58 protein-coding genes (1 of these 58 running past the window's edge) are annotated in these 57,671 nt (G+C 48.2%); 49 read left to right on the top strand and 9 right to left on the bottom strand.

Annotation, left to right across the window (positions count from 1 at the left end; all coding sequences use genetic code 11):
* The 20 genes from H7T88_RS24370 to H7T88_RS24275 form a co-directional block, all read left to right on the top strand.
* Positions 1-1,190 carry the 3' portion of an LLM class flavin-dependent oxidoreductase gene (locus H7T88_RS24370; RefSeq protein ID WP_154891034.1) on the top strand. 154 nt of this gene lie to the left of the window's left edge, so the window shows 1,190 of its 1,344 coding nt (coding positions 155-1,344); its start codon lies off the left edge, out of view; it ends in the stop codon at positions 1,188-1,190.
* A 288-nt stretch (positions 1,191-1,478) separates the two neighbouring features.
* Positions 1,479-3,128 carry an ABC transporter substrate-binding protein gene (locus H7T88_RS24365; RefSeq protein WP_221790819.1) on the top strand — a complete coding sequence of 550 codons (1,650 nt, stop codon included), beginning with the start codon at positions 1,479-1,481 and terminating at the stop codon, positions 3,126-3,128.
* Between the two features lie 78 nt (positions 3,129-3,206).
* The gene (locus H7T88_RS24360; protein ID WP_221790817.1) at positions 3,207-4,139 is read left to right on the top strand and encodes an ABC transporter permease; all 933 of its coding nucleotides are present in this window, start codon (positions 3,207-3,209) and stop codon (positions 4,137-4,139) included.
* Positions 4,140-4,209: 70 nt separating this feature from the next.
* Complete coding sequence (locus tag H7T88_RS24355) at positions 4,210-5,160, top strand: ABC transporter permease (RefSeq protein WP_221790815.1); 951 nt, start codon at positions 4,210-4,212, stop codon at positions 5,158-5,160.
* Between the two features lie 25 nt (positions 5,161-5,185).
* Positions 5,186-5,734 (top strand): NADPH-dependent FMN reductase, encoded by a 549-nt coding sequence (gene ssuE, locus H7T88_RS24350; protein WP_221790813.1) that lies wholly within the window; start codon positions 5,186-5,188, stop codon positions 5,732-5,734.
* Between the two features lie 44 nt (positions 5,735-5,778).
* Positions 5,779-6,651 (top strand): LysR family transcriptional regulator, encoded by an 873-nt coding sequence (locus H7T88_RS24345; protein WP_221790811.1) that lies wholly within the window; start codon positions 5,779-5,781, stop codon positions 6,649-6,651.
* A 71-nt stretch (positions 6,652-6,722) separates the two neighbouring features.
* The gene (locus tag H7T88_RS24340) at positions 6,723-7,940 is read left to right on the top strand and encodes an amidohydrolase (RefSeq protein WP_221790809.1); all 1,218 of its coding nucleotides are present in this window, start codon (positions 6,723-6,725) and stop codon (positions 7,938-7,940) included.
* Positions 7,941-8,282: 342 nt separating this feature from the next.
* Positions 8,283-9,149, top strand: a complete 867-nt coding sequence (locus H7T88_RS24335) for a histidine racemase CntK family protein (RefSeq protein WP_221790807.1) — start codon at positions 8,283-8,285, stop codon at positions 9,147-9,149.
* A 60-nt stretch (positions 9,150-9,209) separates the two neighbouring features.
* The gene (locus H7T88_RS24330; protein WP_221790805.1) at positions 9,210-10,010 is read left to right on the top strand and encodes a methyltransferase domain-containing protein; all 801 of its coding nucleotides are present in this window, start codon (positions 9,210-9,212) and stop codon (positions 10,008-10,010) included.
* Positions 10,011-10,143: 133 nt separating this feature from the next.
* The gene (locus H7T88_RS24325) at positions 10,144-11,445 is read left to right on the top strand and encodes an opine metallophore biosynthesis dehydrogenase (RefSeq protein ID WP_221790803.1); all 1,302 of its coding nucleotides are present in this window, start codon (positions 10,144-10,146) and stop codon (positions 11,443-11,445) included.
* A gap of 130 nt (positions 11,446-11,575) precedes the next feature.
* Positions 11,576-13,231 (top strand): staphylopine-dependent metal ABC transporter substrate-binding lipoprotein, encoded by a 1,656-nt coding sequence (gene cntA / locus H7T88_RS24320; protein WP_221790801.1) that lies wholly within the window; start codon positions 11,576-11,578, stop codon positions 13,229-13,231.
* A 12-nt stretch (positions 13,232-13,243) separates the two neighbouring features.
* Positions 13,244-14,176, top strand: a complete 933-nt coding sequence (gene opp1B, locus H7T88_RS24315) for a nickel/cobalt ABC transporter permease (RefSeq protein ID WP_221790799.1) — start codon at positions 13,244-13,246, stop codon at positions 14,174-14,176.
* Complete coding sequence (gene cntC / locus H7T88_RS24310) at positions 14,176-15,072, top strand: staphylopine uptake ABC transporter permease subunit CntC (protein WP_221790797.1); 897 nt, start codon at positions 14,176-14,178, stop codon at positions 15,070-15,072. The genes opp1B and cntC overlap by 1 nt, the downstream gene beginning before the upstream one ends.
* A complete protein-coding gene (gene cntD / locus H7T88_RS24305) occupies positions 15,053-15,862 on the top strand; it encodes a staphylopine uptake ABC transporter ATP-binding protein CntD (protein ID WP_221790796.1) in 810 nt (269 codons plus the stop codon). Before cntC ends, cntD begins: the two co-directional genes overlap by 20 nt.
* A complete protein-coding gene (locus tag H7T88_RS24300) occupies positions 15,863-16,615 on the top strand; it encodes an ABC transporter ATP-binding protein (RefSeq protein WP_221790793.1) in 753 nt (250 codons plus the stop codon).
* A 142-nt stretch (positions 16,616-16,757) separates the two neighbouring features.
* A complete protein-coding gene (gene cntE / locus H7T88_RS24295) occupies positions 16,758-17,951 on the top strand; it encodes a staphylopine family metallophore export MFS transporter CntE (protein ID WP_221790791.1) in 1,194 nt (397 codons plus the stop codon).
* Positions 17,952-18,002: 51 nt separating this feature from the next.
* A complete protein-coding gene (gene cntE, locus H7T88_RS24290; protein ID WP_221790789.1) occupies positions 18,003-19,235 on the top strand; it encodes a staphylopine family metallophore export MFS transporter CntE in 1,233 nt (410 codons plus the stop codon).
* Positions 19,236-19,520: 285 nt separating this feature from the next.
* Positions 19,521-20,717, top strand: a complete 1,197-nt coding sequence (locus H7T88_RS24285) for a GTP-binding protein (protein WP_154891019.1) — start codon at positions 19,521-19,523, stop codon at positions 20,715-20,717.
* A gap of 48 nt (positions 20,718-20,765) precedes the next feature.
* Positions 20,766-21,035 carry a 30S ribosomal protein S14 gene (rpsN, locus tag H7T88_RS24280; protein WP_090919307.1) on the top strand — a complete coding sequence of 90 codons (270 nt, stop codon included), beginning with the start codon at positions 20,766-20,768 and terminating at the stop codon, positions 21,033-21,035.
* A 38-nt stretch (positions 21,036-21,073) separates the two neighbouring features.
* Entirely contained in the window at positions 21,074-21,415 is a 342-nt protein-coding gene (locus H7T88_RS24275) for a DUF3024 domain-containing protein (RefSeq protein ID WP_186809760.1), read from the top strand.
* A gap of 697 nt (positions 21,416-22,112) precedes the next feature.
* Here the strand turns inward: H7T88_RS24275 and H7T88_RS24270 are convergent.
* On the bottom strand, positions 22,113-23,228 hold the full coding sequence (locus tag H7T88_RS24270) for a helix-turn-helix transcriptional regulator (protein WP_221790787.1): 1,116 nt from the start codon (positions 23,226-23,228) through the stop codon (positions 22,113-22,115).
* A gap of 305 nt (positions 23,229-23,533) precedes the next feature.
* On the opposite strand from H7T88_RS24270, the gene modA reads away from it, so the two are divergent.
* The 17 genes from modA to H7T88_RS24185 all read left to right on the top strand — a co-directional run bounded on the left by modA (position 23,534) and on the right by H7T88_RS24185 (position 38,130).
* On the top strand, positions 23,534-24,415 hold the full coding sequence (gene modA, locus H7T88_RS24265; RefSeq protein ID WP_260511114.1) for a molybdate ABC transporter substrate-binding protein: 882 nt from the start codon (positions 23,534-23,536) through the stop codon (positions 24,413-24,415).
* Positions 24,412-25,101, top strand: coding sequence for a molybdate ABC transporter permease subunit (modB, locus tag H7T88_RS24260; RefSeq protein WP_186809759.1), 690 nt, complete (start codon positions 24,412-24,414; stop codon positions 25,099-25,101). Before modA ends, modB begins: the two co-directional genes overlap by 4 nt.
* 289 nt (positions 25,102-25,390) lie before the next feature.
* Positions 25,391-25,723, top strand: a complete 333-nt coding sequence (locus H7T88_RS24255) for a hypothetical protein (protein WP_090919294.1) — start codon at positions 25,391-25,393, stop codon at positions 25,721-25,723.
* Between the two features lie 345 nt (positions 25,724-26,068).
* The gene (locus H7T88_RS24250) at positions 26,069-26,356 is read left to right on the top strand and encodes a nucleoside-diphosphate sugar epimerase (protein WP_090919291.1); all 288 of its coding nucleotides are present in this window, start codon (positions 26,069-26,071) and stop codon (positions 26,354-26,356) included.
* A gap of 23 nt (positions 26,357-26,379) precedes the next feature.
* Positions 26,380-26,721: an alpha-helical endospore appendage domain-containing protein gene (locus H7T88_RS24245; RefSeq protein ID WP_145335438.1), complete on the top strand. Its 342-nt coding sequence runs from the start codon at positions 26,380-26,382 to the stop codon at positions 26,719-26,721.
* On the top strand, positions 26,718-27,017 hold the full coding sequence (locus tag H7T88_RS24240) for a hypothetical protein (RefSeq protein ID WP_090919286.1): 300 nt from the start codon (positions 26,718-26,720) through the stop codon (positions 27,015-27,017). Before H7T88_RS24245 ends, H7T88_RS24240 begins: the two co-directional genes overlap by 4 nt.
* A gap of 1 nt (position 27,018) precedes the next feature.
* Entirely contained in the window at positions 27,019-27,357 is a 339-nt protein-coding gene (locus H7T88_RS24235; RefSeq protein WP_090919282.1) for a hypothetical protein, read from the top strand.
* 344 nt (positions 27,358-27,701) lie between these two features.
* Positions 27,702-28,796: a CgeB family protein gene (locus H7T88_RS24230; RefSeq protein ID WP_154891013.1), complete on the top strand. Its 1,095-nt coding sequence runs from the start codon at positions 27,702-27,704 to the stop codon at positions 28,794-28,796.
* 64 nt (positions 28,797-28,860) lie between these two features.
* Complete coding sequence (locus tag H7T88_RS24225; protein ID WP_260511113.1) at positions 28,861-30,003, top strand: CgeB family protein; 1,143 nt, start codon at positions 28,861-28,863, stop codon at positions 30,001-30,003.
* 78 nt (positions 30,004-30,081) lie between these two features.
* On the top strand, positions 30,082-31,707 hold the full coding sequence (locus H7T88_RS24220) for a glycosyltransferase family 4 protein (RefSeq protein ID WP_260511112.1): 1,626 nt from the start codon (positions 30,082-30,084) through the stop codon (positions 31,705-31,707).
* 88 nt (positions 31,708-31,795) lie between these two features.
* Positions 31,796-32,887 (top strand): non-hydrolyzing UDP-N-acetylglucosamine 2-epimerase, encoded by a 1,092-nt coding sequence (wecB, locus tag H7T88_RS24215; protein ID WP_090919756.1) that lies wholly within the window; start codon positions 31,796-31,798, stop codon positions 32,885-32,887.
* Positions 32,880-33,866, top strand: a complete 987-nt coding sequence (locus tag H7T88_RS24210; RefSeq protein WP_090919276.1) for a polysaccharide biosynthesis protein — start codon at positions 32,880-32,882, stop codon at positions 33,864-33,866. Before wecB ends, H7T88_RS24210 begins: the two co-directional genes overlap by 8 nt.
* Positions 33,863-34,690, top strand: coding sequence for a dTDP-4-dehydrorhamnose reductase family protein (locus H7T88_RS24205; protein ID WP_145335428.1), 828 nt, complete (start codon positions 33,863-33,865; stop codon positions 34,688-34,690). Before H7T88_RS24210 ends, H7T88_RS24205 begins: the two co-directional genes overlap by 4 nt.
* Positions 34,672-35,613 carry an NAD-dependent epimerase/dehydratase family protein gene (locus H7T88_RS24200; protein ID WP_154985021.1) on the top strand — a complete coding sequence of 314 codons (942 nt, stop codon included), beginning with the start codon at positions 34,672-34,674 and terminating at the stop codon, positions 35,611-35,613. The genes H7T88_RS24205 and H7T88_RS24200 overlap by 19 nt, the downstream gene beginning before the upstream one ends.
* Positions 35,610-36,326: a glycosyltransferase gene (locus H7T88_RS24195; protein WP_221790785.1), complete on the top strand. Its 717-nt coding sequence runs from the start codon at positions 35,610-35,612 to the stop codon at positions 36,324-36,326. The genes H7T88_RS24200 and H7T88_RS24195 overlap by 4 nt, the downstream gene beginning before the upstream one ends.
* Positions 36,327-36,565: 239 nt before the next feature.
* On the top strand, positions 36,566-37,315 hold the full coding sequence (locus tag H7T88_RS24190; RefSeq protein WP_260511111.1) for a glycosyltransferase: 750 nt from the start codon (positions 36,566-36,568) through the stop codon (positions 37,313-37,315).
* A 260-nt stretch (positions 37,316-37,575) separates the two neighbouring features.
* The gene (locus tag H7T88_RS24185) at positions 37,576-38,130 is read left to right on the top strand and encodes a GNAT family N-acetyltransferase (RefSeq protein WP_221790783.1); all 555 of its coding nucleotides are present in this window, start codon (positions 37,576-37,578) and stop codon (positions 38,128-38,130) included.
* A 121-nt stretch (positions 38,131-38,251) separates the two neighbouring features.
* Here H7T88_RS24185 and H7T88_RS24180 read toward each other — a convergent pair whose 3' ends face one another.
* Positions 38,252-38,422 carry a hypothetical protein gene (locus H7T88_RS24180; RefSeq protein ID WP_167375712.1) on the bottom strand — a complete coding sequence of 57 codons (171 nt, stop codon included), beginning with the start codon at positions 38,420-38,422 and terminating at the stop codon, positions 38,252-38,254.
* A complete protein-coding gene (locus tag H7T88_RS24175) occupies positions 38,419-39,657 on the bottom strand; it encodes a glycosyltransferase family 4 protein (RefSeq protein ID WP_221790781.1) in 1,239 nt (412 codons plus the stop codon). The genes H7T88_RS24180 and H7T88_RS24175 overlap by 4 nt, the downstream gene beginning before the upstream one ends.
* A 193-nt stretch (positions 39,658-39,850) precedes the next feature.
* Between H7T88_RS24175 and H7T88_RS24170 the strand changes: the two genes are divergently transcribed.
* Together H7T88_RS24170 and H7T88_RS24165 are read left to right on the top strand one after the other, a co-directional pair.
* Positions 39,851-40,210, top strand: a complete 360-nt coding sequence (locus tag H7T88_RS24170) for a hypothetical protein (RefSeq protein WP_221790779.1) — start codon at positions 39,851-39,853, stop codon at positions 40,208-40,210.
* 241 nt (positions 40,211-40,451) lie between these two features.
* On the top strand, positions 40,452-41,942 hold the full coding sequence (locus H7T88_RS24165; protein ID WP_221790777.1) for a DHA2 family efflux MFS transporter permease subunit: 1,491 nt from the start codon (positions 40,452-40,454) through the stop codon (positions 41,940-41,942).
* Positions 41,943-42,035: 93 nt separating this feature from the next.
* On the opposite strand, the gene H7T88_RS24160 is transcribed toward H7T88_RS24165, so the two are convergent.
* Positions 42,036-43,118 carry a glycosyltransferase family 4 protein gene (locus H7T88_RS24160; protein ID WP_312027653.1) on the bottom strand — a complete coding sequence of 361 codons (1,083 nt, stop codon included), beginning with the start codon at positions 43,116-43,118 and terminating at the stop codon, positions 42,036-42,038.
* A gap of 229 nt (positions 43,119-43,347) precedes the next feature.
* Here H7T88_RS24160 and H7T88_RS24155 point away from each other — a divergent pair, with 229 nt between their 5' ends.
* The 6 genes from H7T88_RS24155 to H7T88_RS24130 all read left to right on the top strand — a co-directional run bounded on the left by H7T88_RS24155 (position 43,348) and on the right by H7T88_RS24130 (position 49,286).
* Positions 43,348-44,496, top strand: a complete 1,149-nt coding sequence (locus tag H7T88_RS24155; protein WP_312027652.1) for an ABC transporter ATP-binding protein — start codon at positions 43,348-43,350, stop codon at positions 44,494-44,496.
* Positions 44,493-45,209 (top strand): ABC transporter permease subunit, encoded by a 717-nt coding sequence (locus H7T88_RS24150; RefSeq protein WP_154891001.1) that lies wholly within the window; start codon positions 44,493-44,495, stop codon positions 45,207-45,209. Before H7T88_RS24155 ends, H7T88_RS24150 begins: the two co-directional genes overlap by 4 nt.
* A 4-nt stretch (positions 45,210-45,213) precedes the next feature.
* Positions 45,214-46,608 (top strand): GldG family protein, encoded by a 1,395-nt coding sequence (locus H7T88_RS24145; RefSeq protein ID WP_221790774.1) that lies wholly within the window; start codon positions 45,214-45,216, stop codon positions 46,606-46,608.
* Positions 46,605-47,612: a DUF4340 domain-containing protein gene (locus H7T88_RS24140; RefSeq protein ID WP_221790772.1), complete on the top strand. Its 1,008-nt coding sequence runs from the start codon at positions 46,605-46,607 to the stop codon at positions 47,610-47,612. The genes H7T88_RS24145 and H7T88_RS24140 overlap by 4 nt, the downstream gene beginning before the upstream one ends.
* 209 nt (positions 47,613-47,821) lie before the next feature.
* Positions 47,822-48,835: a YhcN/YlaJ family sporulation lipoprotein gene (locus H7T88_RS24135; RefSeq protein ID WP_221790769.1), complete on the top strand. Its 1,014-nt coding sequence runs from the start codon at positions 47,822-47,824 to the stop codon at positions 48,833-48,835.
* 223 nt (positions 48,836-49,058) lie between these two features.
* Complete coding sequence (locus H7T88_RS24130) at positions 49,059-49,286, top strand: helix-turn-helix domain-containing protein (RefSeq protein ID WP_090919235.1); 228 nt, start codon at positions 49,059-49,061, stop codon at positions 49,284-49,286.
* Between the two features lie 104 nt (positions 49,287-49,390).
* Here H7T88_RS24130 and H7T88_RS24125 read toward each other — a convergent pair whose 3' ends face one another.
* From H7T88_RS24125 to H7T88_RS24115, 3 genes are read right to left on the bottom strand one after another with little or no spacing between them, the layout of a single operon-like run.
* Positions 49,391-49,717, bottom strand: a complete 327-nt coding sequence (locus H7T88_RS24125) for a hypothetical protein (RefSeq protein WP_221790768.1) — start codon at positions 49,715-49,717, stop codon at positions 49,391-49,393.
* Entirely contained in the window at positions 49,714-50,016 is a 303-nt protein-coding gene (locus H7T88_RS24120; protein WP_260511110.1) for a hypothetical protein, read from the bottom strand. Before H7T88_RS24120 ends, H7T88_RS24125 begins: the two co-directional genes overlap by 4 nt.
* A 52-nt stretch (positions 50,017-50,068) precedes the next feature.
* The gene (locus H7T88_RS24115) at positions 50,069-50,422 is read right to left on the bottom strand and encodes a hypothetical protein (RefSeq protein ID WP_221790766.1); all 354 of its coding nucleotides are present in this window, start codon (positions 50,420-50,422) and stop codon (positions 50,069-50,071) included.
* Positions 50,423-50,708: 286 nt separating this feature from the next.
* On the opposite strand from H7T88_RS24115, the gene H7T88_RS24110 reads away from it, so the two are divergent.
* The 4 genes from H7T88_RS24110 (at position 50,709) to H7T88_RS24095 (ending at position 53,963) form a co-directional block, all read left to right on the top strand.
* Positions 50,709-51,572 (top strand): MurR/RpiR family transcriptional regulator, encoded by an 864-nt coding sequence (locus tag H7T88_RS24110; RefSeq protein ID WP_221790764.1) that lies wholly within the window; start codon positions 50,709-50,711, stop codon positions 51,570-51,572.
* Between the two features lie 3 nt (positions 51,573-51,575).
* Positions 51,576-52,304, top strand: coding sequence for a glucosamine-6-phosphate deaminase (gene nagB, locus H7T88_RS24105; protein WP_221790761.1), 729 nt, complete (start codon positions 51,576-51,578; stop codon positions 52,302-52,304).
* A complete protein-coding gene (gene nagA, locus H7T88_RS24100) occupies positions 52,301-53,530 on the top strand; it encodes an N-acetylglucosamine-6-phosphate deacetylase (RefSeq protein ID WP_221790759.1) in 1,230 nt (409 codons plus the stop codon). Before nagB ends, nagA begins: the two co-directional genes overlap by 4 nt.
* 61 nt (positions 53,531-53,591) lie before the next feature.
* Complete coding sequence (locus H7T88_RS24095) at positions 53,592-53,963, top strand: hypothetical protein (RefSeq protein WP_090919216.1); 372 nt, start codon at positions 53,592-53,594, stop codon at positions 53,961-53,963.
* Positions 53,964-54,789: 826 nt separating this feature from the next.
* On the opposite strand, the gene H7T88_RS24090 is transcribed toward H7T88_RS24095, so the two are convergent.
* The gene (locus H7T88_RS24090; RefSeq protein WP_221790757.1) at positions 54,790-56,370 is read right to left on the bottom strand and encodes an oleate hydratase; all 1,581 of its coding nucleotides are present in this window, start codon (positions 56,368-56,370) and stop codon (positions 54,790-54,792) included.
* Between the two features lie 254 nt (positions 56,371-56,624).
* Complete coding sequence (locus H7T88_RS24085; RefSeq protein WP_090919210.1) at positions 56,625-57,197, bottom strand: TetR-like C-terminal domain-containing protein; 573 nt, start codon at positions 57,195-57,197, stop codon at positions 56,625-56,627.
* Positions 57,198-57,671 lie beyond the last annotated feature (474 nt).

Here is a 57,671-nt window from a genome sequence, read left to right as displayed (position 1 = left end):
ATCTGGTATTCATTGCAGACGGCCTGTATATTACGGAAAAATCCATTCCTCACTTCCTGAATCGCTTTGAACCGATCAGCATTCTTTCCGCTCTTGCTGCGGTAACTTCACGCATTGGACTTGTGGGCACACTCTCCACATCCTATAGTGACCCCTTTACAGTCGCCAGACAGTTCGGTTCGCTTGATCTGATCAGTGATGGTCGTGCAGGCTGGAACGTGGTGACATCTCCCTTGGAAGGTACCGCAAAAAATTACAGCAAAAGCAATCATCCAACACATCCGGAGCGTTACCGTATTGCTAAGGAATATTTACAAGTAACCAAAGGATTGTGGGATTCATGGGAAGATGATGCATTTGTAAGAGACAAGGACAGCGGTGTGTTCTTCGATCCTTCGAAACTACACACGCTGAACCATGAAGGGGAGTTCTTCTCTGTACAGGGGCCATTGAACATCGCTCGTTCACGGCAGGGACAGCCGGTTATTTTCCAGGCAGGTTCCTCAGAGGATGGCAAAACACTGGCGGCACAAGAAGCCGATGCCGTATTCACTGGACACGATAACATTGAAGATGCACAGGCGTTTTATAAGGACGTCAAAACACGGGCAGCTTCCTATGGGCGCTCAGCACAAGATATTGTTATTTTGCCAGGCATTAACCCGATTGTGGGACGGACGGCAGAGGAAGCGGAACAGAAATATCAGGAGATCGCAAGCCTGGTAACCATTGATAAAGCATTGGACTACTTGGGACGTTTCTTCGAGCATCATGATTTCTCCCAATATCCGCTGGATGAACCGTTCCCTGAACTGGATGGCATAGGCAGCAACAGCTTCCGCAGTGGAACAGACAAGATTAAAAAAGATGCCAAAGAACAGGGGTTAACGCTGCGCGAAGTCGCTTTGCGGGCTGCAACACCACGAAGTCAATTCCTGGGCACGCCGGAGCAGGTCGCAGACAAGGTTCAGGAATGGTTCGAGGCAGAAGCGGCAGACGGATTCATTATTGCTTCGGAGTTGCCTAGCGGATTGTCCGACTTTGTCGAGTTGGTGGTACCTATTCTGCAGGAACGCGGCCTCTATCGCACGGAGTATGAGCATGATACGCTGCGTGGCAATTTGGGTGTCCAGGTGCCTGTAAACCGTTATACAGCAGCAAGGACACAGGAAGAGTCAAACGTCATCTAATCGAATGTCAAATGTCATTTAAATCGAACATCATCTAATTGTTGTAATTCATGTTAACTCAAACGCGGTGACTCTAACCTGTACTCACAATCCAATACATTCGGATCAAATACAAGAACAGTTCATCGTTAAAATGAAGCACAAATGCATCTGGATCATAGCGTTAATAAAGTTAATGAATCCTTTTTTTTCTTAAAACCTACTTTTCTCATAGGAAATATAAAATATATACAAGTTTGCTTGGCGTAGCACATTAATGACACCTGTATACACAGAGGGGGAAGCGATATGAACAGGTCTATCTCATGGACAAAAGTGGTGGCGTTGGCAGTAGCATTGGTGATGGTTTTGTCCGGATGCGGAGCAACATCAGGAGGCAAAACCAGCGGTGCGGCACAGGCTTCCGCCGGCGGGGGTCAGGCTGGTAAAGCGGAAGGGGGTAACCTCACCTTTGCACTGGCGACTTCACCGGATACACTCGATCCGCATCGTAGCGGTCTTGCTGTAGCCGTACGAGCGATTCGCACGATCTACGACAATCTGGTGGTTCAGCTGCCAGATGGTTCTATCAAACCTTGGCTTGCCAAGGAATGGAGTGTATCGAAGGATGGCAAAAGTTATACCTTCAAGCTGCGTGAAGACGTGAAATTCCATGATGGAACCCCGTTTAACGCTGAAGCGGTGAAGTACAATCTGGATCGGGTCATTGATCCTGCCACCAAAGCTGCCAATTCCCTTGCCCTGATTAGACCTTATAGCTCCTCCGAGGTCATTGATGAGTATACGATCAAAGTTAATCTGAATGCACCTTCGCAAGCGTTTCTCGGTAACCTGAGTCAGGCATTACTGGGGATCGTGTCTCCAACCGCTGCGAAGAAATATGGGGATCAACTAGGCAAAAATCCGGTGGGCACAGGCCCGTATACCTTTGTGAAATGGGATGGAAACGCGGATATCGTAGTGGCCAAAAACAAGGATTACAACTGGGGCCCGGAAACGGTCGAAAACAAAGGTGTTCCGCATATCGATACGATCACGTTTAAGATTGTACCGGAAGAAGCAACACGTATCGGAAGTGTGCAGAGTAAGCAGGTGCTTGCCGCAGAGACCGTACCACCGCAAAATATCGCTGCGCTGAAAAGTGATCCGAACCAGCAATTGTTGCAAGCCAATACGGTTGGTTTGCCGTATACCCTCTTTTTCAATCTGCGCAAGGCACCTTGGGATGATGTAAAAGTAAGGCAAGCGGTACAATCCGCTGTTGACGTCGAGTCCATTGTGAAAACCTTGTATCTAGGTAACTACGAGCGCGCATGGTCTGCATTGTCTCCAGGCATTCTTGGCTATGACAAGGCACTTGAAGGGAGTATCACCCCGGACATCAACCGAGCTAACCAACTACTGGAAGAGCAGGGCTGGGTTAAGGGGGCTGACGGGATTCGTGTCAAAGACGGGAAGAAGCTAACTTTGCGTTATGTAGATGGCTCCCCTAACCGGGAGAAACGCAATGACATTGCTGCCATCATCCAGCAACAGCTGAAACCGCTGGGCATTGCGGTAGAAGTGGTGATTACCAAAGACATTGCTACTGTGATCTATCAGAACTGGGATTATGATCTGTATGGTAACAGCCAGGTCAACTCCGATCCGAATGCCTTGTACGCCTTCTATCACACCAGTGCGGAAGGGGAGCGTCCGACATTATCCGGTTTATCTGAGCCAAAGATTGATCAACTTCTGGAGCAGGGAGCGGTAGAGACGGATTCGGCGAAAAGGGTAGACATCTACAGTCAGATTCAGAAATATCTCATTGAACAGGCGGTTATTTTGCCAATCTACGTATTTCCGTATACTGTGGCTGCATCCAAAAACGTGGAAGGCATCAAGTTCGATGCACTCGGTTATCCACTCTTTAATGATGTACGTATCCAGCCATAATGCAAATTGCATTATCCAGTCTTATCATTCCAACATGGCGTACAGCCTGTTCCGGTTTCAGAAAGGAGCCATTCCGGTATGATTCAACTGATCTTGTCACGGTTTGCAACGTCGCTTCTCGTTATATTTGGAGCTTCGGTGCTGGTGTACTGCATCATGTATCTTCTGCCGGGTGATCCGGTGCTGTTAATGCTGGACCCGTCCTCGGCTACCCCGGAGATGATTGCTAATCTCCGGGCACAGCTTGGGCTGGATCAACCTTTTTATATCCAGTTTGCGAACTATTTTGGCGATATGCTGCGCGGGGATTTCGGTCAATCCATGGTTAACTCCGATCCGGTATTGCCCAAAATTCTGGAACATTTCCCGGCAACGCTGGCATTGACGGCACTCAGTTCGCTGATTGCCATCACCATCGGAATTACACTTGGCGTTCTGTCGGCCATTCACCGGAATGGTGTGATTGATGTTATGGCTCGGCTCGTTGGATTGTTCGGCATCTCGATGCCAACGTTCTGGACCGGCATTCTGCTTATTCTGTTGTTTTCCGTACAGCTCGGCTGGTTCCCTGCGATGGGGTCGGACGGATTCAGTTCCTTGGTGCTTCCGGCAGCTACACTCGGACTTGTCGGTGCAGGATTTATTGTGCGGATGGTGCGTAACAGCATGCTTGAAGTGATAAATGAGCCGTTTATCGTTGCTTTACGGGCCAAAGGATTGTCTGAACGGGCCATCATGTATGGTCATGCACTGCGTAATGCCCTGATCCCCGCCGTAACGGTCATCGGTATGTTAATTGGGGATTTGCTGGCAGGAACCGTGGTGGTAGAGACGGTATTCTCCAGACAAGGAATTGGTCGTATTATTGCTGATGCGCTAATGGCTAAGGATCTGCCGGTGGTGCAGGGCGTTGTATTTTTTACATCGATCATCTATGTCGTGTTGAATTTGCTGGTAGACATCTCGTATTCGTACATTGATCCTCGAGTTCGGCGGGCGGTCCGTACATGATCCATATCAGGAACACCGCATCAGGAACTTGCAAAATGTGAAGAGGCAGGAGAAGGAGGCGTTAATTTTTATGAGCATGAAACCTTTGACGGGACACAAAAAGACATGGGCAGGAAATGCCAGAAATACCGGAAGTACCGGAATTGTCGGGAAAGCTCGCCTGTGGAGATGGAACCGCCTGCCTTGGCAGCGCCGTGTTTCATCCGCAGTATCGCAATTGTTTTTGTATACCGCCCTGCTCATCGTCATCTTCACTGTGGCCTGTGCCATCGTACCAGGCTGGATTGCGCCTTATGATCCAACACAGATGATGACGGATGCCATTCTGCAGTCTCCTTCTGCTTCTCACCTGTTCGGTACAGACTATTTCGGCCGAGATATCTTCAGTGTGGTTGTGCATGGTAGCCGGGATTCCTTGCTGATCGGTTTTGCTTCCGTGCTTGTTGGTGGTCTCGTCGGCAGTGCTCTTGGCATCCTTGCGGGATATGCGGGAGGACTGGTTGATACGGTAACGATGCGGGCGGTGGATATTCTTATGGCCGTACCAGGCGTATTGCTCGCCTTATCTGTTGCTGCGGCGCTTGGGCCAGGACTGCTAAATATTGCACTGGCTGTTGCAGTAGCCTCGATACCAGGTTATGCAAGGGTGATGCGCGGTCAGGTGATGTCTGTCAAAAATCTGCCTTTCATTACAGCCACGCGTTCCCTGGGTGGTTCCAATGCCCGCATTTTCTGGAAACATGTCCTGCCACATTCCTTGTCTCCGCTACTCGTAATGGCAACGCTGGGTGTAGGTACATCCATCCTGACTGGGTCTGGACTCAGTTTCCTTGGGCTCGGGGTACTGAAAGAAATTCCGGATTGGGGTGCATTGCTGTCTCAAGGGAGAGGTTATCTGACAGTAGCTTGGTGGATTTGCACATTCCCGGGTCTGGCCATTACGCTGTTTGTTCTGGCTGTCAATCTGATTGGAGACGATATTCGCGACAGGCTTGATCCCAAAGTAAAAGGAGCGGCTTGACCGCTATTCCAAGGAGGAAAATAATATGTCACATGTTGTCATTATCGCCGGAACCCCGTCCAAGCGTTCACGATTGACAGGACTTACGGATTATAGCAGCCATACGTTAAGCAAAGCTGGTATTTCCGTTGAAGTGATTCAGGTGACCGATTTGCCTGCTGAAGATCTGGTACAGGCAAAGTTCGACAGCCAGGCCATTCAGGATGCACTTGCCATTGTGGATGGAGCGGATGCCGTTATTGTGGCTACTCCGGTATATAAGGCAGCTTATTCGGGCGTGCTCAAGCTGTTTCTCGACCTGATACCACAAGAAGGAATTCGGGATAAGGTGACTCTGCCTCTTGTCATTGGCGGTTCAATTGCACATTTGCTTGCTATTGATTATGCTTTGAAGCCTGTGCTTACCGCACTCGGCGGACGATATATCCTTGGCGGTGTATACGCAGTGGATCAGGGAATTGAACGCAATGAGGATGGAACATTTACACTTGCAGCAGATATTACCGCACGGTTAGATCGCTCTCTGGAAGAATTACGATTGACACTGGAAAAGGATGGGATTACGATATCCTAAAACCAAGTAAATTTATAGGGAAATAAGATGATACGGAGGTGCCTATGAATATTGAGAACATTGAAGCATTTGTATATATCAATCATTACGGAAGCTTCAATAAGGCGGCTGAAGTACTCTTCTTGTCCCAGCCTTCGGTTACGGCACGTATTCAATCACTGGAAAGGGAGCTGGGATGCAAGCTGTTCGACCGACTAGGCAAGCAGATTGTGCTGACGGATGAAGGACGCAAATTTTTGCCGTATGCACAGCAAGTGCTGCAAGTGATCCAGAAGGGTAAACAGAAAATTCAGCAGCGGAGAACGACACCTGAGGCATTGCGCCTCGGAAGCACAGTATCGGTGTCCAATTATGTCATCCCCGATTTTCTGCCCCGAATCAAAGAGTCGTACCCCGAAGTCAACATTAAACTGACAACAGCAACAACGGATCAACTGATTGCTAAACTGCTCAGTCAGGAGATTGATCTGGCGTTTGTACGCAAGGTCATGCACCCTGCGATCCGTACCGTTGCTTTTTACGAAGATCCGATACAGCTATACGTGTACAGAGGACATCCTTTCATTGAAAGCGGACATGTCAGCATGGAGGCGATCCGGAATGAACAGCTGGTCTTTTTCGAGTGTGGTTCACTGGACTGGCTTCGCATTCACCGGGCCTTCGACTCCCTGGAGTACCCGCCGGATATTACATATCATGTCGATAATTCGGAAACAGCGAAAAAACTTGTCATGCAAGGTGCGGGCATCGCTTTTCTCCCGGGGTTAACGGTGAAGAAAGAGGTACAGCGTCAGGAACTGTTCCCGATTCAAGTCCATGAGGTGGCAGGTGTGTCGCTACAGATCAGCGTGGTGACTTTAAAAGAAGAATATTCGCCATTTGCAGAGCCTTTTGGAGAACTGTTACGGCAATTATAGATGGACTGACAAGGCGAATCAGATTTCACCGTTATAGATTGGATAAATTAAGCATGAAAGGAGGGCTCAAGATGAAAAGTGATCTGGAGCAGACGAGAGAACAGCTTGTGCAGCCGGAGGAAGAGCAACAGCAAGTTGAGCAGAGCGAGCAAAAGCAGGAGTTCGCGGCACATCTGACCGCAATTCGGAGGCATCTTCATCGCAACCCGGAGCTTTCTGGTGAGGAAAAGGAAACAACAGCAGCCATTCGCAGCTGGCTGGAGGAGGAAGGTGTTCGCCTTGCCGATGAGTATAAACTGCGAACAGGGCTTGTTGCTGAGGTAGGGCAGGGAAGTGGCCCTGTCGTAGCGCTGCGAGCGGACATTGATGCCTTGCCTCTTCAGGAGGAAACCAAGCTGGAGTTTGCTTCGCAGATTGCGGACCGAATGCATGCATGCGGGCACGATGCGCACACCGCTATTTTGATTGGAGCTGCACGGTTGCTGAAACAGCGTGAATCCAGTTTGCCCGGTAAAATTCGATTGATTTTTCAACCGTCAGAAGAAAAGGCAACAGGTGCTCGCCAAGTCATCCAAAGCGGAGCACTTGCCGATGTTCAGGCTATATATGGTTTACACAATAAACCGGATCTGCGAGTAGGCACAGTGGGTATTCGCGAAGGTGCATTGATGGCGGCAGCGGATGGATTTGTCGTTAAAGTGCAAGGGGTAGGCACCCATGCGGCTGTACCTGAGGCAGGCATCGATCCGATTGTGGTTGCTGCACATATCGTTACCGCATTGCAAGCCATTGTCAGCCGGAATGTAGGTGCTCAGGAGAGTGCTGTACTCAGCGTTACGAAAATAAACAGCGGTACAGCCTGGAACGTTATTCCGGAGGAAGCGATACTTGACGGCACAGTACGCACATTTGACGAGAAGGTGCGCGCCCGTATCCGGGAACGTTTCAACCAGGTCGTAGCTGGTGTGGCTGCAGCCTACGGCACAACGGCGATGGTACGCTGGATTCAGGGGCCACCTGCTGTGGTCAATGATGCATCGCTGGCATTGGACGCAGAACAAGTCGTGAGTGAACTTGGGTTGAATCATGTCAGACCGCTACCTTCGCCGGCAGGAGAGGATTTTTCCTTTTATCAAAAAGAAGTGCCGGGCCTGTTCCTCTTTCTCGGGACATCGGGACCGCACGAGTGGCATCATCCGGGCTTTGATGTAGATGAGCAGGCTTTGCCAATTGGTGCACATCTGCTGGCAGGGCTGGCTGAACAGGCTTTGAAACGTCTGCAAGCCTAAATGGCAGTGATGTTGAAAAAAGTTGGACGTTTAATTTGAATTCAAAATATATTCCTATTCTCGATCTGTAACACTTGTTTCAGAGCTGGCGCTAGTCGTCAGCTCTATTTTGTTTTATGTTCAAAAAATCGGGCAATCCGCAGAAACTTTTCGGTTATTCTAACACCGGAGTGTACGCATAAAATCCGGTTGTACAACAGGTATAGATGGAAAAATTTGTTGACGACCCCCAATGAGTGTGCTATATTTTTCTCGTCCTTTAATCGTAATTATTACTATTAATGTCGAAATATGCAACGGAGAACTTCAATTCGAATCCAAAGAACAGGAGCCGCCGCCGCGATGAAACAAGAGATTGATTTTATCAAATGTAGTCCGACACAGAACATGACCCTTCTGGTGAGAACGGATCACGCATCCGAACATTACAGTGATATCGCTTCCAGCCTGATGTCTTATGATCATGTTCACGCTGAACAAGTCGGGTTCATCAAGCAGACACGAAGACCAGAAGCCGTTGCCCGCCTGGAGATGGCAGGAGGAGAGTTTTGTGGCAATGCTTGTATGGCGCTGGCAGCCCATATTGCAGCAGAAGCAGGGCTGGAGAAGCAAGCGTCCATGAATATCAAGCTGGATGTTTCAGGCACAGAGCGCTTGATCAGCTGTCAGGTGAAGCGGCGAGAGCATCGGTATGATTGCCGGGTTACGATGCCTGTTCCCGATCAGATCGAGCGGCGGAAGATTACGTTCGAAGGTATGGAGCTGGAGACGGTCATTGTCCGGTATGCCGAATTCATTCACATCGTGATTGAAGTGCAACACGTTGATGACCTGATGAAGCGAAAGGCAGAACACCTTGCACGGTTACTTGGACTCACGATGGGAGACAAAATGATCGGTGTGTTGTTATATCACCCTGCTACGCAAGAGATGGCGCCCCTCATTTATGTCCCGCAGCTGGATAGTCTGATCTGGGAGAGAGGGTGCGGATCAGGTACGGCCTCTGTAGGCGCTTATCAGGCCTGGCTTAGACAGAGCGAAGTCACCCAGTCGGTCAAGCAACCTGGAGGTGCAATTAAGGTGACCGCTCAGTGGGGGAGCCAAGGGGTGAAGGCCATAACGATTGAGGGAACTGTTGGCATTGTTGCCTATGGCACGGCTTTTATTGATACCTTACAGGAGCAGAGCAGGAGCGTTGTAGAGGTCTGAGCAGGTACCTGAGACTGAGATGTATGATGGTTGACCATGACAAGGTGAGGAGGAGAGGTAATGATCACGTTGATCAACTTGGAAACGAGGCTACGTGTTTTTGCCGAACAATTTGGCAAGCTTGCGGTTAGATATGATCAGACGCTTGAGCACAGCGCGGAACTGGAAGCGGTGATTAACGGGTATTCACGGTTTGTGACCGACCCTGATCACAAGATCGCTTGGGGGATGTTGAGGCAAGCAGAACTGGAGGAGCTTGATCCGTTAGTTCAAGCGCTAAGACAAAAGTCCGCTCAGTGTGTCGCGATTATGGAGAAATATCGGGCATTGAAGCTGCAGGATGGAGAAGTGCAGATTGCGGATTATTTTAAAAATATCGAAGAGTGCATCGACAAAGAGTTTGGCAGCTTTCAGGTGACACCTGAATCCAAAGTGCTGCTGGTGGGTTCCGGTTCGTTTCCGATGACCCCTTTACTGATCGCTAAACGTACCGGAGCGGAGGTCGTTGGCATTGATATTGACGCAGAGGCGATTACGCTGGGGAGAAAAGTTATAGAGAAGCTCGGTGCTGGCTTGAACATTCGTTTAGAGCAGCAACTGCTGGAGGATCTGGCGTATACCCGACAGGCGACACATGTTATTTTCAGCTCCACGGTGGCTAACAAGTATGACTTGCTCGATCAATTATATGCATTGACCAATGACCAAGTCGTTGTAGCTATGCGGTATGGCAATGAGTTGAAATCACTGTTTAACTATCCCATGAGAGAGACGGATGGAAGCAAATGGAGGCTCGCAGACAACATTTTGCGCCCGCATGATGTGTTCGATATCGCGTTGTACCAGAAGGAATTCAAGTGAAGGCTGATCGTTATTTAGCAGTCGGATTGATATTTGTTTCCATTCTTGTAATTGATGTAGCCTAGAGTTCGGTTCGCATAATTTTCACATGTGCATATAAGTAAAGTTTGCATTTGTTTACAGGGAGGTATATATGAGCGGCGTTGAAAGAGTTCTGTTATGCGGCACGGGTCCTGTGTCCATTCAGCTTGCGGTAACCTTGAAAATACATCTAGGCTGTCACGTGGGTATGGCGGGTAGGGAATCGGTGCGGTCAGCATCGTTCTTTGCATCACTGGAACAGAGCAAGCAACACATTCAGGTGACGATTCAAAATGAGAAGCATCGACCCTTGGCAGGGGAATGTACGGTGGATCAGGTGTTTAAGGGATACAACACCCTTGAAGGGGAGTGGGATACGCTGATATTGGCAGTCACCACCGATGCTTATATCGATGTACTCCAAGAAATCAATGATGAATTCGTTAAACAACTGAAATTCGTTATTATGGTTTCCCCAACCTTCGGTTCCAGTCTTCTGGTGAGCCAGTATTTGCTTGAGCGGAATGTATCCCCGGAAATTATCAGCTTCTCCACCTATCTGGGCGATACCCGCTGGGTGCATGAACAACCGTCCAATGAAGTGATCACCACGGGAGTCAAAAGGAAGGTTTACATCGGCTCCACGGTTCCCTCTTCAACCTATGTACAGCAATTAAGCGAGTTATTTGAGCGGTTGCATATTTCACTCGCCGTCATGTCTTCCCCACTGGAAGCCGAAACAAGAAATATTTCGCTGTACGTTCATCCACCGCTTTTTATGAATGATTTTTCGCTAGAAGTGATTTTTGGTGAGCAACGGGTTCAAAAGTATGTTTACAAGCTTTATCCCGAAGGGCCGATTACACCCGCGCTCATTCGCAGTATGCGGTCACAGTGGCAGGAGATCCGGCAGATTACAGACAGACTTCATATTCAGGGAGTAAACCTGCTGCAGTTTATGACGGATGACAATTATCCGGTTCGATTAGAGAGTTTATCACGTCAGGATATCGAGCAGTTTGATCAATTCGAGGCCATCCATCAGGAGTTTTTATTATACATACGGTACGCCTCATTATTGATTGATCCGTTCTCGGAGCCGGATGCTGCTGGTACATATTTTGACTTCTCCGCAGTTCCGTTCCGCCGAATATTTATAAACCGCGAGGGTGAACTCGACGTTCCGAGAATGCCCAAGGAAGACTATTACCGCATCAAAATGATTCAGGGCATCGCGAGACATGTGAATGTCGCCTGTCCAACGATAGATCATTTCATTGCCACATATGAAGCAAAGCTTCAGGAAGTGACGCGTACACATCCAGATCAGCGCCTGTCGACCGCGTTCGTGATCCAGTCGTTTGGGCAGGATGTTCGCATGATCTGTAACGGACTTACGGGCGGTAAGGTCTAGTTATATCTGAAGAAGCAGAGTTAAAAGTTTTCTGAAAGAAAGCCGTATTGCGAGATGGTACTGCAATCGAAGTGGCATGGAGTAACAAGCAATGATCTGCTTGAATCTTATTTGTTTATCAGGGGGAACTATGGTGAGAAAAAGGCGTACTTTTACACGCATTATAACAATGGTCGCTGTCATTGCGATGATATCGGGCTGTGCTCAGCGTGCCACAAAGGAAAATACCGAAGCCGCATCATCAGTCGGTAGGATCAATAATGAAATTATCTATGCTTCCGCGAAAGATATTAACGATATGAACCCGCATCTGTACACAGGCTCGATGCCTGCGCAAGGCATGGTGTACGAATCTCTGGTCGAGAACACGGCTGAGGGAATCAAACCATTGCTCGCTGAATCATGGGACATCTCCAAGGATGGCAAAACGTACACCTTTCATCTGCGCAAAGGGGTGAAGTTCCATGACGGCGAGCCATTTAACGCCGAAGCGGTCAGACAGAATATCGAAGCGGTTCAGGCCAATGCCGAGAAACATGCCTGGATCAAGCTCTCCACGAAGCTGAAGGATGTCAAAGTGAAGGATGAATACACCGTGGAGTTGGATCTTTCCGATGCCTATTATCCGACGCTCGTAGAGTTGTCCATGACCAGGCCGTATGTCTTCATCTCACCAAAGGATTTCAAAAATGGTGGAACCAAGGACGGGGTGAACGGTTTCCATGGGACTGGGCCGTACAAGTTGACAGGGCACAAGGTCGAAGAAAATGCCACCTTTGAAGCCAATACGGAATACTGGGGCGGTGTACCTGCCATTCAGAAAATTACGGCCAAAGTGCTTCCCGCAGGAGAAACGACCTATCTCGCACTACAAAAAGGGGAGATCAACTTTGTCTTCACGGATGACCGCGGGGCAGACAGTATTGATGTAGAAGCGATGGATCAGCTCGCTGCATCCGGCGAGTATCAGGTGGTGCGAAGTGATGCGATGAACACGGCGATGATTGTGGCGAATAGCAGCAAGCAGAACAGCCCGGTTCATGAAAAAGCGGTGCGGGAAGCGTTATGGATCGGTATCGATCGGGAGACGATCAGCAAGGATATTTTTAATGGCACACAGACGGTAGCAAGTACGTTGTTTTCATCGAATGTGAACTACGCCAATGTCGATCTAAAGGTTCGAACGTATGATCCGGAAGCAGCTAAACGTCTGCTGGATCAGGCAGGCTGGACTTTGGCAGAGGGCAAGACGGTGCGTACAAAGAACGGCAAACCTTTAGCGATGAAGCTGTATTACGACAGCAATTCATCCTCACAGAAAATGCAGGCGGAGTTCATCCAATATGCGATGAAAGAGATCGGTATGGAGCTTGATCTGACAGGTGAGGAGTCCTCTTCCATTGCGAACCGAAGAGCGACCGGGGAATATGACCTGTTGTTCAACCAGACCTGGGGACTAGCGTATGACCCGCAGAGCACCATCACCGCGTTTACATCGGATTCGGCGTACAAACATACAACAAGTGGCATTGCCGAAGCGCATGAACTGTATCGGAAAATCGATCAGGTGATGAGCTCGACCGACGATGACTCAACAACCGCATTTCAACATGGAGAATCGAGAAAAGCACTTTATGCGGATATTTTAAACATAGTACATGATGAAGCGGTGTTCATCCCGCTTACGAACGGGCGTGTCACCATTGTTGCTCCGAAACGTCTGCAAGGCATTACCTTTAAACAGACACAGTATGAATTGCCGTTTGAAAAGATGAAATTCGAGTAGAGGGGGAGGGATATGGGAAGTTATATTGCCAAACGACTGCTGCTGACCATCCCTTTGCTGGTCGTCATTTCGTTGATTACTTTTCTGTTGATCAATCTCTCTCCACTCGACCCGGCAGTCGTTGTCCTACAGGCTCAGGATGTACCGCAGATCACCGATGAACTGATCGCTCAAACGAATGAAGCGCTGGGTTTTAACCAGCCTTTCTTCGTTCGTTATATGGACTGGATGGCGGCCGTTGTACAGTTTGACTTCGGATATTCTTACGTTTCCGGTGAGTCGGTGTGGTCTTTAATCGGGCCGGCTTTACTGAATACGTTAAAGCTTACGCTGGTGTCATCCGTCTTCATCATCCTGTTATCCATATTACTTGGCGTACTATGTGCTTTGAAAGAAGGGAAGTTGCTTGATCAATCGGTCAGAGGCGTCTCCTTTTTCCTGACAGCGATGCCGTCTTATTGGCTTGCGGCCATCCTGATCTGGTACTTTTCGGTGAAACTAGACCTGCTGCCGACCAGCGGCATGGATTCTTATCGTAGTTACATTCTGCCTGTGCTGGTGATCACGGTCAGTTATACGGGCATTTATTTTCGGGCGGTACGCAGTGCGATGCTGAGCAACATGAATGAGGATTATGTGTTATATGCGCGCGCGAGCGGCCTTAGCGAGCGGAAGGTCATGCTGCACATCCTGCGTAACTCCCTGCAAGTCGCGGTGTCCATCTTCTGCATGGCTATTCCGATTGTACTGGGCAGTACCGTTGTTATTGAAAATGTATTTGCGTGGCCGGGGCTTGGCCGGCTAAGTGTAAAGTCGATTCTGAGCCGGGATTTTCCGATCATTCAGGCCTATGTGCTTATTTTGGCGGTAACGTTTGTGGTATTTAACATGCTTTCGGACATGATCAATGCCGCGCTTAATCCTCGTTTAAGAAAGGAAATCTGATGCGACTATTCAAAAATCTGAGCCGTGACAAACTCGCCGTGACCTCTCTTGCCGTTATTGTCGTGACCCTTATTCTGGGAATCTGTGCACCTATCGTTGCACCTCATGACCCTGGAGCCGTCAACATGAAACTACGCTATGCCTCACCCTCCTGGCCTTATCTGTTAGGCAATGATCACCTTGGTCGATGCGTCTTATCCAGACTGATCTACGGTATCCGTCCGAGTGTGTTATGGGTGCTGGCGGCACTCGGTTTCTCGGTACTGGTCGGTGCGGCGGCAGGATTTACCGCAGGGTATTTCAAAGGGAAAGTGGATGCGTGGTTGATGCGAATCTGTGACATTATGCTATCTTTTCCCGGGTATGTGATGACGCTGGCGGTGGTTGGTATTTTGGGGGCGGGACTGGAAAATATTCTGATCGCCTTTGTCTGCATGAAATGGGCCTGGTTTGCGCGTGTCATTCGTACTTCCGTGATGCAGTTCTCGGACATGGATTATGTGAAATTCGCCAAAGCTTCCGGCATACCCAGTTGCACGATTATTACACGTCACATCATTCCGGTAACCTTTGCCGATATCGCGGTAATCTCCAGTGGTGCAATGTGTTCCATGATGCTTCAGGTATCGGGGCTATCTTTCCTTGGTCTGGGCATTCAGGCACCCCATGCAGAGTGGGGCATGATGCTGAATGAGGCGAGAGAAGTCATGTTTTCCAGACCTGAATTGATGCTTGCACCGGGGCTTGCGATCGTTGTTGTGGTATCGGCTTTTAACTTTTTATCGGACTCACTGCAGGTGGCGTTAGACCCTAAATTAATGAACTCTCCTGACAAGCGGGATAAATCTCGTGAAAGAGAGGTGAGAAAGGCGGCTTATGAATATAGTCGAGGTTGAGCATCTGAAAGTGTGGGATAACCATACCAATCAGGCCATTGTTCATGACAGTTCATTTACGGTGCGGCAGGGGAGCTGCATGGCGATTGTTGGGGAGAGTGGTAGCGGCAAATCCGTCACATGCAGAGCGCTGATGCGGCTGAATAAGCCCAATATGCGCCAATCGGGAAAGATGCTGTTTCAGGGTACAGATCTGAATCAGCTCTCCGAAAAGGAGATGCGGCGTCGACGAGGCAAGCAGCTGTGTATGATTTTGCAGCAGGGCATGAGTGCATTTGATCCTTCCTGTATGATCAGTGTACATATCCGGGAGACGTTGCAGACGCATTACCATTGGAATACCCGTGAGCTAGAGCGGAGAATGCGGCTCGCAATGGAAAGTGTCATGCTCCGAAATCCGATGGACATTCTGAACAAATATCCCCATCAGCTGTCTGGCGGCATGTTGCAACGAATTATGATTGCACTCGCACTTGTGCTCGAACCGGATCTGATTATTGCGGATGAGCCAACCACGGCGCTGGATACGATCTCCCAGTACGAAGTGCTGGAGCAACTGATTCAGCTACGTGAACGTATGGGATGCTCCATGATCTTTATCTCCCATGATCTCGGCGTTGTACAGAAGATTGCAGATGATGTGATGGTTATGAAAGACGGCAAAATTGTCGAGCAGGGTAACATGCAGTGTGTTTTGCAGGAGCCTACCCATGCCTATACCCGTTATCTCGTATCAACTCGGCTGGAACTGAGCAATCATTTCAAAGCATTGATGCAGGAGGGATCATAGATGCTCACGGTAGAGCAGGTTGAGAAATCATATGTCCAAGGCGGACTATTCTCGAAGCATCGACAGCAGGTGTTGAAAAAGGTGACTTTGGAATGCCGTCATGGTGAATGCCTCGGCATTATTGGCGAGAGTGGCAGCGGCAAATCTACACTGGGTCGGTTGATGCTGGGACTGGAAAGCCCGGATCGCGGGGCCATCCGGCTGGAGGGAAAAGATGTGAAAGACCGGCGCGTGCGGATGGGCCGCATCAGCGCGGTTTTTCAAAACTATACCTCATCCATCAATCCGTTCCTTACGGTGCAGGATGCGATTATGGAGCCGATGAAGGCACTCCAAAAGTCAGCACAAGGACAACAGGTTCATGCAAAAGTGGATATGCTGCTTACCCAAGTTGGACTGGACTCATCGTACCGGCTCAAGTATCCACATGAGCTGTCCGGCGGGGAAGCACAACGAGTCTGCATCGCGAGAGCAGTGTCGACAGAGCCGCAGTACCTTGTACTGGACGAAGCCGTCAGCTCGCTGGATGTGTCGGTCCAGATTCAGGTTTTGCAGTTGCTGAAATCATTGAAAAGCCTGTACAAGATGAGTTATGTCTTCATTACGCACGACATTCAGGCGGCAGCCTATATCTGCGACAGGTTTGTTTTTTTCAGAGAAGGCCAGATTGAAGAAACGGTTTCGGTTGATCAGTTAAAACATGTGCAGTCCGACTATGCTCAACAATTGTTGAGCCATCTCATTTCATTGTAGCGTGGAGAAGTGGGGGAGCCACGTATGTAGCCCATGAAACGATCTTGAGTTAAAGAACAATGAAGTGTTCCTAGTGGAAACGGTTAGAATCACCTACGTGTGTAAGTTGGGAGAGCATTATAAGTAAGGGGGAACAGTTGTTGTGAGTGGGGCAATGTCATGGCCTTTTTTGCGTTTGTACATTTTGGTGCTGCTCTACTTCAGTGCCAACGCCATTCTGAATGTGATTATTCCATTGCAGGGGGCATTCCTCGGTGCGAGTAGTACGACGATCGGGCTGATTATGGGTGCGTATATGTTTACAACGATGTTTTTCAGACCGTGGGCAGGCAAAATTATTCAAAAGCACGGGCCGATCAAAATCCTGCGGATCATTCTGATTATCAATGGGTTTGCGCTGATTCTCTACACGTTGACAGGACTTGGCGGTTATCTGATTGCCCGTATTTTGCAAGGGGTATCGACGGCCTTTTTTTCCATGGCGCTACAGATTGGCATCATTGATGCACTACCGGAGAAAGACCGTTCTCAGGGCATTTCCTATTATTCGTTGTTCAGTTACATTCCGGGCATTGTTGGCCCGGTGCTGGCTTTAGCCATTTGGCAGACCGGAGGCATGGATTATTTTACAGTAGTGCTGATCGGGATCGCGGTCTGTACGGGGATCTTCGGCTATACCGCCAAGATGGAAAAAGATAAGGAGGGGACGCAGTCCGCTGCAGATGCATCCGGGCAGAACGTGAGTATGTGGGAGTCCTTCGGACAGCTGGTGAAAAATCCATTATTGTTCCGCTGCAGTGTGCTGATGCTGAGTGCATCGGTGGTATTTGGCGCGGTCACTACATTTATTCCGCTGTATGCGAGTCAGATCTCTGGCGGCAATGCTGGCGTATACTTGATGTTGCAGGCGGGTACAGTGGTGCTGGCTCGAATCGCACTCCGCAAACGCATTCCTTCGGACGGGAAGTGGCATTCACCGTTTATGATGACCACGATGCTGTTGCTGGCAGTTGCGGCACAGTGTGTGAGTTTTTCCGTTACGGGAGGCATGGTCTTCTTTTATTTGGGTGCAGTTCTGATGGGGATTGCTCAAGCGATTTTGTATCCAACACTCACGACCTATCTGTCCTTTGTTTTGCCTCAGCTGAACCGCAATGTACTCATGGGTTTATTTATTGCGACGGCTGATTTGGGCATTTCGCTCGGAGGTGTGATCATGGGACCGATTGCTGATCTGTCGTCCTATTCATTTATGTATACGATCTGTGCTATTCTAGGAGCGGTAATGATCGTTTTTGCCTATGAACGGCGTAAAGCGGCTACCGGAACCTCATGAGCTGACGGCCAGAGAACGTGGGTACGTGTTAGAGAAAGCAGGTATGATCTATTGAAAGATTCTAGAACAACAACATCCAGTGGAAAATTAAACCCGGTATCGTTTTCCTTTATCGGGTTTTACATACTGGCTTTTTTATTTTTTGCGGCGAATGCAGCGTTGACGATTATTTTACCTTTGCGTAGTGAAGCGGCCGGGTTAAATCAGGCTGAGATTGGTCTGATGATGGGCAGTTACATGTTCACCTGTATGCTGCTCCGACCATTTGCGGCACAGATGCTGGGCAAATATGGACCACTACGGGTCATGCGATGGCTGCTGATGTTACATGCCGGGACGTTGCTACTGTTTATCGTGTCCGGGGTGGACACGTATCTGTGGCTGCGAGCACTTCAAGGTGTAGCAACGGCATTTTTCTCGATGACGATGCAGGCGGGTATTGTGGAAAGGCTGGAAGATAAGGATCGTGCGCAAGGGCTGGCGATGTACACCTTGTTTACGATGGTGCCTTCGCTAGTCATCCCGATTCTGGCCGTGCAAATCTGGCAAAACGCCAGTGAGCTGGCGTTCACGCTGTTGATGATTGGACTGGCGGCACTCCCCTTGTTACTCGGATACAAGGTGGATTTACCACAGAGTACGGTGCAGAACAAAACGTATACGCTGGGGGATATGCTTCGCTCGTTCAGTGGCATCTGGCGCAGTACACCCCTGCTCGTCAGCAGTGTGGTGATGCTGTTTGCATCCTGTGTATTTGGTGCGACAGCGACCTTTCTTCCGCTATATATGGTATTGACTGGTATGGCGAGCGCGGGTATCTTTTTGACGATTCAGGGTCTCGTGGTGATCCTGTGCCGATTCATTTTGCGCAAAAAAATACCGTCAGACGGCAGCTGGAATACGTGGCTTATGGCAGGTCTGATGTTATCTGCGGCACTGGGGACACAGCTGCTTAGCCTGATGGATATGCTGGGGCCATTTGTGTATATATCTGCGGTGTTTAGCGGTTTTGCCCTAGCTTTATTGTATCCAACGCTGACCACGTATTTGTCCTTTGTATTGCCTGCGGATTCGAGGTATGTGCTTATGGGCATATTTATGTCCTCGTATGATCTCGGTTTTTCACTGGGCGGGCTGGCGATGGGCGTTGTGGTACAGATCAGCTCTTATTCCGTGATGTTTACCGTTTGTACGTTACTCTCTGTTGCTGCATTGATTGTCGTGGTGTTTTTCAGACAGCGGATGGAAGCCGGGAATAAGGTTATTTCTACATCAGTGAATTGAGTTGGAAGGCTGAAGGAAAGGCAGAGGTACGATGTAGATTTAGGTGCAGAGCTATAAATGAGACGGTACGGTTAAAGCTTATGGTTCTTCTGCGAAGCGCATCATGAATGCGAATGTGCAGGAGAGTTATAAGCTTTTTTTAATTATTTTTTACACGAGATACGAAAAAAGATTTGACAACGGCGTCAGGCAGGATTATAGTCATTGTTGTTAATCGTAATTATTACTATTAAATTCAGGGATCCACCGATCAAGGTGAACTGTACCTATAAGGAGTAGATCTATATGACACAAAAGCAAATACCGGTGACCGTTCTCAGCGGTTACCTTGGGTCAGGCAAAACGACGGTTCTGAATCATGTGTTGCACAATCGGCAAGGGCTGAAAGTTGCTGTGATCGTGAACGACATGAGTGAGGTCAACATTGATGCGGCGATGGTGAAAGGGGAGGCTACACTCTCTCGTACCGAAGAGAAACTGGTGGAAATGTCTAACGGCTGCATTTGCTGCACTCTCCGTGATGATCTAATGCAGGAGATCGAGAAGCTCGTAAACGAAGGCAAGTATGACTACATCCTGATCGAGTCGACAGGCATCAGCGAACCTGTTCCGGTGGCACAGACATTTACATATGCCGATGAAGAGACAGGCATCGATCTGACACGACTGGCGAAGCTAGATTGTCTCGTGACTGTCGTTGATGCTAACCGTTTCTGGCATGACTATGCTTCGGGACAAAGCTTGCTGGATCGGAATCAGGCAACCGGGGAAGACGATACCCGTGATGTAGTGGATTTGCTCATTGATCAGATCGAAACCTGTGATGTGTTGCTGCTGAACAAGTGTGATCTCGTGGAAGAAACGGAACTTCACAAACTGGAGGGTATTATCCGCAAGTTGCAGCCGAGTGCCAAAATCATTCGTACGGTGAACGGACAGGCGAATCCGGTAGAGATTCTGAATACGGGACGGTTTGATTTTGAGAAAGTGAGCATGTCGGCTGGCTGGATTCAGGAGTTGGAAAAAGAGTCCCACACGCCTGAGACCGAAGAATACGGTATCGGATCATTTGTGTACCGCCGCAGGAAGCCGTTCCATCCTTCCCGTCTCGCTGAATTCATGAGCTACTGGCCGGAAGAGGTTGTACGTGCCAAAGGGCTGGTATGGCTTGCCGCTGAAGGAGATGTGGCTGCCAGTCTGAGTCAGGCGGGGCCATCCATTCAGTTTGGGCCTGCCGGACATTGGGTTGCCGCGCTGCCGGAAGCGGACAAGCAAGAGATTTTGCGGACAGAGCCGGATGTGGTTGCAAAATGGGATGCCGAGTGGGGCGATCGCCAAACGGAACTGGTCATGATCGGCATTGATATGGAGCGTTCTATCATTGAAGATGAACTGGATCAATGTCTGCTCAGCGATGAAGAGATGCTGGCGGATTGGGGACATTTTGAAAATCCGTTACCGTGGCCTGTAGAGACTATGTGAATTAATCAAATATTATACAAGACTTAAGAGGATAAGGAGCTGTAAAAGATGGCTAAAAAATCAAAGGTTGTGCGTGAGAAACAACGTCAGGCAATCGTAGCGAAGTATGCGGATCTACGCCGGGAACTGAAGGAAAAAGGTGATTATGAGGCGCTGCAAAAGTTGCCCCGTAACGCATCACCAACGCGATTAAAAAGTCGTTGCGAGATCACTGGTCGTCCGCGTGGATATCTGCGCAAATTCAAAGTTTCCCGGATCAAATTCCGTGAACTGGCTCATCAAGGTCAGATTCCGGGTGTTACCAAGTCCAGCTGGTAAGCATGATAAGCGGAGTACTCGATAAGGAGGTCTCTCCCATGTTGGATATGTTTACGCAGCGGCGTATTGTATCCTTGATGAACGGTTATGTCCATGAGAAAGTACCGGCAGAGCTACGGACGATGGTGAAGTTAACCTATGAAATGAAGGATAATGAGTTGATTCTCAATGAAGAACGTCCTGCTGGACAACGACATCAGTGGGAGCGAATGCCGATCGCTCGCTTTTACTGGGAGGGAAACCGGTGGAAGGTGTACGCTAGCGATGATCAGCACAGCTGGAGTCCGGCGGACATTGTTGTGCCATGTTTCGATTTCGAGGATGCGTTGGAGCAAGTGGAACGTGATGAATCCGGGATGTTTTGGCGCGAACGTGATTAAACAAATAATGATGCGCTTGGTAATAGAACTGAAATAACTGAACTAACTAAAATAACTGGAGAAGCTCGCATTGGCTATACGGGGATCGAAATCGTGAACAACGATTGGGGTCCTTTTTTTGTTTTATCGTGGAAGACTGCACATACGGAGATGTAACACCATAATGTTAGACACTGGAACAGGCTGATAGAAAGAAGAGAAGTGAGAGAGTAGGTGGAACAGCTGGTGGTGCGAATAAGTGGAGTATGTAAATGAAATTGCTGCAGTGGGCCTGGCTCGTGCCCCTGAAATTTTCTAGTCCAAAATTCTAACGATCCCCAGAAACGCTATTCATCTCAAAAAAGCGGGTTTGAAATTCTAACGATCCGTAGAAGCGTTATTTTGCTAGAATTAGCGATTTTGGTGGGGAAATCGGTGATTTTCAGCCGAATAAGCTCTGTGGTGATCATTAGAATTTTCAAACTGCGAAATGTGGCTAAATAAGCTCTGTGGTGATCGTTAGCGTTAGGAAGTGCAGGTGGAGTAGCAGTCATTTGTTGAAGAGAAGACATTGAACGTACTAGAGTACACGGGTTTCCTGCCACCGTAGACCGTACAACCATGCTACTATCTACACACTGCCATCCTTCCCCCTCTATCCCCGTTCACAACTCCTCCTTCATTCGTACACACTCCAAGCTACTCACCTCTCCCACAGCTATGCCTCGAATAACACTTCGCCCGTACGCGATACGTCATATCCTTCAAATGCTCGCAGTTCTTGTCTGAACTCTGGAGATCGGAGGATGTGCAGAACGGATTCAATCCAGGCCTCGTTCCCCTGTTTTCTCAGCATGACCAAGTCGTAGCGCTCCTGCACGAGAGGAATGAAATCGACTTGCCCGACAAGGCGAGCGGCCTTCTCTATGCCGACACCTACATCGGCTTCGCCGGAGCTGACTTTGGCTGCGACGCCCATATGACTTGTTTCCTCCACATCATATCCGAGTAGTCCGGCAGCAGAAATCCCGTGTAGCCGTAACTGCTCGTCCAGCAGCACTCTGGCGCCAGAACCTTTTTCCCGATTCGCGAGGCGCAGGTTAGATTGGTTTAGATCGGTCCAGTCGTTCAATTGACGGGGATTACCGCGTGGAACATATAGACCGGCAGGGCGAGACAACAGATTGACTACGACATACGACCAGCCTGTTAAAATTTTGCGGATATAGGGAAGATTATACTCCCCCGTGTCTCCGTCCAGCAGATGAGTGCTGACCAGGTCGGACTCCCCCCGATACATCGAGATTAGCCCATCCAGACTACCCATGAAGGAGCGAAGAGGACGAATGTCTCGGGATTGCTTCTCCATATGACGCATCAGAATATCCAGACTGACGTCCTGACCCGTAATCACCAGATGTCGGGCCGAACCCGCAATGTTCTGACCGTACCCGGTTAGACCGCTTGCGAATGAAGTTGAAGCCGTTTGAGAAGGGGACGCTATCCTATGATTAGATGTCATCACATGCTGAGACTCGCTTTGATCCGTGACTGTGGATAAGCCAGCAACTGGGCTATGCTTCTGGACAGCCTCGGTCGATAGTTGCTCGGTTGTTGTCGTTCCAGGCAATACATTTGGCCTCGCCTGTGCCGGGGACTGGAGTTGCTTAGAACGGCGTTTGTAAGCATCCAGATCGGCAGCATCGATGCGCATCTGTTTGCCCACTCGGTAGGCGACAAGGTCTCCCTTTTTGATCAAATCATAGACAGTTAGTTTGGATATTTTAAGCAGCTTGGCTATTTCTTCGGTTGTGTAGGATTGCTCCTCCGTCATTAGTGAAGAACCTCCCTCTATATTATAAAGGCGTTAAAATTTTATATTGAAACCCTATATGTGTAGTCCACTCATAATCCAATTCTTATTTCCATCGATACAATGGCGTTTCTTGTACTATACCATTATTTGAAGACACGCATAAACCTTAGAACGCACAATAAAAAGCTGACATATTGTCTCGGATGTAGAATGTGATTAATGTCACCTTCCTATTTCGTATGTTCTGTGTATAATTAGTTATAATCAATTATATCTAGTTATAACTAAACATGATATTAAACATGAAATATGGGGGAGAACAAATGAACAAACGAATTACATATGTACTTGGAACTATGTCACTGGGGCTGGCGCTTGTACTGGCTGGTTGCGGAGCCAACACAGACACAAACAAGCAAGATGCGGCTTCTTCCGCAACTCAACCAGCAGCTTCTGCACCAGCGGCATCCGGTGAAAAAACAACACCGGCAGCGACTGAGCCACTGGAAAAAGTCGAGCTGACGATATCCGCTGCAGCAAGTCTGACCGATGCAATGAAGGAGATCCAGACGAATTTCGAACAAGCCAATCCCAATGTCAGCTTGAGCTTTAACTTCGGAGCGTCCGGTGCATTACAGCAGCAGATTGAACAGGGAGCACCGGCAGATATTTTTGTATCCGCGTCTGCGAAAAATATGAAAGCCTTGGTTGATGAGAACCTGATTGCCTCAAGCGACCAGAAGAACCTGCTTCAAAATTCATTGGTAGCTATTGTACCGGCGGATGGGACAAGCGCAGTAGCCAGTGAAAAGGATTTAACGAATGATGGCATCAAAACGGTAGCCATTGGCATTCCAGAGAGCGTACCTGCAGGTACTTATGCGAAGGAAGCTTTGACCAATGCGAAGCTTTGGGATCAGCTTGAGAAGAAGCTTGTTCAAGGCAAAGACGTAAGACAGGTTCTTCAATATGTAGAAACAGGTAATGCGGATGCAGGTTTTGTGTATAAAACCGATGCGCTGACTTCCAAGCAGGTAAAGATTGCGTTTGAAGTAGATAAAAACAGTTACACACCTGCCAATTATCCGCTAGGCATCATTGAAGGTACGAAACATCGCACGGAAGCTGAACAGTTCTATGCTTATCTGCAAACACCTGAAGTGCTGGATATCTTTGCGAAATACGGATTTTCGATTCCGAAATGAATATGAACGCGATCGATTGGTCCGTGTTCTGGCCCCCGGTGCGTCTGTCCCTTCAGGTGGCGTTGTTATCCAGCGTTATAGCGGTTGTAGTGGGGGTAGCTGTCGCTTGGAAAATGTCACGTACTACATTTCGCGGCAAAATTTTTCTGGAAACGATTCTGATGCTTCCGCTTGTGCTTCCTCCAACGGTGGTTGGATTCTTGCTACTGGTTATTTTGGGTCGCAGAAGTCTGCTTGGACGCTGGATCGAGGCGATCTTTTCGGCCCCTGTCATTTTTTCGTGGTGGGCTGCGGTCATTGCTTCTGTCGTTGTGGCCTTCCCACTGGTGTATCAGACGATGAAATCCGGTTTTAACGGGGTGGATCGAGACCTAGAGGATGCAGGCAGATCGATTGGAGCTAATGAATGGCAGGTCTTCCGCTACATTACGTTGCCACTGGCAGGCAGAGCGTTGATGACAGCTTTTATTTTGGGTTTTGCCCGTGCACTGGGGGAGTTTGGCGCAACATTGATGATCGCTGGCAATATCCCAGGCAAAACACAGACGGTGCCAACGGCCATTTATGTCGCTGTGGATTCAGGAAATCAGACGATGGCCTGGGCTTGGACGATATCGATTGTGATCATCTCTTTTCTAATGTTACTTATGACGAGACAGCAGCGCGATAGCAAAGCATCCTTTTAGTTTAAATAACTTGCGAATCATTGGTAATAATCTGCTGTAATAGGCAAAATGATATAAAACCCGCTCAGAGAATTTATTCTCGGATTGCGGGTTTTTATTATGAATCTGATGACATATGTCCTCAAAAGGGATGAAAATCATCATTATGGAAAAGTAAAGCCCTTTTGAACGAAAAAAAACAAATATTTTCCCGAAATTTTACCTTTCAGCACTCGCTTTCCATGGGCTTGTTCCTGTAAAATAGGAGGTAACTGATTCCAGCCAAGCATTGAAATAAGGAGAGACGACGATGAAGACTAAACCTGATTGCGACATATCGTTGCAAATCGATGATTATCTGGATCTTTTGCATTTTGCCATCCAAATTCAAGATCAGGAATGGCGCCAGTCCCTTATCCAGCAACTCAAAATATTTCAAACGGCACCGGAGCAGCAACATACTCCTGAAGAAGAATTATGGATGAGATTCGATTATATCAACAGCAAACTAACAGGTCTGTGTCATCAGATCCACGCCGCTCATTCTGTGGATGAACGCAAGAAGTTTGAAGAACGTGTTGGCGTTTTGCAACTACAGCGAGTGGAAGTGGCACGTAAAATCAAATGGGCAAGTCGCAGATAGCACGAAGTAAACAACATTGAAATACTACTTTGAAGTACAACGATGAATTACCCAATTCAAGAACAAAGCCATTCTCCTGTTCAGTCCAGGAGAGTGGCTTTTTTGCTTATGAATAAAAGTTTGCCCTAGTCATTTCCTCAGCTGTTATTTTCCTGGCAGAAGTATGTAATTTGAGGACATCGAAGCCAAGTAATTCATAGGATATGGGGATTATGCAATTTAACGATATAGGCGCAAGCTGGAGTAACTGACGCTCCCGGCCCGGCATATGCTGTAGCAGGCAAATGCTGATAGGCCGGTTTTTTTCTATGGGTGAAGCAGGCCTTAACCGAAAGGAGGAGCACCATGCAGAGCAAAATCGATGAAATTATTAATCATATCGCGCATTCCCACCAGCAGATTGCACGGGTATTGGACGCCAAACGTCAGGTTGCTGTGCGCATGTCGGAGATCATTCACCATTTGCCGGATAACGAGCCGGAACTAGATGGGGTTGAAGGTTTGCTGGACAGCTCGGGACAGATTAACAAAAGCATTATCTCCTACCTGGGAGGGCTTGCGGATCTGGAAGAAGCTGTGGCTGAGACGCTGACCCAGGTTATGCGGGAGATCGCGGTACAAGAGGAAGAATAGGCCCGGAAGGCGGGTGATGAAACATGAGCAGAGAACAAAGTCTCATTCTAATGCTGGATGCTGCAGCCAAAATGCAGTGGAACATTGCGTTAATTCTGGAAGCCAAAGCCATTGAGGCGGAAAAAGTACGGAATTGGACGCTGAATCATCTGAACGGGGACAGCTTTTTAACTCATGGCGATCAGGTTGGTGAACCTCTTAAAATGCATGAGCAACTGGTGGAATTGCTGGAAGGATTAACGCGCATGGAAACGGGACTGTGCAACAACCTTAAAGCTGTGATGGTCCAGAATGACAGCGAAGATGGCGGCGGAATGGACGGGGGCATGTTTGGCGGCATGGATCTCGGGGATCTGGGAAAATGAGTCTGTTGCAGCGTGAGCAGGAGGTCAAACTGGCACTCATCGAATCGATTGCACATAGTCAGCAGGCGCTCGCCCGCATTCTGGACAGTGTAGCCAGTGTGTCTTCTCATTCGGAAGTATCCGCTCGCAGTCTCGCGGAGAATATACGTCTGCTTAGTCGTTATCAGGAAGAGATGTCTCGTATGATCACGGGGATCAGGCTGGCCCGAATTCGCCATGGGGAGCCGGGTCTGCCTTGGCTCAAAGACCCCGGATGTGTCGTTCGTACCGCCGGGGACCTACAGGAGGAATGCTGATATGTTAAAAAAGAAGTCCAGATTAAAATCCAAACGTGCTTTATTAGCGCGTGGTGCCCGCTTGCGTAAGATCCGCAAGTTGCGTGCGCTGAAATCTAAACGTGTCGTTCACAAGCGCACTGGCAAAGGACGTAGCGCGTGGCTGAAAAAAAAGAAACGTACGGTGCAGAGGCACCGGAACAAAAAACTTGTTCGACCTGTCGCCCCGGTTACCCCTACCGATCCAAACCCGGACAGTGCGTACAGTCAGGGATACAACGAGGCGTACAACGAGGGATTCAACGCGGGTTTCGCCAAGGGATTCGAGGACGGACATCAACTGGCATACAAAGCGCAGTAATCGATGGAGTTGTTCAAGACATAGCTAATACTGACAATGCTATAAAAGATACAGATGATCCGGATATTTCGGCTAAAGAAAAAAGCGAATGACAACCATATCTCGATGATTGCTTATGGAGAATATACAGGTTAAGGCTACAGCCCGGAGGGACAGATCCCTCCGGGCTATTTGCATGACCGCAGTAGCGGACATGCCCGTGCAGGCGAACATGGAGGGCAGACGCCAATTTTGAGCCTTGCAGGACACCCGTCCATGATGCATCTGACCCCGAGGCATATCCTTTAGAGGGAAGACCAATCTCGTGGAGAGTCAGGAATGAGATCTCCTTGAAGGAAGACAGGGTGAAGAATGTGGCAAAACGAAGACACCGCCCGCTGACTGAAGCGGAGGCGGCCTACCGCGGCGGATATGCAGAAGGCCGCAGGTTTGGCGGCTGTCAGGCCATCATGGAGCGGGTGCAACCGTTCGAACCGACCCTGCGGGACATGAAGGTACTGTATATCCCGCAGGGATTCGATGCCATTGATCAGGGTGTCATTCTGGCACTGCAACAGTCGGTTCGAGAATGCGTTGTTGGATCGCCAGCAGCGATGTTGCAAGAAGCCAGCCAACACCGGCCTGATGTTGTTCTTGTGATGAACGGTCTGCACGTATTTCCCGAGAATCACCTGGAGCAGGTGAAGGGAATACGTGAACTGGGGATTCGAACGGCGGTATGGTTTGTCGATGATCCCTATTTCACGGAGGATACTGCGACCATCTGTCAGCATTACGACATCGTGTTTACTCATGAAGAGGCAGCTGTACCCTTCTACACAAACCAGGGAGCAAGGCGGGTCATTTACATGCCACTGGCAGTAAATCCAGGCATGTATCATCCGCGCCGCACCGAGCCGCAATATCAATACGATGTTTGCTTTATTGGCACTGGATTTTGGAACCGGATTGATCTGTTTAATCAGCTTGCACCTTACCTTGCGGATAAAAAAGTGTTCATTGCCGGAAGTCAGTGGAATCGGCTGGCACGGCTGGATGTACTGGGGCAGTTCATTCACGAAGGATGGATTGACCCGGAGGCAACGGTTGATTATTACAATGGCGCCAAAATCGTGATTAACGTACACCGAACTTGCGAGAATGGTGAGGATAATCGAAACACCCATCATTTACAGGGGAGATCGATCAATCCGCGCACCTATGAGATCGGTGCCTGTGGCACGATGCAGATTACCGATACTCGCGGAGATTTGCCCCGTTATTATCAGCCAGGGTATGACATTGAAACGTTCTCCTCAGCGGCAGAATTGCAGCGCAAGATCCACTATTACTTGCATCATGAAGAAGAACGCCAGACTCTCGCTTGGCGAGGTCTGCTCACTACCATGAATCGTCATACGTTTAACCGCCGCATTACCGAGTTGTTAGGACATCTGTAGTGTCTCTTCAGTGGAAGGGCAACCTCAGGAAGCAACGTTATCCCAAATAAAAAGGAGTGGCGGTATGTCTATCAAACACCGTAAAACCAGAAAGGTTCATCAACCACCTATACTCAGCCTGGCAGATCAGGCTCGTAAAGATGGAAGGCAGGCCGGATTTGACGCAGGCAAAGAAGAAGGGTATCTGCGGGGCCGCGCCAACTATATTGTAAATTGTGCTCAGGAGCCGCTACCTTTCCGGCAACTTCATGTGCTCTATGTTTCTTCGGGTAAAGGCTTCCCTTACTCTCCGCTGGATGAAGCCATTATGTCTACGCTACAGGGGATGGTTGCTCAGGTGACGCTGTCTGATCCTCGCCAGCCGGTCTCTCAAGTTGCACTGGAAACCCGTCCTAACCTGGTGCTTGTGCTGGACGGGATGGATATCCCTATCGAGCAGATCGATGCCATACGCCAAGCGGGTATTCAGACGGCGATCTGGCTCACAGATGATCCGTATTATACGGATATGACTCTGGAGATCGTGAAGCATTATGATCATGTATTCACACTGGAACTGAATTGTGTAGAACTGTATCGCCAGCATGGCTGCGCATCCGTGCATTATATGCCTTTTGCCGCTTTTACGAACCACTACTTCCCAATCACAACCCCTTCCCCACTGAAAAGAGATGTCAGCTTTATCGGCTCGGCATACTGGAACCGCGTATATTTCTTCAACCCGATTATGCCGCAACTCATGTCACATAATACAGTCTTTAACGGCATCTGGTGGGATCGACTGCCTGACTATACGGCTTATGGCGAGAAAATTGAGCTGGGTCGCTGGATGAGTCCTCAAGAAACAAATGATGTGTACAACGGCACCAAAATCGTTATCAATCTGCATCGCTCCCATGAGGATGACTCAGTCAACAATAATCAGATCAAAATTCCGCCAGCCTCACCAAACCCGAGAACGTTCGAGATTGCCGCCAGCACAACATTGCAGTTAACCGATGCGCGCGACGATCTGGCGCGTTTCTATAAACCAGGGGTAGAGATCGAAACGTATTCTTCACCGCAAGAAATGCTTGAGAAAGTCGATTATTACCTCGCACATGAGAAAGAGCGGCGTGAGATTGCCCTGCGTGGGCTTGAACGGACATTAAAAGATCACACGTATGATCGAAGAATCAATGAGTTGCTAAGCATTATATTCCCTTAATCTCGGCCAGGAGGAGGTGTGCACAGTGCCCCGTATCAGCTTGGCTGTTGTATACGGGGTCCGTGTGCGGCCATGGCAATGAAACCAAAACTGATGCTGTTTTCCCATGTGTGTAATACCCGCAGTATTACAGGAGCGGAGAAGCTTTTGCTTCATTTTATGAGAGAGATTGGCACGATCTTTGAATGTGTGCTTGTTGCGCCGCAGGAAGGGAAACTTACCGGGCTCGCACGAAGGTTTGGCATTCAGGTTCATATATGTAATTTGCCGATGCTTCATGGTGTGTACACACCGTATCAGGGGATTGCACAAGATGCGGAACATCTGCGGCACACTCCGGCATTTCAGGATGCGCTCTGGCTGATCCGAAGTCACGAGCCGGATATGGTTTTGACTAATACCTGCGTGAATGTCATGCCTGCTGTAGCGGCAAAATCGCTCGGGATTCCAGTCATCTGGAAAATTACCGAGATTATTCAAACGAATGAGCATACACCTGAAACGATCCAGATGATTGGCCGGTATGCAGACTGGATTATCGGGATTTCCGAGACGGCAGCGTTACCGTTCAAACAAGCAGGTATGAGTGACAGGGTGACGATTATTCCTCCGACATGGGAGCCTGCTCTGCCTGCACCGGACCGCTGGCTTCATCTGCGTGAGCGAAAACGTAAGGAGCTTAGATTCAAGTCTTCGCACACCTGTATCGGTTATATTTCTTCCTTTATATATGATGCCAAAGGATTAAAACCCTTTGTTGATATGGCACTGAAGCTGTGTGAGGCCCATTCACGCTGTCGCTTCTGGATCATAGGCGCACCGTCAGACAAAAAGTATTACGACGAATGTGTTTATCAGGTGAAACGCTCCGGGTATGCAAGGCGCTTTACGTTTACCACGTTTGAGGAAAATGTATCGTTGGCCTACTCCGCAATGGATATTGTGGTCATTCCCAGCATGGTAAAAGAAGGCTTCGGTATGACTGCGCTGGAGGGGCTTTATTTTGCCAAACCAGTCATCGCTTTTGCCCAGGGTGGCCTCAGTGAATTGATGGAATCCGTAGGTAGCGGTGCATTTCTGGCTCCGCCTGGGGATAGTGATTCACTCGTTACGCTGGCTACGACATTACTGAATGATCCCGAGCTTGCTTCCGATACCGGATGGCGTAACCGGACAGAAGCGGAAAAGCTGTACGGAATCGAAACCTACCGGGTGAAGTTGCATACGATGGTCACACAGTGGTTATTGCGTTTTCCCGGATGGTTCACATATATCCAGCCACCGAGTGGTCCTGTGCTGGCGTGGGGAGAAGGCGGACTGCGTACAGTGATGAATCCCGATCCGGCCCTTATTCGAACGTTGTTGCTTCCAGAGAGTATTGTACAGCTTCTTCCTCGTTCTTCGTTGCCTCCGATAACCGTAACACAGCAGGGAGAGGGGGCAGGGAAACCCCGCGAAGAAGATCAACGGACTGAGCCAGAAATTCTTGTAGGTAAACGCCATCGTAAAAAACAGGTTCCCACTTCTCGCCGCAAGCTCAAAGAGTTGAAACGAACGATTCAAACCGGGAAGAAGAGCCGTTCGGCTCGTACTCGTAAAGTCAAAAGGCGGCACACATCTGCCTCGAATTTGTCCACTCGCAGACGCTCTCCCAGGAACAGACGACGTAGCCGGACGGCACGCAAAGGTTCCAAGTCACGGTAATAGACAAGGTTCATAATGCACGTTAAAAGAGAGGGACTTTAATACAAGAAAAGGGGTTTCTAACACACGACAGAAGGCAGGGATGACGATGAAGATCATGACGGTGCTGGGTACGAGACCTGAGATTATTCGACTCAGCCTGATCATTTCCAAGCTGGACCAGTATGCGTCCAAACATATTCTGGTGCACACGGGACAGAACTTCACAGAAAGTCTCAGCGGTCTTTTTTTCAAGGAAATGGGTCTGCGTGCCCCGGATTACGTTCTTCAGGATGAGGCTGCCTCATTGGGGCGACAGCTGTCCTCCATGTTTACTCAAATGGAAGATTTAATTCAGCAAGAGAAGCCTGACAAATTGCTCCTGCTTGGAGACACCAATAGTGCATTGTGTGCGGTACTTGCTGAACGTATGGGCATTCCGGTAATTCATATGGAGGCTGGCAATCGCTGCTTCGATCTGGATGTACCAGAGGAGAAAAACCGCCGCGTGATTGATGCGATCTCGACCATTAACATGCCATACACCGAACAAAGTAAGAAACATCTTGTCAGTGAAGGTGTGCCTAGCCGCCGCATTGTGCTTACGGGCAATCCGATTTACGAGGTAATGGAACATTACGGTCCACAGGTCAATGCCAGCAAAATTTTGAAAAAACTCAAGCTGAAGCCCGGACAATATTTTCTCGTTACCGCTCACCGAGCTGAAAATGTCGATCACCCTCCTCATCTGCTGGAGATTATGAAAGGGCTAAATCAAGTCGCGGAGGAACATGGGCAACGCGTGATATGCAGCATTCATCCGCGAACAGCGATTCGTATTGCTGAACATCTGCAGCTGGAGATGCATCCGCTGGTGGAATTCCATGAGCCGTTTGGATTTTTCGACTTTGTCATGCTGGAGCGACATGCACGCTGTGCGCTCACAGACAGCGGAACGGTTCAGGAGGAATGTTGCATCATGGGGGTGCCTACCGTAACGATGCGTCGCACGACAGAACGTCCGGAAACGGTAGACTGTGGCAGCAATGTGGTTTCCGGCCTGGATGCCGCGCGCATTGCGGATTGTGTGAACGTGATGACAAAACTGCCAAATGACTGGGATTGTCCGCAAGGTTACAAGGCAACAGATGTGTCCAGTAAAGTGGTCAAATTTCTGCTTGGAGGGAAAATGCATGTTTGAAAATAAGCGTATACTCGTGACTGGCGGTACGGGATCATGGGGGTATGAGCTTGTCGCTCAACTGTTGCCCCAGCAGCCAAAAGAAATTATTGTGTACTCTCGCAACGAGTCCAGTCAGGTAGCGATGAGTCGTGATTTTGAAGACCCGCGCCTTCATTTCCGCATTGGTGATATTCGTGACAAGGATGCCTTGACGGCAGCCTGCCAGCATGTGGACTATGTTTTCCATCTGGCTGCACTCAAGCATGTACCGGTATGTGAAGACCAGCCGTATGAAGCACTCAAAACAAATGTGATCGGCACACAGAATGTCATTGAAGCGGCGATTGAAAATAAAGTGAAAAAAGTCATCTATATTTCGACCGACAAAGCGGCCAATCCTTCGAACTTCTATGGAATGACCAAGGCGATCGGTGAGAAATTGATTGTTTATGCGAACCTGCTTCATAGTGATACGAAGTTTGTCACGGTACGGGGCGGCAATGTGCTCGGCACCAACGGCAGTGTAGTGCATCTGTTCAAAAACCAGATTCGCCAAAAAGGCCAGGTATCCATTACGGATATGGGCATGACCCGGTTCTTCCTTACACTTAAGGACGCGATCAAACTTCTGTTCAAAGCCTCGGTAGAAAGTGTTGGCGGCGAAATCTTTGTTATGACGATGCCAACATGCAAGATTGTCGATCTTGCCGAGGTTCTCATTGAAGATTCCGGTGTTGAAAACGTAGCGATTGTAGAACGCGGCGTTCGTCCAGGTGAGAAAATCCATGAAATTCTGATGAGTGAATTCGAGAGCATGACGACGGTTGTCTACGACGAACAGTATCTGGTGATTTTGCCTACGCTCGGCATTCCAGGATTGCGTGAACATTACACCAACTGCCCACCGGTGCCATACAGCAGCTTTAGTTCCGAGCACCAACTTATGACCAAAGAAGAGATTCGTGAAATTTTGAAGCGCGGAGGGTTTCTATCATGAAGCTGCTGATTCTTGGGGGAAACGGAATGGCCGGCCATATTCTGGTCGACTATTTCCGCCGTCAAGGTGTGCACAGCGTCTTCTACACCACGCGGGACGTGACTGATCCGAATGGGTTGATCCTGGATGTGAATGACAGCTTCATGGTCGACAGGCTTGTAGAAGCGGTGCACCCGGACGTCATCATTAACGCGGTTGGTGTGCTGAACAGCTTCGCGGATGAAGATAAAATTGGTGCCTATCATATCAACGGTTTTCTGCCGCATCGCCTGCGGCGGATGGCCGATTCCATTGGTGCACGTCTAATCCATATCAGCACAGACTGTGTATTCAGCGGTGATCGCGGAGCATATCGGGAGGACGATGTGACGGACGGTACGTCCTCCTATGCGATTACGAAAGCACTCGGTGAAGTACAGGATGAAGGGCATCTAACGATACGGACGTCCATTATTGGACCTGAAATCCGGCAGGGTGGTATCGGTCTGATGCAGTGGTTTATGTCCAGCACGGGTGAGGTCGGCGGGTACACACGTGTCTTCTGGAATGGCGTAACCACACTTGAACTTGCCAAATGGGTAGACCATTATCTGGATTCTCCAGTCAGTGGCCTGATCCATCTTGCTCATCCTGCACCAGTCAGCAAACATGATCTGCTTGTATTGTTCCAGCAGGTCTGGAATAAACAGGATGTGAAGATTATACCGGATGATAGCATGGTTCAGGATCGCACGCTGGTATCCACCCGTGAGGATGTGAAGACAAACCTGCCGGACTATTCAACTATGCTGAAGGAGCTGGCATTATGGATGGAGCAGAGCTGACGGGCAAAAAAGTACTGATTACAGGCGCCTCCGGTTTTACAGGACGACATGCTGTAACCTATTTTCAAGGTGCCGGTGCGGATGTTGTGGCCGTTGTAAGGCGGCCGGATGTATATTCGTTTGGTAAAAACGTGGACGTATATGTCTGTGATCTCAATAATAAGGAACAAGTTCGTGAACTGATTCAGGAGATCGAGCCGGATTATGTGCTTCATCTCGCTGGCAAAAACTCGGTACCGGATTCCTGGGCTGATCCACTGTTAGTGCTAGAAACGAACGTAATGGCGGTGCTATACCTGCTGGATGCTCTACGCATCTGTCCGAAGGCGAGAACGGTAATTGTAGGGTCCAGACTCAAGTACACACCGGAACCTGGGCGCATACCCCAGCCACCACATCCATACAGCTTGAGCAAGGCGCTGGAAGAGATGGTATCACTGTCTTGGAAGTCCCTGTTCGGTCAGCAGATCATGCTGGCAGAACCGGGTAATCTGATTGGTGCCGGGCCCTCTACGGGCATCTGCTCTCTGCTTGCCCGCCATGTGGTTGCTTGTGAGCAGACGGGCAAAACAGAAGCGTTTCGTCTATCCGGGCGAGATAATACACGTGATTTTCTGGATGTACGGGATGCGGTTCGCGCGTATGCTACCTTACTGGTGCATGGCACCAGCGGAACCGTATATCCGGTGGTGTCCGGGGTGGAACGGAGCCTTGGCGAGATCGCTGATCTGTTGATGTCGATGACAGAAGCCAAAGTACCGATCCGCTGGGATGGTACTTCATCTGGGCCGGATGGAGCAGGGAAACAAGAGGAAATGTCGGAACTGCGCAAATTGGGCTGGCAACCGCAGATCTCATTTGAGGCATCACTACGCGATATTTTGAGTGATGTTCGTACCCAGCAAGGGAGGACAACAGGATGAATCCGCGTGTATCGATTGTGATTCCGTTCTACAATTGTCCTTATGTGCCAATGGCAATTCAGAGTGCACTGGATCAAACCTATCCAGAGGTCGAGATTATCGTTGTTAACGACGGCTCCACAAGACATGCGGAGCTGCTCCAGCCCTATCTCCCATGGATTAATGTACTTGGCAAAAGCAACGGCGGCACCGCCTCTGCACTGAATCACGGCATTCGGCATGCTTCGGGGGATTATGTGGCTTGGCTGAGCTCAGATGATTTCTTTTATCCTGATAAAATTCGTTACCAGCTTGAATTCATGCAACGTGAAAATGTTCTGGTCTCCCATACGAATTTTCACTATATCAATGAACATTCGGCGGTGACCAAAATGCATGGCGGGCCTGAGCCGATGTCTGAACTGGATTGTCTACGCCGTTTTAATGGCGGTAATCCGGTCAACGGATGCACGGTCATGATTCGTAAGGATCTATTCAGCGGCGTAGGGCTGTTTGATGAACTGTTGCCTTATACGCATGATCTGGATCTATGGCTGCGAATGCTGCTTAATGGTCATCGCTTCCCGTACCTGAATGAGCCGCTAACGGCGTATCGCTGGCATGGGGGGATGGGATCGGTGCGTCATGCGGACGTGATCGGCAGAGAAGCGTCCATGGTCTGGTCGAGGTACCGCGAACCGTTGTTGCAGCGTATTGCTACGCTTGGCGGGTAGCGAAGGAGGCCGTTATGAAGCCACGCTTGCGTGCTGATTAACGGCTTCTTTGGCGTAGCCTTTTGTAAGAGAGAGAAGGGGCAGAGAACGGGACGTACGCATAATCATGAGCTCTATGTGTATGAAAGTGCCGGAGGCTGTGACGGTTCTGCGCTATGCTACAAAATGTACGTTAACCCTGCTATGAACGCCCGATACGGCCGGTAGAAACCTTCATATACTGGAGGAGACGCAACAGTTTGCAGAGATTTGAGGAGGAAGGGGATGCCCGGATGGAGCCGAAGGTTTCGATCGTGATTCCTTTTTATAATTGTCCGTATATCGAGCAGGCCGTTCACAGTGCCCTTCACCAGACGTATCCGCATATTGAGGTGATCGTGGTGGATGATGGGTCGACCAAACATGTGGAGCGGCTACAGCCGTTTATGGAAGAGATTCATTATATTCGCAAAGAGAATGGCGGCACAGCGACCGCACTTAACGAAGGCATCAAACATGCAACAGGAGACTATTTTGTTTGGCTCAGCTCGGATGATGTGATGCTGCTGAATCGGGTGGAAAAACAGCTGAAGTTTATGCTTGATGTCAAAGCGTCGTTCTGTCATGGGGCGTATCATTACATCAATGAACATGGTGAATGGCTGGATACGGTGCAGCCTGAGGTGGGAAGCCGTCTGGAGATGTTACAGGTACTGATGGAAGGCTGCCCGATTAATGGCTGCACCGTAATGGTGGAGATGGAGGCGTTTGAGCGCTTTGGGGTGTTCGACACGGATTTTCGGTATACGCATGATTATGAGATGTGGCTAAGGCTGTTCCCGCTGTATGAACTGTTCTACTTTAGTGAACCACTGATGTGTTACCGGCTGCACGAGTCGATGGGCACGAAACGTCATTTCAAGGAACTGGTCGCGGAGATGGAACGTGTTCAGGAGAAACACCGTCCAATCCTGCTTAATTTGTTGCACGTTGGCGGGTATTGGAAATGATGGACGATTGCAATTGTAGGTCTATCTAGCAGAGCAACATGGATCAGCAGGATGATTAGCTAAAATACGGAGTATGAGGAGCGAATACCTGAGCAGCAGTGGAAGATGCTACTCAGGTATTCGCTCTTTTTTTGAAAAGGATGAGATAGCGAAATTCCTGTATAATGAACGGTGACTTGTACATAGAAGGGACTGAATGATGCGCAGATATCAATATTGGATAACCGGACTATTAACTACTAATAATGGAGGTTAACGTATTGATTACCGAATTACACACGACAAGACTACATTTAAGTCAAATGAAAGCTTCCGACTCGACTGAGCTCTTTCAGGTATGGTCTGACCCAGAGGTCGCCATGTTTATGAATATTTCCCCGTTCTCGGATGAAAAACAAGCGCTGGAGATGATTCAGTTGCTCGCTGATCTGGCTGAGGAAAAGAAGGCTATCCGCTTCTCCATTATTGAAAAGGAATCGGGTGTGATCATGGGCTCCTGCGGTTATAACTATCTTGATAATGAACAAGCTAGAGCCGAGATCGGGTACGATCTGGCCAAAGCTTACTGGGGTAGAGGGTATGCAATGGAGGCTGTATCTGTTCTATTAACTCACGGCTTCTCTTCTTTGAAACTCAATCGGATTGAAGCAAAAGTTGATCCCCGTAACGTGAGCTCTATTAAACTGCTGGAGAAGCTAGATTTCACGCGGGAAGGAACGCTGAGAGGTTACGAGAGAGCAGGAAGTGGATCAGAACCAGGTTCGATGGATACGTTTAATGATCTGTATATGTATTCAAAGTTGGCATCCGACTAAATAGAAAAAGTGTTGAGGTATGAGTAGATTATGAAAAAAAGAAGCTACAGATTTAGATCTGTGGCTTCTTTTTGTAATGCTTGCACATTAGCCTTGAAGAGGCTACTCGGAGAGTAATTTTTTAGTCCTTTTCATTCAAAATAACCATGGATACCGGATCGGGAAACACATATCCTTTCGGAAGCTTTTGCATAAGTGCGTTCATCGTCTCGTAATCCACCTCAATGTGGGGCGTGGAGACGGGAACGGAAAACCAGCGATTATACAGATCACTTGGAACAAGCAAGGTCATGCCCGGAGTCCTCCTCTATAGATCGCTTCTTGATATACATCCAGTGTACGTAATCCCATTTCTTCCAAGGAGCGATGCTGTTCAGCCCATGATTTGGCGGCGGCTCCTACCTTTTTGCGAGTTGCATCATCCTCAAGCAGCGCATGCAGCAGCTCGCTGAGTGAATCGGCATCTTGCGTGGGAACGACCCACCCGGTGTGCCCCGGTTCAACCATTTCGGGCATGCCCGCTGTGCCGCTGACGATGACGGGAACGCCTGCAAGCTGTGCTTCGGTAACAGAAAAAGGCTGTGTGTCCTGAAGGCTTGGCTGCACATAAATGTCCGCTTGTTTGAGAAAAGAAGGGATGTTGTCCAGCTTGCCCCAGAATATGATATCTTCGGCAATACCAGCGTTAGAAGCCTGACCACGTAACTCATCCAGCAGATTGCCTTCTCCTGCAATCCAGCACACCCAATCCGAACGTTTGGTCTTCAGGCTGGCGAGCGCCTTGATCAGCACATGAACCCCTTTGATATATTCAAGTCTTCCGGTAAAAGCAATAACCTTCTTGCCCGCAGGTGCGCGATGAGGGAACCTGGCAGCGGCAGCTTTACGATAATTCGGCAGATCGACAGCATACGGAATTTGTCTGAATTTGGACTCCGGCACGCCGAGTTCAGTCACCGTGCTTTTAATCCAGTGACTCGACACCAGAATCAATTCAGATTGCGCCGCGCTGCGTTGCTCCAGTGAGAGGAAATAACGTCCGCGTTTGGATTGCAAATAGGCAGATAGTGTTAACTGTGGATTGGAATTTTGCTCATCGTAGAACGCTTCGCGAGCAAGAGCTCCATGGTAACTTGTAACGAGCGGTATGTTTCGCTTCATAATCCGTTTGATCGCTACAGCTGCAACAGGGTCTTGAGCATGAATAACGTCATACTGTTCCACGCCAAGATAGGAAGCAGCCATCTCAAAAGCATATCTGTTCAATTCGTAATAAGCCAGCAGTGAGTCAGCTGTGAATTGTGGAAGGTCGTTTGGGTTAAGCTTGGCTTGCAACATGGGCCATACCAGATCTTTCGAGAAAGAACGATTGAGATTACGAACATATACTTCATTTTTGGCGCTGTTTGTGCCCATGATATCCACTTCAACACCGAGGGCACCGAGTCTGTCGGCGAGTTGTTTAATATATGTCCAGATGCCTCCCATATGTGTAAGTTCCCAATACGTAACGAGCAGAACTCTCATAATGACCTCCTTGTCGCGGCCTGCACAGGCCGAACTCCTATCCTGTTATTCTATGAAATAAACGGGAGTTCAGGTCGGGCATCCGTTGCAATCCTTAAAATTAGGTGACTGTACATGCCAATGGACGAGAAGAAACATATTCTGTCTACAGGGAGAATTGCGAAGAATTCAGGCTCCGCAGGAGGGATACAAGATGGCCGTATATATCATCCAGATGCATGAGAATTTGCTTCAAACGTTTATTCCTGTGAAATATATGGATGTGGAAGTTGCTTATGTTGGAGATGGGGAAGGAACAGATGTATACGTTGGAGTAGGCGGAATTTACGGAGAAATGTACCGAAACTTATTTCATGTAAACCCAGGCTCCGGAACGGCAGCAAATAGCTATGTCATTCATAATCTGAATGTGTCCGGCGAAATCTGTGAGTTGAAAATCATAAGTAATAGTTCAGTACCAAACCATCTGTTGATTCGAATCTACTGTCGCAGCGGGGATGGACAGCTCATCGGCGTATTGTCGGAGCATCAGATGATCAAACTTGCTGATTAATGTGTACACAACGATACGGAGCAGGCGAGAGGCCTGCTTCTTTTTTTGTCGTTTTTTTATATAAAACGGTGCCTTGAAAAATAGCTTGACAGCAAAGGTATTTTCATTAAAATTAAACCAGTATAAAACGAAAGTTTAAAACAATGATTTAAAACGATGGTTTGAAACAATCGTCATTATAGGCAGTCCGCAGGCCCGATCATCCTGAAGCCATTGCGACGCCGGAAAAGAGAGTGAATGCGTGAAACAACAAACATCAGTACCACAGGAGACAGAAGAATTTTCAATTAAGACGATTATTCTGCCTCTTCTATCGATTATCGTCGGCATGATTATGGTCATTCTGGACAGCACGGTCGTTAACGTAGCTATTCCAAATCTGGTACAGTACTTCGAGACAGACCTGAAAACCATTCAATGGACAGTTACAGGGTATACACTCGCCTTGTCCGCTGTAATTCCACTAGCAGGATGGCTGACCGACCGTTTCGGGGCCAAAAGAGTATTTTTATTCACGATTGCCATGTTTACCCTTGGCTCTGTATTGTGTTCGATTGCTCAATCACCAGAGCAGTTGATTTTATTTCGTGTCATTCAAGGACTTGGCGGAGGTATGGTTGCTCCAATCGGGATGGCCATGGTGTTTCGTCTGGCTCCGCCAGAACGCAGAGGTTCCATTATGGGTATGCTCGGTATTCCGATGCTGCTTGCTCCTGCGCTCGGTCCGGTATTGTCCGGCTGGTTTATTGAATCGGTCAGCTGGCACTGGATTTTCCTGATTAACCTGCCGATTGGTATTGCGGCTTTCATACTCTGTGTTCGCTTCTTACCGGATACCGACCGCGGCCTTACACCTGCTCTGGATTTGCTGGGTATGATCCTTGCACCGATTGCTTTCTCCATGCTGGCTTACGGTGTAAGTGAAGGCGGCACGAGCTGGACGTCTGCGACAACACTTACGGGCGTTATTGTTGGCGGTGTAGCGCTTATCCTGTTTATTATCGTAGAGCTTCGTCAAAAAAATCCGTTGCTTGAGCTTCGGGTGTTTACCTCTTCCGACTTCTCCAGAGGTATTGTCCTAGCTTGGGTAGCCCAAGTGGCATTGTTCGGCTCCATGATTCTGATCCCGCTCTACTTGCAGCAGATCAAAGGATACACGGCACTCGAGACAGGACTAATCCTGCTGCCTCAAGCGCTGGCTTCCGGGATTTCCATGCCACTGGGTGGCCGATTGTTTGACAAGATTGGAGCAAGACCACTGGCCTTTGTAGGTCTGGGTATTATTTCAGGAGCGTTGTTTATTTTGTCCTCGATTACAGCTACGACAGGGCTGGGTCTTATTATTACAGCCTTGCTTATGATGGGATTTGGTATGGGCTTGTCCATGATGCCACTGAACACACACGTATTGAATGCGGCACCGCGCAAACTGGTGGCACGTGTGACACCTCTGACAGCTGCTGCGCAGCAGGTCGTGGTATCCTTTGCGGTAGCAGGTCTTACCGGGTTTCTTACCTCTCGTGTGACAAGTCACACCATGGGTACGGAGAAAGCGGATATCGTAAACGGACTGGTGAGCGGATTCAATGATACGTTTTTCCTCGCAGCGTGCATTGCGCTGTTCGGTTGTGTGCTTAGTCTGATTCTGCGTAAACCAAAGCGTGTAGCTGAATCGGAACCGGAATTGCAGACAGGAGATAGTCCTGACCCTGCAATGATGATGGGACATTAATAGGTATCTGCCTGACAAAGGCAGTATGCAATAAATTGAAGGCAGTCCAGAAGCATATGCTCTCTGGACTGCCTTTTTGCATACCCATCGTGCTCAATGAAAAATTCTCAAAGCCGTCATCATTTCGCGGAAAGAGGCTGCGTATCGGTCGGGTGAAAAGGATATACTCAGATGCTGTCTTCCCTGGATACGAATATATTCCCGAAGTTTCTTGTTGTTCATTAGATCCATTGCCTCGTTTACTGCGGCATGCACATCGCCAATCGGATAGAATTTACCCGTTTTGTTGTGAGTAATAAATGAACGAACGCCATCCGAATCTGTACTGAGTACAGGGCAACCACAGCTAATGGCTTCGGCTACGGCATAACCGAAACCTTCGAGTAAAGAAGTGGATAACATAATCCCTCCTGAAGCAGCAACCATGGAATAGAAGGTTGGCATTTCCGAGTGGGGAACGTTCACAAAGATCCCGATGCGATCTTCTAATCCATACTCGGCGAGCAGATGCCGAAACATGACCTCATCTTCCGGATTAGCCAAGGTGGGATCGTGGAAGAGCCACAGCCTGGCTTTTGGTTTCTTTTTAATAATCGCATGGGAAATTTCGAGGAACTCACGCCAGTTTTTGTTGTGCTCCAGACGTCCGACCCACGCAAGAACCGGGTAAGGCGGAGTGTCCACAGTGATCGGGGCAAAAGCATCCGTATCCAGCATGTTGGGGATGACAAAACGATGAAGCCAAGGGCAAATATGGATGAACATATCCAGCAGATGATCGGTTGGGGGTATTACAGCAGCATCGCAATGAGCTTGAAGGTAGGGGACAGCCATTTCAATGGTTTCCAGTGCTTGTTCTCGCGTGCCCAGACCTTGTGCTTCAAAAATGATCCGACCTTTGTAACCCAGTCCTCTCAAACGACCAGGCATGGCAATATCCGAAGTGGTAATAATGGCATCATAGTGCTGACTGTGGATTAGATGATGAATATCCTGGTCACTGGATGCGGTGAAAATACGAGTATCACTGTTATTCTGCAAGCCTGAGCCTGTATTCAAATACAATAGATGTGCCTCTATGCCATGACGTTTCAATACAGCGGTTCGCAGTCGGTTAAGCGTATCCACACCGCCGCTGGGAACATAGAACGTGAACAATACTTTCACACGATTCACCCTCTGACTTTTGGTCAGGAGCTCATTCTCCTGTACTGTATGTTACGTATGACCCAAGGGCGGGGTGTGGGTACAATGTTGAAAGTTCACAATTTAGACAAAAAAAATTAAGCTTTATTTTAAGTGATCTTAAGCTGCGGCTAGCGTACATCCCATATCATACAAATAACTTCCCATGTTGTGTTTAATCGCGCTACATGGGTATTTTTAACGGGAAAGGATGAAGGACGTGCTCGAAGTGAGACAGGTGAGCAAAGTGTACGAGGGCCAACGCGGTGTGCACCAATTGGACTTCACCATGGAGCGAGGCGAGATCGTTGGATTTCTGGGACCCAATGGTGCTGGCAAAACGACGACGATGCGAATGATTACAGGATATCTGCATCCAACAGAAGGTTCAGTTCTGGTCGATGGTGTATCGGTCCATGATCAGGGGCGTAGTGTTCGCTCGAAGATTGGGTATCTTCCAGAAACGCCGCCGCTTTATCCGGATATGACGGTGCAGTCATATCTTAAATTTGTCGCTAATCTGAGGGATGTTCCGGCGCGTGAGGTCAAACTTCGGATTAGTGAGATGGTCAGCAGGCTGGGATTGCAGGGCAGGGAAAAACAACTGGTGCGCGGATTATCCAAAGGTTATAAACAGCGGCTGGGATTAGCAGGAGCGATCATACATAAGCCAGACCTGCTGGTGCTGGATGAACCTACCTCTGGACTTGATCCGAACCAAATTATCGAGATTAGAGATTTGATTCGGGAACTGGGTGAAAATCATACCGTATTACTTAGCACACATATTTTGCCTGAGGTAAGCACACTATGTAACCGAATGCTGATTATTAATCAAGGGAGGCTTGTGCTCGATGGATCTCCGCAGGAACTTGGGTCTGCAGTGGGAGAGCGTTTCAAAGTGTCCCTTGAAGTCAAAGCAACGGAGCAACAACTGCTACAGGTGCTGAATCCTTGGGAGAAGGCAAAAAGTGAAGTTATTCCATTATCATCAACGTCTTCGTTGTCTTCATCCTCTGAAGGTAACACAGAAGCAACAGCAAGTGAACTAGCAGGGGAAGATCATACAGCGGCTTCAGTAGCAGAGACAACCGGTACACCAGATACAGGAGAGACAGCATCTCATCTAGCTTCTACTGTTCACGTAAGGCTCACCGGGGAAACGTCCGAGGATTTCCGGGAAGAGCTGTTTTATCTGTTATCGGGTGCAGGTTTGCCAATTCTGGAGATGAAACGTGAAAACCTGAGCTTGGAGCAAATATTCCTGAAGTTAACAACGTCCGAACCAGAAAACTATGATGCTGCAGACGCGCAGGACGTATCTGATCCCAAGGTCTCAAATCCGGGTTCAGAGGAGGGAAGCCAATGAGAAGAATGCTGGCAATCTGTAACAAGGAGCTACAGGCGTATTTCCTGTCACCAACCTCTTATTTTGTTTTTGCCGTATACGTGCTGATGACGAGTCTGTTGTTTTACTCCAGCTTTGTATATGTTCAGCCGAGCATTGTAGACTATCGCCTGGTCTTGGGTGATACATTGTCCATGCTACTTTTTGTCGTGCCATTGTTAACGATGCGACTCGTTGCAGAGGAGTTCAGGCAGGGAACAGACGAGCTACTGTTGACTTCACCGACACGAGTGACCGAGATTATTTTCGGAAAATATTTGGCTTCACTGGCCATTTTGCTCGTGCTCATTCTGTGCAGTCTAGTGTATCCATTCATCATGTCTTTCTACGGGAAGCTGGATCTGACATCCGTCTGGTTGTCTGCACTTGGTTTGTTCTTCCTCGGTGCCAGCATGATGGCGATTGGAGTGTTTGCTTCCACGTTGTCTCAGCATCAGATGGTGTCTGCGGTGGCGGGTTTTATTATGTTGCTCGTTTTGTGGATGCTTGATTCATTCGCAGGTAATACGGGGTCCACTTTACAGAAATGGCTTGATCCGTTTGCGCTGACAAAGCACTTTGACAACTTTACCAAAGGTGTGCTGAGCGGACCGGATGTTCTATATTATGTCACACTTACGGGTGTGTTTTTATTGTTAAGTATTCAAATTGTGGAACGGAAGCGGTGGAGGTGAGAAGATGAAAAAATGGTTAAGTCATACCAACAGTACCGTCTTGTCCGTTGCGGTGCTTGGCATCTTTATTTTGCTAACCCTGTTCCTGAATTCGCTTGGCGGCTTCCAGCTCGACCTGACCTCGAATAAACAATATACACTATCCGACCAGTCCCTAACGGCGATCAAAAATGTCAAAGATGATGTCAACATTCTCGTGTTAACGGTTGAAAATGCAAACAATACCGTCCTGAACCGCGAAGTGGCGGATATGGTTGAAGAATATACTAAACGCAGCAGTAAGCTGAAAATGAAACAGTACAACTTGACGCAGGAACCTGCGCTTGCCTCCAAATACGGGATCACAGGTAGCTCGATTGTGCTGGAGCAAGGAGACCGACATAAGGTCATTGATATTGCCAGCTTGTTCACTGCGAACGGGGACGGTAGCGACGGGTCTTACCAGTTTACGGGTGAGGAGAAATTAACACAGGCACTGATGAACCTTTCCTCTACGGAGACGAAAAAAATGGTATTCCTGACCGGACATGAAGAACTGAGTTTGGATCAGATGGGGACTTTGCGATCTTCACTGGAACAGAATAATGTCACAACAGAGGAGTTGCAACTGAATCAAGCTGGTAAAGTACCTGAGGATGCCGATGTACTCGCTATTATTGGGCCACAGCGTGATCTGAGTGATGCTGAGCTTAAGGCCGTACGGACATATATGAGCAATGGAGGTAAGCTGTTATTATCCCTCGGTTTTGCAGAAGATATGAAGTCCAGTTGGAAAAATATCGACGTATTGATCGCAGACTACGGCGTAGTTGATGAGCATGCAGTTATGGTGGATAACAATCAAGCCAGTACAATGGGCCCGCTGTGGGTGTCCCCTGAGTACGGAAGTCATGCGATCACAGACAAGCTTGCTCAGAACAAACTGTACCCGATGCTGTCTCTGTCGATTGCACTAACCAGCAAGGAGCAGGACAAATACAAGCTGTCTCCGTTAATGCATTCCTCCAATGAAAGTTACGGAGAGACCAATATTAGCGGTTTGCTGCAAAATGAAACGAACAATGACAAGGAGGTGGACATCCAAGGCCCTGTCGAACTCGGTTATGCCGCGGATACGTTGGATGGCAAGCCCAAAGCCGTCATTCTGGGGTCGTCCATTTTCATGCAGGATTCGGAAATTGCGAGTGGCGGCAATCGGGATTTCATTTTGAATACCGTGAATTATTTAAGTGAAAAACAAGATGGTCTGACGATTCGTCCACGTGTACAGGCTGGTTATGAGATAGCGTATCTGAATGGTCAGCAGGCCAGAACGATCTTTTTTGTAGCGATTGTGGCATTCCCGCTTATCTTTGTGATCATCGGTGTACTCTTATGGTGGAGGCGCAGACGGATATGAAAAAATTAATACCAACATTGGTGGTCGTTGTTATATTGATTGCAGGCTGGGTGTATGCGGCCAATCAGAATTATTTTCGAGAAGAAGAGGCCGTGCAGGCCAAACTTCTTGGTATATCATCAGCAGATATTCAGGCGATTACACTGCATGAGGGGACTGAAGATAAGTCCGGAACAGGTTCAGATTCAGATGCTGTGTCAACGTTAGAACTAAAGGACGGCATCTGGCATATGACTAAGCCGAAGAACTATCCTCTTAATGAGTACAGTGTTGGTAGTTGGCTCGATGCGATGAGTAGTGCTGACCAGGAGATGGTTGTCGAAGAGTCGCCAAAGGATGTTGAGAAGTACGGCTTGGGCACTGCGGCTACACGTCTGGATATCAAAGTGAAAGACGGGCGTGAATTCAAGATTGCTATTGGTAACCAGTTACCTGCGGGGGATGCACATTATGTTCAGGTGAATTCAGGAGCGGTGGTTGCTGTGAAAAATGATGCGGTGACCAACATTGCTCTCACACGCCGCCAACTGCTGGATACAACTCCATTTAATATGGATGAATCTAATGTGCGTACACTGGAATGGGAAGGCGAAGCATCGAGCTGGATGCTGAAGGCATCAGCAGAAGGGGATACGGCGTCTGAACATACGTGGACGATCAATGGAAAATCCATTAAGTCAGAGGATGCGATATCGCTGATCGGTCAAATTAAAAATTTGACTACCGCCAATGACGTCCGTAAGGCGTCCGAATTAAAAGATGCGATTCCTCGATCCACTTTGTCAGTCCAGCAACAGGTAAACGGGAAAGAGACGACTACGGTATATCGGTTGCTGACGACCTCTTCCGAGCCAGATACGATCTGGGTGATCACTCCGGATGAAGAGTGGGCCTATGCGATGGATGCGGCTGGTCTGAAAGAAGTGGAGAAGGATGCGGAGAAGCTCAAAACCTCCACTGTGTCTTCAAAGCCTGCAACGTCCCAGACATCTTCGAAGAAGTGAGGTAAGTTAGAACAGAGCAGTGTTGCTGTACATGCAACACTGCTGTTTTTTATTTTGCATGGGGAAAAGTACAGAGTTAAATACATAAACCTATAAAAATGAGTCAGTTTGGCAGGTTAAAGTGCCATATCCTTTCAGCATATCGGTAACTTCATACGAGCATCCTATCTATGTGAACCAAACCAACCACATTGGAGGATGAACATTACATGCCAACAGTCAAAAAGGCAACAGCGATTACGTTATCATTATCTACTGCAATTTTTGTAATGGCCGGCTTGACAGGTTGTGGGAATCGCGATAATAACATGCATACCCAGAGTGTTCGTGAGCAAGCCCATGGTATCAATCGTTACGGCGTTGAAACCAACGGTATGGATGGTATTCGCGCAAGAAGTTACCGGATGCACAATGTCACAGACCTGAGATCAAGCGATGAGCTTGCAAAGCGCATTACTGAGATGAAAGAAGTCGAGTCTGCTCACGTCATGTTAACGGACCGTAATGCTTATGTTGCTGTGCGTCTGGCTCATGGTCATGCAGGCAAGCTGGGTAGCAAATCGACAGGTCAACCGAGCGGTCGTCTGAATGGCACGATGCGTAACCATGCCAGCGATACGATGCGTGGTGGCTTGATGAATGAGGATATGGGCGGGATGCGTGTTCATGGCGGGTCAGGTACGAACTCTCCGTATAGCACAAGCGGAATCGCTCCGGGTCTTAATACGGGCACAGCAACAGACCGCAGTCATATGGGCAATGACCGCGGCCTTTATGGGACGATGGGCACGGGAACAATCGGTATGATGCGCGGTTTGACGGATAGCGGCAAAGCCCGCCCAATGAACGAAAGTCAGTATGGCACAAGAAGCGAGCGTCCACGTATGATGGACAGTTCGGATGACAACACACCTGAGGAAATCAAAGGTAAAATTTCAGCCAAAATCAAGCAGTTTGCACCAAACGTGGAGAACGTATATGTGTCTGCTAACCCGGATTTCGTAGGCCAGGTGGAGAACTATGCAACTGATCTGCGCAATGGTAAGCCAGTCAGCGGTATGATTGATACGTTCCAGTCGATGGTGGAGCGCATTTTCCCAACGAACGCAGGTGATACCCATAACCGTGACGGTATTCTGGGTGATGGCGTCATGAATCGTAATCACGATGGTCTAATGAATCGTAACCATAATGGCGGCATGATGAACCGCATGAATCGGTAGGACGGTGGAATGAACAATTGTGCCTTTGCGGAGGGGATACCCAATGCAAGGGCATATTTTGTAAGAAGTAGATGAATGCAGACAATATAGACAAACCATATTCGAAAAGCAGCCCATTTTTCTTCTAAAACTGAACCAACGCCCTTGACCTTACATAAGATGAGTTGACTGTATCCCCTTAACCTTGTTACACCAACACAACCCGAGCAAGGAGGGGTGAACATTGAAGGGTATCGATCATCATAAAAGCAAATTTTTGTTAACCCACCGTGAACGCGAAGTATTCGAATTGCTGGTTCAGGACAAAACAACGCGTGACATCGCAGGGCAGTTATTCATCAGCGAGAAAACGGTGCGTAACCATATCTCCAATGTGATGCAGAAACTCAATGTTAAGGGTCGTTCGCAGGCAGTTGTAGAGCTAATCAAGCTCGGAGAACTTAAGATTTAGCCTGCGAACCGCAGTTAAAAATGAGGGTAACACAAAAGCCTTTCTCTATCCTTCAGTATGAAGCATGGGGAAAGGCTTTTATGTTTGTTTTTTAACGAATACAGCTACTTTTCAAACGCTATACTCATGGATTCAAAATCAACTTTACATTTGGCTCTCATCATGAAATCAATAATTCCGTCAAAGCCATAGGGCTCTCGAATTGAACCAAGTTGAAGAGGGAAATCAGCTAATTCAATATGTCCAATGAAAAAGTCAGGAACCTGTTGCTCATAGAAAATTTCACTGCCAATTGTTTCTAAAGCATCGGTATCAAAAACAGTTGCCGCACAGCCTGTATCGAAAAGTATATTATTCAAAACAATGGATCGTTCATTATGAGTTACAGTCAAGGAAATGATAGGTAAGCCATTAATAAGTTTTAGCTTCATGTTCGTTGCCTTACTCCTGAGAAAAACTCCTCAACAACTTCCACATCGCTTCTACTTGTATGAAAAACATACAACTCGCGTGAGGGGTGAAGTTTATGCATCTCTTTATACCCACTCCATGCCTTTTGAGGGTCATCATAGTCTTGAATAACTGACATGTCCTCCAACTGACGTAGCTGATTATTGGAACTCGCCTTAATTGCCTCAACTAGCACAAAACGACCTGGATGCAATTCAGTAATGTCCTCCCATTTCACTGGCTTCACCTCGCTATGAAACTGATGATCTATGTATAACATAATCCTCCAATGTTAAAAGGAAGCTACAATCCCAATCCACCTCTTGATCACTTTAGTGGAGCCTGCTTATGCTTCTGAAAAAAACCTTCCATCTTTTCCTCGAAAACGGCTGATAAAATAACTGCTCTAACTCCTTATACTGTGCCTCATTTAAATGCAAAAACAATGCCTTTTTGACGATTTTAGCGGCAGGCTGTGATGAGTTGGCGCGTCCCGCCACTTTTCGTTTGAGCGGCACACGAAATTGCAAAAAATCTTCGTAACGTGTCCAACCTTCCCAGCTCAAGCGGGCTCCTCGTTTCCAGTCAATGGCATAGAGAGCTAAGTAATTGTGGGCGGTGTCACTACGCTTGGCGGCAATGATCCAGACGTTTGGGACGATTTTATTACGCTGTCTACGATTCATGAGCAGTTCCCCTTTTTATATCCTTGAAAGTATCAACACATATAGACTCATCCATTTGTTCTGTTGTTGTTAAATTACATACGATTAACTTTAGCAGACTGTGTGAAAACTTCAAATGAACTGAAGATGTGACTAAGCCTGATTGATTAACATAATGGACTTATATCAACTCCAGCGAAAATCCTCTTGCTTTGCCAGAGCGCCTTGCTTAAAATAAGAATATAAAAATTATTTTCTTTTTAAACTATAAAATAATAAAAATAATTTTCATATTAAAGAGGTGCTTATGGCAGCCATCTTACATGCATTGAAGCAAGAATTGCACAATTTGCCCTCTCAGGAGAGACGAATCGCTGAGGTGATTATTCAATCGCCATCGGACGTGCCGGGGATGACCATTAACCAGTTGGCTGAACAGAGCGGGACAAGCGCGGCGACCGTGACTCGTTTTTGCAAATCATTTCATTTCAAAGGTTTTCCCGATCTCAAAATGAAACTCGCCGCCGAGCTGTCGCACGCACCGAATGAAACAGCTTATCAGGATATTGTTGCGGGCAACCCGTTATCCAAAATCGTCGAGGCGATTGAAGCGAATCATCTCGCATCTATTGCGGATACCACACGGTTGCTGGATTTGGGCAGGCTGGAACAAGTGGTGCAGCTGTTGTGCCAGGCCCGGCGTATTGACCTGTACGGTGTGGCGACTTCGTCCATTGTTACACAGGATTTTTACCAAAAGCTGGTGCGGATCGGCAAAAGCTGTACTGCCTTTTCCGATTCCCATATGCAGATTACATCCGCTTCCTCGCTTGGGCAAGGAGATGTGGCGCTGGCCGTATCGTATTCAGGTGAAACACCAGAGACGATCGATGCCTTGACCTGTGCCAAAGAGGCTGGAGCTTCCACCATCTCGCTGACGTCATATGGCAGTAACTCACTCGCTGCCGTATCGGATATCCCGCTTTTTACATCTTCTCTCGAAGAAGGAATGCGGCGCGGGGACATGGCTTCACGCATTGCGTTGCTACATGTGATTGATATTTTGTTCACAGGCATGGTCAGTGCAGATTTTGATCAATTTATACCTAAACTTGAGCAGTCGTATCACAATGTGCAGTCCTATCGTTTCCATCACACCGGAGGTGCTTGACAGATGAATATTCGTATTTTTGAAAATGAAGAAGATTTGAACGCAACAGGTGCAGGCTTGATCGCCAGCTTGCTGCAAACGAAACCTCGTGCCGTACTCGGACTTGCAACAGGTAGTTCACCTGTAGGTATTTATAAACAGTTAATTACGCTCTATCAAAAAGGTTTGGTGAGCTTTGCGCAGGCCTCTTCGTTTAACTTGGATGAATACGTAGGGTTGCCTACAGAGCATCGTGAAAGTTACCGCAGTTTTATGAATGAGCAGCTGTTTAATCATATCGACATCGATCTATCCCGCACGAATGTGCCGAATGGCGAGGCAATAGATTTGGAGGAAGAATGTGTGAATTACGAGCTACGTTTGGAGGATCGTGGGCCTGTGGATCTGCAACTGCTCGGGATCGGACATAACGGCCATATCGGTTTTAATGAACCTGGAACGGAATTGACGGGGCGCACCCATGTGGTGGGTCTGAAGGAAGAGACCAGAAAGGCGAACGCCCGCTTTTTTGACAGCATCGAGGAAGTTCCGGCGCAAGCGATTACGATGGGGGTCGGTTCGATTTTAAAAGCAAAACAGATCCTGCTCATTGCCCGTGGAGAAGAGAAGGCGGAGATTATTCGCGAAGCGTTCATGGGTCCGATTACCACATCCTGTCCTGCATCTCTGCTGCAATGTCATCCGAACGTGGTTGTATTACTGGATCGAGCGGCAGGGAGGCTGGTTAGATGACCGAATCTAATCCTAAAGTCAGTGAGGCTGAAGGTGAGAAAAGCATAACCTTGCTCCGCGGCAGACTATTGCTTGCCGATGAGCTGCTGGAAGACGGTTTGATTGCCTGGCGCGCTGGGAAAATCGTATATGCCGGCATACCGGAAGGTCTGCCTGAATCCCTTCGGCAAGAAGCGGGAGCGATTCCTGCCAAAGGGAAAGGCTTAATTGTGCCTGGTTTTATCGATATCCATGTCCATGGTGGTAACGGGGAAGATTTCATGGATGCCAGTCCTGACGTATTGGACAAGATCACTTCATTTCATAGTTCACAGGGGACGACCGCGATGCTGGCGACATCGATGACGGCTCCGAAGGAACGTCTGGATCATGTTTTGGCTGAAGTAAATCGCTACCGTTCGGATGAAATGCCGTACGCTCAGCTGGAAGGCGTGCATTTGGAGGGACCTTTTTTTAGTCCAAAGTGGCCTGGGGCACAAAATCCGGATCATATCGTGCTTCCTGACGTTAGCTGGCTACAAGGGTGGGAAAAGCAATATCCCGGTCTCATCCGTCAGGTGACGTTGGCACCAGAACGTGAAGGTGCACTGGAGGTCATCTCCTGGCTACGGGAACAGCGGATCACGGCTGCGCTCGGTCACACAGATGCAACTTACGATGACGTACAACGCGCAGTGGAGGCCGGATTGCATCATGCCGTGCATACGTTTAACGCGATGACACCGCTACACCACCGTGAGCCGGGAACAGCAGGAGCCGTGCTGAGTGACCCGCGTATTAGCGCCGAAGTCATTGCCGATGGTATTCATGTGCATCCTGCCGCGATTTCGATCCTTGCTCAATTGAAACAAGGCAACGATCAGCTGGTGCTGATTACCGATGCGATGTCAGCGGCAGGGCTGGAAGATGGCGAATACAAGATCGGTGATCTGCCCGTTATTGTGAAGAACGGCGAAGCTCGTTTGAAAGAAGGCGGCGCTCTGGCAGGAAGCACGTTGACTATGGTTCGTGGATTCCGTTATCTTGTGCAGGAAGTAGGGCTGAGTCTGATCGCTGCTTCTAGAGCAGCCAGCTTGACGCCAGCACGTTTGCTAGGTATCGACCATCGAACGGGTTCCCTGACGAAGGGGAAACAGGCAGATATCGTTTTGCTGCATGAGGATTTGGAGATTGATACGGTGTGGGTAAAGGGCAGAAGGATCAGCTGTCGAGAGGAAATATGCTGAACAATATGTTAAAATAGATCTCAAAAATGAGATCTGCGGATCATTAACGGAGGCATGAATCATGGAACGTAACGCCATGCTGGAACATGATCCGTTTATCCCCGTGCTGGCGGAGAAGCTGCACATTCACGGATATTATGCTTTTTATGGCGAGCATTACAATGAGACGGATATGGAACAGTACCGCAAACATCTGTTCACAACCTTTAATAACATCGTATGGATTGAACTGGATGAGCGTAAAAAATACATGATTGTGGATCATCGTGGACGCAATACGGTCATGAAACTCATCGAAGGTATGTTAAATACGCGCAGAACGCTACGAGCTAATCAGGCAATGGCGGGAACTGATACGAGAGGGGTAGATCAGGAGATCGCTCATTTCTCCAAGCAGGTGCACATGCTGAAATTTACTACGTTTCGCCCGTAAAGTTAAAGTAAAGACAGAGTTGGTCAAGAATGGATAGATGGATGGAGGCCTGCCTGTAACTTTATCCTGACGAACAGTAGGGTGGGGAACGAAGTAATAACCCAAATATGTCGAAGAAGTATCGAATTATGCTTATTTTTGGCTGACCACCTCGTCATGAAGCAGGGCACTCGTGCTGGGAGCTGCACACCCTCCTCATGAAGTGGCCCTGCGTGCTGGGAGCTGAACGCAATGCGCAGAGTTCACACTTTAAACCGTTGCGGCAAGTAGCGAGTAGCGAGTCAGACTGTGACAATTATGCTTGAAGCTCTAACGATCCTGAGGGAGCTTATTTTCCATATTTTGCAGTGTTCTCCATTCTAACGATCACCAGAAACGCTATTTCATGTAAATGAGCAGTTTTGGGATGCAAAAGAGGCGTTTCATCTCAAATAAGCTCCCTGGTGATCGTTAGATTTTTAGAAGTCTCTAAAAGTGTGAAATAAGGTTTCTGGTGATCGTTAGAGCATCAAGTAGCTAGTTTTTGTCTATGTTTTTTGGTTTGCTCTTTGTTTTTTTGTTTGGTGCTCTCGCGAAGGGGTTATGCCTAGCATTGACACTTCTATTTATGGGTTTTGTTCTTACATACTTTATAGTTTTACAAAAGATACATCCGCAAAAAAGAGTCCTGTCCAAGAATTAAAATGTCTTTTATCAAGGGTACATTTTAGATCTCACAGGGCTCTTTTAATAGTTTCATTTGATTTTTTCTATATTAACATTCATAGATATGACTCAAATCACATTACATCAAATCTGGGCTTCAAGTTAGTTAACTATTCAATTACTATCTAAACGAAGTCACGAAACTGCTGAACAGCGTCCGCACGTCGTATTGATATTGATGGATCGGCTCAACCGGACGGTTGATGCCAAGTAAGGTGTAGACCGCGATGCGTGCGGCGCGTACCGAATATTCCTCCGTGAACACGACATCATCAGGAATCTCGCAGAATTGACTGATAAATGCCAGATTCGTTGAACCTTCCGGCACGACTTGAGGGCGGTCACTGTTCAGCCTTGGCATGAATTGTGCGGTGATATACGGCATCATACAAGGGATACAGTTGGCTGTAGCCATGATCTCCTCTTGGTGCTCCTGAAAATGAAGATGGCCGATCAATTCTTGCATAATCTCTTCACCGGTACAATCACACATTCTTTTTTTCACAAAATCCCCTACGTTGTCAGGGTATAACCCATAGCCCCAGAAGACTTTGACATGTTCAGGCTGATTCCGGAAATGCGGCTGGAAGGCCAACACCACTGACATGAACCAGCTCGAATCTTTGAATGTAACAAGGGCACCAGTACCCGCGCGATTGCGTGTGAATTTTTCCATCAGATCAAAGAAAACGGAATCCTGGAAAGTGACGGTGAATGATTCCCATTTGGATTCATCGATATGATCATCGAACGAAGAAGGGTTGCCCAGCATCGGTTTTTTCGCCGCAATGTTCTCCCACAGCTTCCAAGAGCTACCTTTGCCATTCAGTGTGGGAGCGGAAGTCATCGAACCAAGGTCAGCACCTTCCGTCATCGAGCCGTTCGTAACAATGACCAGATCACCCTCATGAATGTCGATCACTTCCTGGGCACCGTTCCGCCGCACATGCATACCTGTGACCGTAATTCCGTCGCCCTCTTTGAAGTCCAAATCCGTAACGGTGCATTTCAACGTGAAATCTACGCCGTACGGCTCCAAATATCGATGCAACGGCAGAATAATGGAATCATATTGGTTGTAGGGGGTACGTGTAACCCCTTCGAGCGTTTGAATTCGTGGAAATTCATGAAAAAAGCGAAGCATATATCGTTTGAACTCCACCGCACTGTGCCAAGGCTGAAAGGCAAACGTCGTTGCCCACATGTACCAGAAGTTCGTTTGGAAAAAGTGGGGTGCAAACCAGTCGTTGATTCGCAATTTACCCAGCGTGTCTTCAGGAGTAATGATGAGTTTGCCCATCACCAGCCGATCGGCCATATCGAACCCCATGGACAACACGTCTTCGACCTGACCATCACGGTTAATTAACCGTGCATTGGAATGTGTGGGGTTAGCGTTGTCAAAGGCCGTAATTTCTTCTCTGACCGATATACCCGGCTGTTCAATAGAAGGGATGGTCTCCAGCAGCTCCCATAGATTTTCATATGCCTCATCATTGAGCATCCGTCCACCGCGAATGACGTAACCTTGTTCCGGATTACCTGCACCGTCATTGCTGCCCCCGAGAATCGGCATCTCCTCAATGATGTGAATATTCTCTCCAGGGAAATCACAGTCTCTGACCAAATAAGCTGCTCCCGCGAGAGAAGCAATACCGCCGCCGACAAAATAAACCTGTTTAGAGCCATGTTCTTTTTTCACGATCAATCGCCTCCAAAAGATGGTGTATTCTTCACATTTCCAATGTAAACCTGCACCGGGAAAGAAGGTATGATCAAAAGAAGATAGCTGTCTATTTTTTAGTCACTTTTGGAAAAATGTCTAGTTTTAGGTCTGAATATTGAGCGATGGCTTGATTCGAACTGCGATCATAGAAAAACAAGCCGCACATCCTTAACGGGATGGCCGCTTGTTATGTGCCTTATCTACATTCCTATTAGTTCTTTATCCTTTAATCAGTGCTGATACTTATGCTCATACTTATGCAGTGCTCTGACTACATTTCCTTCAATCAGTTCACTCAACTTGTCGATGATGTGTTTGGGTGGTTCTTTCATGTCATTCCGCATCCATTGGATAATGAGACCCGTGAAAGCCAGTGTATAGAAATTAGCAATAAATTCTTTATCCTCTCCGCGAACCTTGACTCCGCAAGCCAGCTCATCAATGACACCCATAATCAGGTCATGCGTCACTTGATAGAGATAACCATCCAGATGAGAACGTCCAAGGGATTCAAGGGTATTGCAGCAAAAAGCCTTATTATTTTCGATGTAACAGAAAATTTTGTAGAACCCTTCTGTCCACGTATCATAACTGCGGTATTCATGGATGCTTTCCACCGCTTCCGTTTCGTAAATCCAACCAAGCAGGGCGTAGATATCCTGAAAATGATAATAAAACGTTTGCCGGTTTACACCGCAGCCATCCACCAGATGCTTCACTGTAATTTTATTGAGCGGCGTGTGTTCCATCAGGCATTTAAGCGAATGAGCCAGCGCGGTTTTGGTCAAATGGGAAGCAGACATTACCGTTCACCTCATCATTCAGAATCATTCAGATTGTGGTCATCATACGACTTGAGTGTACTACTGAAAACGTACATAAGAAGGCTACCACATTTTACCTAAATATGGTATTGCAATGATCACTGCAAAATACAGAAAAAAAAAACGATGACCGTTTAGGCCATCGTTTTTACGTTATTACATTATTGAAACGAGAATAACAGCGATCAAAAGAACGGTTCGCCACCGGAACGCCTCCACAAGCGCGCCCTGTGTTATTGTGCTCATCCCCGAAAAAGCTAGATTACGTTTTTAAAACGACTCATAGGAACGTGCATAACGTAGTGGAGGGGGCGAAATCGATTCTGAAGAAGCGAAGCGCTCGCCTTTATTCCCGGATTTCTCCCTTCGGAAAGGGAAACAAAGAAATCTGAGAATAACAGCGATCGAAAGAACGATTCGTCACCGGAACGTCTCCACAAGCGCGCCCTGTGT

Source organism: Paenibacillus cucumis (ex Kampfer et al. 2016), from assembly GCF_019748695.1.
In the GTDB taxonomy this organism is placed as follows: domain Bacteria; phylum Bacillota; class Bacilli; order Paenibacillales; family Paenibacillaceae; genus Paenibacillus; species Paenibacillus polysaccharolyticus.
The sequence above is the reverse complement of the archived record's forward strand: the minus strand, read 5'-3'. Positions and strand labels throughout refer to the sequence as shown.

What these genes read in the sequence shown, in the direction of transcription:
- H7T88_RS24335 (WP_221790807.1), top strand. Translation starts at nt 8,283, where the DNA reads ATGAAACAAGAGATTGATTTTATCAAATGTAGTCCGACACAGAACATG.
- modB (WP_186809759.1), top strand. Translation starts at nt 24,412, where the DNA reads ATGAATATGAACGCGATCGATTGGTCCGTGTTCTGGCCCCCGGTGCGT.
- H7T88_RS24095 (WP_090919216.1), top strand. Translation starts at nt 53,592, where the DNA reads ATGGAACGTAACGCCATGCTGGAACATGATCCGTTTATCCCCGTGCTG.
- H7T88_RS24205 (WP_145335428.1), top strand. Translation starts at nt 33,863, where the DNA reads ATGAAGCTGCTGATTCTTGGGGGAAACGGAATGGCCGGCCATATTCTG.
- H7T88_RS24115 (WP_221790766.1), bottom strand. Translation starts at nt 50,422, where the DNA reads ATGAATCGTAGACAGCGTAATAAAATCGTCCCAAACGTCTGGATCATT.
- H7T88_RS24125 (WP_221790768.1), bottom strand. Translation starts at nt 49,717, where the DNA reads ATGAAGCTAAAACTTATTAATGGCTTACCTATCATTTCCTTGACTGTA.
- H7T88_RS24275 (WP_186809760.1), top strand. Translation starts at nt 21,074, where the DNA reads ATGTTGGATATGTTTACGCAGCGGCGTATTGTATCCTTGATGAACGGT.
- ssuE (WP_221790813.1), top strand. Translation starts at nt 5,186, where the DNA reads ATGTCACATGTTGTCATTATCGCCGGAACCCCGTCCAAGCGTTCACGA.
- H7T88_RS24150 (WP_154891001.1), top strand. Translation starts at nt 44,493, where the DNA reads ATGAGAAGAATGCTGGCAATCTGTAACAAGGAGCTACAGGCGTATTTC.
- H7T88_RS24120 (WP_260511110.1), bottom strand. Translation starts at nt 50,016, where the DNA reads ATGTTATACATAGATCATCAGTTTCATAGCGAGGTGAAGCCAGTGAAA.
- wecB (WP_090919756.1), top strand. Translation starts at nt 31,796, where the DNA reads ATGAAGATCATGACGGTGCTGGGTACGAGACCTGAGATTATTCGACTC.
- H7T88_RS24345 (WP_221790811.1), top strand. Translation starts at nt 5,779, where the DNA reads ATGAATATTGAGAACATTGAAGCATTTGTATATATCAATCATTACGGA.
- H7T88_RS24180 (WP_167375712.1), bottom strand. Translation starts at nt 38,422, where the DNA reads ATGACCTTGCTTGTTCCAAGTGATCTGTATAATCGCTGGTTTTCCGTT.
- H7T88_RS24330 (WP_221790805.1), top strand. Translation starts at nt 9,210, where the DNA reads ATGATCACGTTGATCAACTTGGAAACGAGGCTACGTGTTTTTGCCGAA.
- H7T88_RS24200 (WP_154985021.1), top strand. Translation starts at nt 34,672, where the DNA reads ATGGATGGAGCAGAGCTGACGGGCAAAAAAGTACTGATTACAGGCGCC.
- cntA (WP_221790801.1), top strand. Translation starts at nt 11,576, where the DNA reads ATGGTGAGAAAAAGGCGTACTTTTACACGCATTATAACAATGGTCGCT.
- H7T88_RS24175 (WP_221790781.1), bottom strand. Translation starts at nt 39,657, where the DNA reads ATGAGAGTTCTGCTCGTTACGTATTGGGAACTTACACATATGGGAGGC.
- H7T88_RS24270 (WP_221790787.1), bottom strand. Translation starts at nt 23,228, where the DNA reads ATGACGGAGGAGCAATCCTACACAACCGAAGAAATAGCCAAGCTGCTT.
- H7T88_RS24225 (WP_260511113.1), top strand. Translation starts at nt 28,861, where the DNA reads ATGTCTATCAAACACCGTAAAACCAGAAAGGTTCATCAACCACCTATA.
- H7T88_RS24355 (WP_221790815.1), top strand. Translation starts at nt 4,210, where the DNA reads ATGAGCATGAAACCTTTGACGGGACACAAAAAGACATGGGCAGGAAAT.
- H7T88_RS24360 (WP_221790817.1), top strand. Translation starts at nt 3,207, where the DNA reads ATGATTCAACTGATCTTGTCACGGTTTGCAACGTCGCTTCTCGTTATA.
- modA (WP_260511114.1), top strand. Translation starts at nt 23,534, where the DNA reads ATGAACAAACGAATTACATATGTACTTGGAACTATGTCACTGGGGCTG.
- H7T88_RS24255 (WP_090919294.1), top strand. Translation starts at nt 25,391, where the DNA reads ATGAAGACTAAACCTGATTGCGACATATCGTTGCAAATCGATGATTAT.
- H7T88_RS24085 (WP_090919210.1), bottom strand. Translation starts at nt 57,197, where the DNA reads ATGTCTGCTTCCCATTTGACCAAAACCGCGCTGGCTCATTCGCTTAAA.
- H7T88_RS24170 (WP_221790779.1), top strand. Translation starts at nt 39,851, where the DNA reads ATGGCCGTATATATCATCCAGATGCATGAGAATTTGCTTCAAACGTTT.
- rpsN (WP_090919307.1), top strand. Translation starts at nt 20,766, where the DNA reads ATGGCTAAAAAATCAAAGGTTGTGCGTGAGAAACAACGTCAGGCAATC.
- H7T88_RS24300 (WP_221790793.1), top strand. Translation starts at nt 15,863, where the DNA reads ATGCTCACGGTAGAGCAGGTTGAGAAATCATATGTCCAAGGCGGACTA.
- H7T88_RS24325 (WP_221790803.1), top strand. Translation starts at nt 10,144, where the DNA reads ATGAGCGGCGTTGAAAGAGTTCTGTTATGCGGCACGGGTCCTGTGTCC.
- cntC (WP_221790797.1), top strand. Translation starts at nt 14,176, where the DNA reads ATGCGACTATTCAAAAATCTGAGCCGTGACAAACTCGCCGTGACCTCT.
- H7T88_RS24220 (WP_260511112.1), top strand. Translation starts at nt 30,082, where the DNA reads ATGAAACCAAAACTGATGCTGTTTTCCCATGTGTGTAATACCCGCAGT.
- opp1B (WP_221790799.1), top strand. Translation starts at nt 13,244, where the DNA reads ATGGGAAGTTATATTGCCAAACGACTGCTGCTGACCATCCCTTTGCTG.
- H7T88_RS24210 (WP_090919276.1), top strand. Translation starts at nt 32,880, where the DNA reads ATGTTTGAAAATAAGCGTATACTCGTGACTGGCGGTACGGGATCATGG.
- H7T88_RS24240 (WP_090919286.1), top strand. Translation starts at nt 26,718, where the DNA reads ATGAGTCTGTTGCAGCGTGAGCAGGAGGTCAAACTGGCACTCATCGAA.
- cntD (WP_221790796.1), top strand. Translation starts at nt 15,053, where the DNA reads ATGAATATAGTCGAGGTTGAGCATCTGAAAGTGTGGGATAACCATACC.
- H7T88_RS24145 (WP_221790774.1), top strand. Translation starts at nt 45,214, where the DNA reads ATGAAAAAATGGTTAAGTCATACCAACAGTACCGTCTTGTCCGTTGCG.
- H7T88_RS24135 (WP_221790769.1), top strand. Translation starts at nt 47,822, where the DNA reads ATGCCAACAGTCAAAAAGGCAACAGCGATTACGTTATCATTATCTACT.
- H7T88_RS24365 (WP_221790819.1), top strand. Translation starts at nt 1,479, where the DNA reads ATGAACAGGTCTATCTCATGGACAAAAGTGGTGGCGTTGGCAGTAGCA.
- H7T88_RS24235 (WP_090919282.1), top strand. Translation starts at nt 27,019, where the DNA reads ATGTTAAAAAAGAAGTCCAGATTAAAATCCAAACGTGCTTTATTAGCG.
- H7T88_RS24110 (WP_221790764.1), top strand. Translation starts at nt 50,709, where the DNA reads ATGGCAGCCATCTTACATGCATTGAAGCAAGAATTGCACAATTTGCCC.
- H7T88_RS24245 (WP_145335438.1), top strand. Translation starts at nt 26,380, where the DNA reads ATGAGCAGAGAACAAAGTCTCATTCTAATGCTGGATGCTGCAGCCAAA.
- H7T88_RS24140 (WP_221790772.1), top strand. Translation starts at nt 46,605, where the DNA reads ATGAAAAAATTAATACCAACATTGGTGGTCGTTGTTATATTGATTGCA.
- H7T88_RS24195 (WP_221790785.1), top strand. Translation starts at nt 35,610, where the DNA reads ATGAATCCGCGTGTATCGATTGTGATTCCGTTCTACAATTGTCCTTAT.
- H7T88_RS24340 (WP_221790809.1), top strand. Translation starts at nt 6,723, where the DNA reads ATGAAAAGTGATCTGGAGCAGACGAGAGAACAGCTTGTGCAGCCGGAG.
- nagA (WP_221790759.1), top strand. Translation starts at nt 52,301, where the DNA reads ATGACCGAATCTAATCCTAAAGTCAGTGAGGCTGAAGGTGAGAAAAGC.
- nagB (WP_221790761.1), top strand. Translation starts at nt 51,576, where the DNA reads ATGAATATTCGTATTTTTGAAAATGAAGAAGATTTGAACGCAACAGGT.
- H7T88_RS24250 (WP_090919291.1), top strand. Translation starts at nt 26,069, where the DNA reads ATGCAGAGCAAAATCGATGAAATTATTAATCATATCGCGCATTCCCAC.
- H7T88_RS24285 (WP_154891019.1), top strand. Translation starts at nt 19,521, where the DNA reads ATGACACAAAAGCAAATACCGGTGACCGTTCTCAGCGGTTACCTTGGG.